This window comes from Caulobacter sp. GW821-FHT10A10 (assembly GCF_059415745.1).
The window spans coordinates 708217-764051 of record NZ_JBWKNV010000001.1 but is presented as its reverse complement, the minus strand read 5'-3'; the positions used below and the strand labels follow the sequence as shown (position 1 = coordinate 764051).

The 55835-nt window shown below is 69.1% G+C and carries 55 protein-coding genes, 1 tRNA gene and 3 pseudogenes (2 of these 59 only partly in view); 41 read left to right on the top strand and 18 right to left on the bottom strand.

All coding sequences use genetic code 11. From position 1 onward, the window contains the following. The 6 genes from AC07NS_RS03660 to zapE form a co-directional block, all read left to right on the top strand. A protein-coding gene (locus AC07NS_RS03660) for a glucan 1,4-alpha-glucosidase (protein WP_494601528.1) crosses the window boundary here: on the top strand, positions 1-1636 show its 3' portion. 719 nt of this gene lie to the left of the window's left edge; the window shows 1636 of its 2355 coding nt (coding positions 720-2355); its start codon lies beyond the left edge, outside the window; its stop codon occupies positions 1634-1636. A gap of 170 nt (positions 1637-1806) precedes the next feature. Continuing rightward, the gene (locus AC07NS_RS03655; RefSeq protein ID WP_494601526.1) at positions 1807-2223 is read left to right on the top strand and encodes a DUF5990 family protein; all 417 of its coding nucleotides are present in this window, start codon (positions 1807-1809) and stop codon (positions 2221-2223) included. Between the two features lie 83 nt (positions 2224-2306). After that, positions 2307-3308: a leucine-rich repeat domain-containing protein gene (locus AC07NS_RS03650; protein ID WP_494601524.1), complete on the top strand. Its 1002-nt coding sequence runs from the start codon at positions 2307-2309 to the stop codon at positions 3306-3308. 55 nt (positions 3309-3363) lie between these two features. Next, entirely contained in the window at positions 3364-4671 is a 1308-nt protein-coding gene (locus AC07NS_RS03645; RefSeq protein WP_494601522.1) for a DNA recombination protein RmuC, read from the top strand. Positions 4672-4679: 8 nt separating this feature from the next. Continuing rightward, complete coding sequence (def, locus tag AC07NS_RS03640) at positions 4680-5201, top strand: peptide deformylase (protein WP_494601521.1); 522 nt, start codon at positions 4680-4682, stop codon at positions 5199-5201. A gap of 235 nt (positions 5202-5436) precedes the next feature. After that, a complete protein-coding gene (zapE, locus tag AC07NS_RS03635; protein ID WP_494601520.1) occupies positions 5437-6567 on the top strand; it encodes a cell division protein ZapE in 1131 nt (376 codons plus the stop codon). 174 nt (positions 6568-6741) lie between these two features. Here zapE and AC07NS_RS03630 read toward each other — a convergent pair whose 3' ends face one another. After that, positions 6742-8175: a sensor histidine kinase gene (locus tag AC07NS_RS03630; RefSeq protein WP_494601518.1), complete on the bottom strand. Its 1434-nt coding sequence runs from the start codon at positions 8173-8175 to the stop codon at positions 6742-6744. A gap of 180 nt (positions 8176-8355) precedes the next feature. Here AC07NS_RS03630 and sdhC point away from each other — a divergent pair, with 180 nt between their 5' ends. The 7 genes from sdhC (at position 8356) to AC07NS_RS03595 (ending at position 13908) form a co-directional block, all read left to right on the top strand. Continuing rightward, the gene (sdhC, locus tag AC07NS_RS03625; RefSeq protein ID WP_494601517.1) at positions 8356-8763 is read left to right on the top strand and encodes a succinate dehydrogenase, cytochrome b556 subunit; all 408 of its coding nucleotides are present in this window, start codon (positions 8356-8358) and stop codon (positions 8761-8763) included. Positions 8764-8765: 2 nt separating this feature from the next. Next, positions 8766-9167, top strand: coding sequence for a succinate dehydrogenase, hydrophobic membrane anchor protein (gene sdhD / locus AC07NS_RS03620; protein ID WP_494601515.1), 402 nt, complete (start codon positions 8766-8768; stop codon positions 9165-9167). After that, positions 9167-10954 (top strand): succinate dehydrogenase flavoprotein subunit, encoded by a 1788-nt coding sequence (sdhA, locus tag AC07NS_RS03615; RefSeq protein ID WP_494601514.1) that lies wholly within the window; start codon positions 9167-9169, stop codon positions 10952-10954. The genes sdhD and sdhA overlap by 1 nt, the downstream gene beginning before the upstream one ends. 10 nt (positions 10955-10964) lie before the next feature. Next, entirely contained in the window at positions 10965-11747 is a 783-nt protein-coding gene (locus AC07NS_RS03610; protein ID WP_494601513.1) for a succinate dehydrogenase iron-sulfur subunit, read from the top strand. A 243-nt stretch (positions 11748-11990) separates the two neighbouring features. After that, entirely contained in the window at positions 11991-13220 is a 1230-nt protein-coding gene (locus AC07NS_RS03605) for an NAD(P)/FAD-dependent oxidoreductase (protein WP_494601512.1), read from the top strand. Between the two features lie 29 nt (positions 13221-13249). Next, a complete protein-coding gene (locus tag AC07NS_RS03600) occupies positions 13250-13570 on the top strand; it encodes a 2Fe-2S iron-sulfur cluster-binding protein (protein WP_494601510.1) in 321 nt (106 codons plus the stop codon). A gap of 53 nt (positions 13571-13623) precedes the next feature. After that, entirely contained in the window at positions 13624-13908 is a 285-nt protein-coding gene (locus tag AC07NS_RS03595; RefSeq protein WP_494601508.1) for a hypothetical protein, read from the top strand. A gap of 14 nt (positions 13909-13922) precedes the next feature. Here the strand turns inward: AC07NS_RS03595 and AC07NS_RS03590 are convergent, their stop codons facing one another. From AC07NS_RS03590 to hemC, 6 genes are all read right to left on the bottom strand, one after another. Beyond that, positions 13923-14213 carry a DUF6916 family protein gene (locus AC07NS_RS03590; RefSeq protein WP_494601506.1) on the bottom strand — a complete coding sequence of 97 codons (291 nt, stop codon included), beginning with the start codon at positions 14211-14213 and terminating at the stop codon, positions 13923-13925. A gap of 178 nt (positions 14214-14391) precedes the next feature. After that, positions 14392-14467, bottom strand: a tRNA-Thr gene (locus AC07NS_RS03585). A gap of 40 nt (positions 14468-14507) precedes the next feature. Further along, complete coding sequence (locus AC07NS_RS03580; protein ID WP_494601504.1) at positions 14508-16076, bottom strand: heme biosynthesis HemY N-terminal domain-containing protein; 1569 nt, start codon at positions 16074-16076, stop codon at positions 14508-14510. Continuing rightward, positions 16073-16984: a COG4223 family protein gene (locus AC07NS_RS03575; protein ID WP_494601502.1), complete on the bottom strand. Its 912-nt coding sequence runs from the start codon at positions 16982-16984 to the stop codon at positions 16073-16075. The genes AC07NS_RS03580 and AC07NS_RS03575 overlap by 4 nt, the downstream gene beginning before the upstream one ends. 43 nt (positions 16985-17027) lie before the next feature. Further along, the gene (locus AC07NS_RS03570) at positions 17028-17729 is read right to left on the bottom strand and encodes a uroporphyrinogen-III synthase (RefSeq protein ID WP_494601500.1); all 702 of its coding nucleotides are present in this window, start codon (positions 17727-17729) and stop codon (positions 17028-17030) included. After that, positions 17726-18694, bottom strand: coding sequence for a hydroxymethylbilane synthase (hemC, locus tag AC07NS_RS03565; RefSeq protein WP_494601498.1), 969 nt, complete (start codon positions 18692-18694; stop codon positions 17726-17728). Before hemC ends, AC07NS_RS03570 begins: the two co-directional genes overlap by 4 nt. A 73-nt stretch (positions 18695-18767) precedes the next feature. Here hemC and tsaD point away from each other — a divergent pair, with 73 nt between their 5' ends. The 5 genes from tsaD to AC07NS_RS03540 all read left to right on the top strand — a co-directional run bounded on the left by tsaD (position 18768) and on the right by AC07NS_RS03540 (position 22569). Further along, positions 18768-19883 (top strand): tRNA (adenosine(37)-N6)-threonylcarbamoyltransferase complex transferase subunit TsaD, encoded by a 1116-nt coding sequence (gene tsaD / locus AC07NS_RS03560; RefSeq protein ID WP_494601496.1) that lies wholly within the window; start codon positions 18768-18770, stop codon positions 19881-19883. Then, positions 19880-20875 carry an NAD(P)H-dependent glycerol-3-phosphate dehydrogenase gene (locus AC07NS_RS03555; RefSeq protein WP_494601494.1) on the top strand — a complete coding sequence of 332 codons (996 nt, stop codon included), beginning with the start codon at positions 19880-19882 and terminating at the stop codon, positions 20873-20875. The genes tsaD and AC07NS_RS03555 overlap by 4 nt, the downstream gene beginning before the upstream one ends. Positions 20876-21062: 187 nt before the next feature. Beyond that, the gene (locus AC07NS_RS03550; protein ID WP_494601492.1) at positions 21063-21344 is read left to right on the top strand and encodes a YciI family protein; all 282 of its coding nucleotides are present in this window, start codon (positions 21063-21065) and stop codon (positions 21342-21344) included. Continuing rightward, on the top strand, positions 21341-21706 hold the full coding sequence (locus AC07NS_RS03545; RefSeq protein WP_494601861.1) for a Rieske (2Fe-2S) protein: 366 nt from the start codon (positions 21341-21343) through the stop codon (positions 21704-21706). The genes AC07NS_RS03550 and AC07NS_RS03545 overlap by 4 nt, the downstream gene beginning before the upstream one ends. 71 nt (positions 21707-21777) lie before the next feature. Further along, positions 21778-22569, top strand: coding sequence for a class I SAM-dependent methyltransferase (locus tag AC07NS_RS03540; RefSeq protein ID WP_494601490.1), 792 nt, complete (start codon positions 21778-21780; stop codon positions 22567-22569). A gap of 75 nt (positions 22570-22644) precedes the next feature. Here AC07NS_RS03540 and AC07NS_RS03535 read toward each other — a convergent pair. Beyond that, positions 22645-22984 (bottom strand): annotated as a pseudogene (locus tag AC07NS_RS03535) (DUF559 domain-containing protein). 244 nt (positions 22985-23228) lie between these two features. Between AC07NS_RS03535 and AC07NS_RS03530 the strand changes: the two are divergent. The 3 genes from AC07NS_RS03530 to AC07NS_RS03520 all read left to right on the top strand — a co-directional run bounded on the left by AC07NS_RS03530 (position 23229) and on the right by AC07NS_RS03520 (position 26575). After that, positions 23229-25049, top strand: a complete 1821-nt coding sequence (locus tag AC07NS_RS03530) for a methyl-accepting chemotaxis protein (protein WP_494601488.1) — start codon at positions 23229-23231, stop codon at positions 25047-25049. A gap of 106 nt (positions 25050-25155) precedes the next feature. After that, positions 25156-25551 carry a hypothetical protein gene (locus AC07NS_RS03525; RefSeq protein ID WP_494601486.1) on the top strand — a complete coding sequence of 132 codons (396 nt, stop codon included), beginning with the start codon at positions 25156-25158 and terminating at the stop codon, positions 25549-25551. Between the two features lie 61 nt (positions 25552-25612). Beyond that, positions 25613-26575 (top strand): KpsF/GutQ family sugar-phosphate isomerase, encoded by a 963-nt coding sequence (locus AC07NS_RS03520; RefSeq protein ID WP_494601484.1) that lies wholly within the window; start codon positions 25613-25615, stop codon positions 26573-26575. Positions 26576-26777: 202 nt separating this feature from the next. On the opposite strand, the gene AC07NS_RS03515 is transcribed toward AC07NS_RS03520, so the two are convergent. Further along, entirely contained in the window at positions 26778-27527 is a 750-nt protein-coding gene (locus AC07NS_RS03515; protein WP_494601482.1) for a creatininase family protein, read from the bottom strand. A gap of 123 nt (positions 27528-27650) precedes the next feature. Here AC07NS_RS03515 and AC07NS_RS03510 point away from each other — a divergent pair, with 123 nt between their 5' ends. The 11 genes and pseudogenes from AC07NS_RS03510 (at position 27651) to AC07NS_RS03460 (ending at position 39030) form a co-directional block, all read left to right on the top strand. Beyond that, positions 27651-28283, top strand: a complete 633-nt coding sequence (locus AC07NS_RS03510; RefSeq protein WP_494601480.1) for a peroxiredoxin — start codon at positions 27651-27653, stop codon at positions 28281-28283. A 264-nt stretch (positions 28284-28547) separates the two neighbouring features. Further along, positions 28548-29483 (top strand): GAF domain-containing protein, encoded by a 936-nt coding sequence (locus AC07NS_RS03505; protein WP_494601478.1) that lies wholly within the window; start codon positions 28548-28550, stop codon positions 29481-29483. A 292-nt stretch (positions 29484-29775) separates the two neighbouring features. Then, positions 29776-31203: a DUF1593 domain-containing protein gene (locus AC07NS_RS03500; protein WP_494601476.1), complete on the top strand. Its 1428-nt coding sequence runs from the start codon at positions 29776-29778 to the stop codon at positions 31201-31203. An 88-nt stretch (positions 31204-31291) separates the two neighbouring features. After that, positions 31292-31825 carry a hypothetical protein gene (locus AC07NS_RS03495; protein ID WP_494601474.1) on the top strand — a complete coding sequence of 178 codons (534 nt, stop codon included), beginning with the start codon at positions 31292-31294 and terminating at the stop codon, positions 31823-31825. A 97-nt stretch (positions 31826-31922) separates the two neighbouring features. Continuing rightward, the gene (adh, locus tag AC07NS_RS03490) at positions 31923-33443 is read left to right on the top strand and encodes an aldehyde dehydrogenase (RefSeq protein WP_494601472.1); all 1521 of its coding nucleotides are present in this window, start codon (positions 31923-31925) and stop codon (positions 33441-33443) included. 347 nt (positions 33444-33790) lie between these two features. After that, the gene (gene acs / locus AC07NS_RS03485) at positions 33791-35743 is read left to right on the top strand and encodes an acetate--CoA ligase (protein ID WP_494601470.1); all 1953 of its coding nucleotides are present in this window, start codon (positions 33791-33793) and stop codon (positions 35741-35743) included. 201 nt (positions 35744-35944) lie between these two features. Continuing rightward, on the top strand, positions 35945-36376 hold the full coding sequence (locus AC07NS_RS03480) for an Xre family toxin-antitoxin system antitoxin (RefSeq protein WP_110119486.1): 432 nt from the start codon (positions 35945-35947) through the stop codon (positions 36374-36376). Next, positions 36373-36798 carry an RES family NAD+ phosphorylase gene (locus AC07NS_RS03475; RefSeq protein WP_494601467.1) on the top strand — a complete coding sequence of 142 codons (426 nt, stop codon included), beginning with the start codon at positions 36373-36375 and terminating at the stop codon, positions 36796-36798. Before AC07NS_RS03480 ends, AC07NS_RS03475 begins: the two co-directional genes overlap by 4 nt. A 44-nt stretch (positions 36799-36842) precedes the next feature. Further along, positions 36843-38501, top strand: a complete 1659-nt coding sequence (locus tag AC07NS_RS03470; RefSeq protein WP_494601465.1) for a lysine--tRNA ligase — start codon at positions 36843-36845, stop codon at positions 38499-38501. A gap of 9 nt (positions 38502-38510) precedes the next feature. Further along, positions 38511-38651: pseudogene (locus AC07NS_RS03465) on the top strand (hypothetical protein); the annotation flags it as partial. 169 nt (positions 38652-38820) lie between these two features. After that, complete coding sequence (locus tag AC07NS_RS03460) at positions 38821-39030, top strand: hypothetical protein (protein WP_494601463.1); 210 nt, start codon at positions 38821-38823, stop codon at positions 39028-39030. Positions 39031-39058: 28 nt separating this feature from the next. On the opposite strand, the gene AC07NS_RS03455 is transcribed toward AC07NS_RS03460, so the two are convergent. Next, positions 39059-39688: a S24 family peptidase gene (locus AC07NS_RS03455; RefSeq protein WP_494601460.1), complete on the bottom strand. Its 630-nt coding sequence runs from the start codon at positions 39686-39688 to the stop codon at positions 39059-39061. Between the two features lie 206 nt (positions 39689-39894). Here AC07NS_RS03455 and AC07NS_RS03450 point away from each other — a divergent pair, with 206 nt between their 5' ends. From AC07NS_RS03450 to AC07NS_RS03425, 6 genes are all read left to right on the top strand, one after another. Continuing rightward, complete coding sequence (locus tag AC07NS_RS03450; RefSeq protein WP_110119494.1) at positions 39895-40374, top strand: MerR family transcriptional regulator; 480 nt, start codon at positions 39895-39897, stop codon at positions 40372-40374. Positions 40375-40478: 104 nt separating this feature from the next. Beyond that, entirely contained in the window at positions 40479-42272 is a 1794-nt protein-coding gene (locus tag AC07NS_RS03445; RefSeq protein WP_494601458.1) for an acyl-CoA dehydrogenase C-terminal domain-containing protein, read from the top strand. A gap of 2 nt (positions 42273-42274) precedes the next feature. Then, entirely contained in the window at positions 42275-43438 is a 1164-nt protein-coding gene (locus tag AC07NS_RS03440; RefSeq protein WP_494601457.1) for an acyl-CoA dehydrogenase family protein, read from the top strand. Next, complete coding sequence (locus AC07NS_RS03435; RefSeq protein WP_494601456.1) at positions 43438-43791, top strand: hypothetical protein; 354 nt, start codon at positions 43438-43440, stop codon at positions 43789-43791. The genes AC07NS_RS03440 and AC07NS_RS03435 overlap by 1 nt, the downstream gene beginning before the upstream one ends. After that, positions 43791-44282 carry an OsmC family protein gene (locus tag AC07NS_RS03430; RefSeq protein WP_494601454.1) on the top strand — a complete coding sequence of 164 codons (492 nt, stop codon included), beginning with the start codon at positions 43791-43793 and terminating at the stop codon, positions 44280-44282. Before AC07NS_RS03435 ends, AC07NS_RS03430 begins: the two co-directional genes overlap by 1 nt. Positions 44283-44306: 24 nt before the next feature. Continuing rightward, positions 44307-45512, top strand: a complete 1206-nt coding sequence (locus AC07NS_RS03425) for an acetyl-CoA C-acetyltransferase (protein WP_494601453.1) — start codon at positions 44307-44309, stop codon at positions 45510-45512. Positions 45513-45526: 14 nt separating this feature from the next. Here AC07NS_RS03425 and AC07NS_RS03420 read toward each other — a convergent pair. Further along, positions 45527-45631 (bottom strand): annotated as a pseudogene (locus AC07NS_RS03420) (hypothetical protein); the annotation flags it as partial. A 20-nt stretch (positions 45632-45651) separates the two neighbouring features. On the opposite strand from AC07NS_RS03420, the gene AC07NS_RS03415 reads away from it, so the two are divergent. Further along, on the top strand, positions 45652-47835 hold the full coding sequence (locus AC07NS_RS03415) for a 3-hydroxyacyl-CoA dehydrogenase NAD-binding domain-containing protein (protein ID WP_494601452.1): 2184 nt from the start codon (positions 45652-45654) through the stop codon (positions 47833-47835). A gap of 151 nt (positions 47836-47986) precedes the next feature. Then, on the top strand, positions 47987-48640 hold the full coding sequence (locus tag AC07NS_RS03410) for a hypothetical protein (protein WP_494601451.1): 654 nt from the start codon (positions 47987-47989) through the stop codon (positions 48638-48640). Between the two features lie 201 nt (positions 48641-48841). Here the strand turns inward: AC07NS_RS03410 and AC07NS_RS03405 are convergent, their stop codons facing one another. The 7 genes from AC07NS_RS03405 to AC07NS_RS03375 form a co-directional block, all read right to left on the bottom strand. After that, complete coding sequence (locus AC07NS_RS03405; RefSeq protein WP_494601450.1) at positions 48842-50869, bottom strand: TonB-dependent receptor plug domain-containing protein; 2028 nt, start codon at positions 50867-50869, stop codon at positions 48842-48844. Between the two features lie 28 nt (positions 50870-50897). After that, positions 50898-51413, bottom strand: coding sequence for a hypothetical protein (locus tag AC07NS_RS03400; RefSeq protein WP_494601449.1), 516 nt, complete (start codon positions 51411-51413; stop codon positions 50898-50900). 237 nt (positions 51414-51650) lie between these two features. Beyond that, the gene (gene mmcB, locus AC07NS_RS03395) at positions 51651-52109 is read right to left on the bottom strand and encodes a DNA repair putative endonuclease MmcB (protein WP_494601448.1); all 459 of its coding nucleotides are present in this window, start codon (positions 52107-52109) and stop codon (positions 51651-51653) included. 251 nt (positions 52110-52360) lie between these two features. Next, on the bottom strand, positions 52361-52864 hold the full coding sequence (locus tag AC07NS_RS03390; RefSeq protein WP_494601447.1) for an STM3941 family protein: 504 nt from the start codon (positions 52862-52864) through the stop codon (positions 52361-52363). A gap of 248 nt (positions 52865-53112) precedes the next feature. Then, positions 53113-53664, bottom strand: coding sequence for a lipocalin family protein (locus AC07NS_RS03385; RefSeq protein ID WP_494601446.1), 552 nt, complete (start codon positions 53662-53664; stop codon positions 53113-53115). A gap of 3 nt (positions 53665-53667) precedes the next feature. Then, the gene (locus AC07NS_RS03380; protein ID WP_494601445.1) at positions 53668-54201 is read right to left on the bottom strand and encodes a lipocalin family protein; all 534 of its coding nucleotides are present in this window, start codon (positions 54199-54201) and stop codon (positions 53668-53670) included. A gap of 300 nt (positions 54202-54501) precedes the next feature. Continuing rightward, entirely contained in the window at positions 54502-55626 is a 1125-nt protein-coding gene (locus tag AC07NS_RS03375) for a ferritin-like domain-containing protein (RefSeq protein WP_494601444.1), read from the bottom strand. Positions 55627-55783: 157 nt separating this feature from the next. Between AC07NS_RS03375 and AC07NS_RS03370 the strand changes: the two genes are divergently transcribed. Continuing rightward, positions 55784-55835: the 5' end (the start) of an NAD-dependent deacylase gene (locus tag AC07NS_RS03370; RefSeq protein ID WP_494601443.1), read on the top strand. Its footprint extends 653 nt past the window's final position; 52 of the gene's 705 nt are visible here — the first part of the coding sequence; its start codon is at positions 55784-55786; its stop codon lies beyond the right edge, outside the window.

Genomic DNA, 55835 nt, shown 5'->3' with positions numbered 1-55835 from the left:
CGCCGCCCAGCTGCCCACCCAGGCGGCCGGCGAGGCGACCTACGACTTCGCCATCGGTTTCGGCGCCGACCCGGGCGCCTCCAGCCAGACGGCCATGGCCAGCCTGAAGACCGGCTATGCCGAGGTGCTGGCCCGCTACAACGGCGAGGGCGAGCGGGTCGGCTGGAGCGACTACATCGCCTCGCTGTCCGAGTTGCCGCGCGTGGCCGCCCAGTCGGCCGACGGCGGCAAGCTGGCCTATGCCAGCGCCCTGATGCTGAAGGTGCAGGAAGACCGCACCCACGCCGGCGCCCTGATCGCCTCGCTGTCCAACCCCTGGGGCGACACGGTCGACGCCGCCCGCCCCTCGACCGGCTACAAGGCCGTCTGGCCGCGCGACTTCTACCAGTGCGCCATGGCCCTGGCGGCCCTGGGCGACAAGGAAACCCCGCTGGCGGCCTTCCACTACCTGCCCACCGTGCAGGTCGGTCCCAAGACCCCGGGCAACAAGGGCGCCGGCGGCTGGTTCCTGCAGAAGACCGAGGTGGACGGCACGCCCGAATGGGTCGGCGTCCAGCTGGACCAGACGGCCATGCCGATCATGCTGGGCTGGAAGCTGTGGAAGCTAGGCTGGCTGTCGGAAGCCGACCTCAAGGATTACTACGCCCGCATGATCAAGCCGGCCGCCGACTTCCTCGTGGACGGCGGCAAGGTCAACATCGGCTGGAACCACGAGACCATCGTCCCGCCCTTCACCCAGCAGGAGCGCTGGGAGGAGCAGGCCGGCCACTCGCCCTCGACCACGGCCGCGGTGATCGCCGGCCTGGTCACTGCCGGCGACATCGCCGACCTGGCGGGCGACACGGCCTCGGGCGACCGCTATCGCGCCACGGCCGACGCCTATTCGGCCAAGGTCGAGGCGCGGATGTTCACCACCAGCGGCAAGTTCGGCGACGGGTCGTACTTCATGCGCCTGAACAAGAACGAGGATCCCAACGACAAGGCCCCGATCGGCGCCGCCAACGGCCAGATCGCCCCGCCCGAGGACGAGGTCGTGGACGGCGGGTTCCTGGAGCTGGTCCGCTACGGCGTGCGCCGGGCCGACGACAGCCACATCGCCGGCAGCCTGCCGGAGCTGGACGACACGGCGCGGGACGACCTCTACCGCGTGCGCTATGACTTCGGCTTCCCGGGCGTGAAGGGCGAGTTCCCCGGCTGGCGGCGCTACGACGTCGACGGCTATGGCGAGGACGCCAAGACCGGCGGCAACTACGGCGAGGGCGGGGAAATGAGCCCCGGCCAGCGCGGCCGGGTGTGGCCGATCTTCACCGGTGAGCGCGGCCACTACGAACTGGCGCTCGCCCAGGAAAAGGCGGCCGCCGAGAAGGGCAAGGTCGGCAAGGGCCAGATCGACGCCATCCGCGCCCGCTACGTGAAAGCCATCGAGCTCTTCGCCAATGACGGCCTGCTGATCCCCGAACAGGTCTGGGACGGCGTCGGCGCCGACGCCCGCCACCCCTATGTGAAGGGCGAGGGCACGGACTCGGCCACGCCCCTGGCCTGGTCGCACGCCGAGTATCTCAAGCTGCTGCGCTCTCTGGCCGACCGCCAGGTCTGGGATCGCTACGAGCCGGTGGCGGCGCGCTACGCGAAGTAGGGGGCGGGAGATCGATATCCATCGGCTCGCGTCCCCTCATCCCGTCTTTCCCCGCCTGCGCGGGGAGGCTCGGTGAAATATCGGCCCGGGCCTTGGATGTGGATCCGAGGTCTGGCGGTTTCGCCCGGGCGCGGGGTCGTCTACGACTTCATGCGGGAGGACCCCTCGCCATGACCGGTCAGCCGATCACGCTGAGGCTGCGCATCCAGGATCCGATCCCGGGCGTGGCCTACAGCCTGCAGGACAAGAAGAACCATCCCGTGGGGCCGGTGACGGCGGGGGACGCGTCGCTGGCCTTCGACGTCTCCGTGCGCCTGGCGCCGGGACCTCGGTTCCTGGGCGAGTTCGTCCGCAGCGAGGGCCCCAGCCGACGGTTCGTCTACATCGCCATCGGAACTTCCGCAGGCGATCACGCCTCGCCCTGGACCCGCCGCGCCAAGATCGACATCCACACCATTCCGCCGGACCTGCTGGATCGCGCCCTGGAAGGCGCGGTGCTCGAGGTCCTGCTGCCCGGCAAGGCCAAGGACGGCGGCCCGGCCTGCGCGACGGTGGTTCCGCTGGAGGCCTGGCGGGTCGTCGACTGACGCACGGCGGACCGAGAGTCGCCTTCGAGGCGCGGCCCAGCTTCGGCTTGTTCGCCGGGCGCGCGTCTGCGAGGCTTCCCCTCATGACTGTGGAGCCCCGCATCAGCAACCCAGCGGCGATCGAGGCCGAGGACATCCGGCGCATCCTGGCGGCGGGTCGCGAACCCATCGTCCAGTTCTCCGCGCCCCCATCAGCCGACATGCTGGAACAGGTGAACGCGCTTTGCCGGACTTTCGGCGCGGCGTTGGAGGTGCGGTTCTACACCCACTTCGACAGCGTGTTCGACGCCGATCTCTTGGTCGGGCTGCCGGACGTGCGGTGGCTGACCCTGGATTGTCTGAGGCGGATCGAGAACGTCGAGCGCGTTGCTGACCTGCCGCGCCTGACTCGCTTCGGGTTCGGAGTGGAACAGTTCGATCGGCTGGATTTCCTGGACTTGCTACCGCTGGAGCGGCTGACGCACTTGTCTGTCGGTCCCAACATCGGACGCGATTTCGACCTGTCGCCCCTGACCAGGGCGCGGTCCTTGGTCGAACTTGACGTCGTCGGTCATACCCGCGGCATCGAGCGCCTGGTGGCGTTGAAGGACCTACGTGCGCTCAGGCTTACCAGCATTCCCAAGTCGCAGGCCTTAGGTTTCGTATCCAATATGTCGGGCCTGCGTGAGCTGTCCCTGATGCTTGGCGGGCGGTGGGGTATCGGTGAACTTCGGCACGATGGACTGGAGAAGCTGAGCATCGTCCGCGTGAAGGGGTTCGAAGACCTGGGGTCGCTGGCTCGCTTTCCGGCCCTGCGTCATCTTCACGTCGAGGACCAGATTCGCCTCGCCGCCATCGATCTGGCCGGCCCGCAGTTGGAAGAGGTCTTCGTGCTGAACTGCAAAACGCTGGCGAGCCTGGCCGGCGTATCCGAGATCCCGAGCCTGCGGCATCTGCGGGTCTATCGGACCGCGCTGGACCTGGACGATCTTGCCGCCCGCGCCTGGCCGCCGTCCATGGACCTGCTGGCGCTCTATTCGGGCCGGGTGAGGGAAGACGAAAGGCTCCGCGCGATCCTGGACGCCCGCGGCTATAGGGAGTTCTAGCCGGCGATCACCCGCCCGCCTTTCTTCGGTCCTCGACTCCGGCTAAGAACGGAGCATGAACGCCGTTGACCCCTACCTGATCCTCGCCCTCGTGTTCCTGGTCGCCGCGGCCGGGGCGGTCGTCTGGGCGCTGATGGCGCAGCGCAAGGCGGCGGGCGCCGAGCAGGAGGCCTGGCGGCTCTCGGCCCAGCTGGAGCAGGCGCTGGAGCGCCACCGCATGCTGGAGGACCAGTCCAAGACCCAGATCGAGCTGATCCGCGCCCAGGCCGAGAAGAGCGCCCAGGCGGTGGCCGAGCAACTGATCAAGCGGGCCGACGAGAACGCCAAGAGCCGCGACCAGCTGACCCACGCCCGCCTGGAGGCCCAGCTGAAGCCGGTGGCCGAGACCCTGGCCAAGTTCGAGGCCCAGGTCACCGCCGTCGAGAAGTCGCGCGCCGAGGAGAGCGGCGGGCTGAAAGCCCAGATCGCCGCCCTGATGGAAGCTTCGGCCGCCACCCAGACCGAGGCCCGCAAGCTGTCGGCCGCCCTGCGCCGGGGCGCGGGCGTGCAGGGCCGCTGGGGCGAGCAGATGCTGCGCAACGTGCTGGAGATGGCCGGCCTCAAGCACGGGGTCGACTTCACCGAGCAGGTGCAGCTGGACGGCGGCCGCATCCGGCCCGACGTGGTGGTGCGGATGCCGCGCAACGCCGCCTTCGTCATCGACGCCAAGTGCTCGCTGAACGCCTATCTGGAAGCCCAGGACGCGGCCGACGACGTGGCCCGCGAGGCCGCGTACCTGCGCCACGCCAACAGCTTGCGCGAGCACATCAAGTCGCTGTCGGCCAAGGCCTATTGGGACGCCCTGGAGGTCTCGCCCGACTTTGTCGCGATGTTCGTGCCCGGCGACGGGATCCTGGCCGCCGCCCTGGAGCGCGCGCCCGAGCTGATGACCGAGGCCATGGAGAAGCGGGTGATCATCGCCACGCCTTCGACCCTCTTCGCCCTCTGCAAGGCGGTGTCCTACGGCTGGCGGGTGGAGGAGCAGGCCAAGAACGCCGTCGAGGTCGCCGCTCTCGGCCGCGAGCTCTACAAGCGCGTCGCCGACATGGGCGGCCACGTGGCCGGGGTGGGCAAGTCGCTGTCGCAGGCGGTGGACAAGTACAACGCCTTCGTCGGCTCGCTGGAGAGCCGGGTGCTGCCCAAGGCCCGCGAGTTCGAGAAGCTGAAGGTCGAGCACGGCGGCAAGGGCATCGAGGAGCTGACGGCCGTGGATACGGCCGTGCGTCCGGTGACCAAGCTGGAAATCACCGCCCCGGATAGCCAACCGACGGACGAGGTGGGACAATCGCCCGCCTTGACCCTCGGAAACGGGACGCCTACCTGAGTGACGTTATGGCCATCCGTCGCATCCTCACCATCGATAACGCCGCCGATCTGGCGACCCTGAAGAAGATCTCCACCCCCGTGGAGGCCGTCACCGACGACCTGCGCGTGCTGATGGATGACATGCTCGAGACCATGTACGACGCCCCCGGCATCGGCCTGGCCGCCGTGCAGATCGGCGAGCCCGTGCGCGTGATCGTCATGGACCTGGCCCGCGAGGGCGAGGAGCCGGCCCCGCGCTTCTTCGTCAATCCCGAGCTGTTCGACCCGTCGGAAGAGCTGTTCGCCTACGAGGAAGGCTGCCTGTCGGTGCCGGAATATTACGACGCCGTCGAGCGTCCGGCGAAGATCAAGGTGCGCTACCTGAACTACCAGGGCGAGCAGGTCGAAGAAGAGGCCGAGGGTCTGTTCGCCGTCTGCATCCAGCACGAGATGGACCACCTGGAAGGCGTGCTGTTCATCGACCACCTGTCGCGCCTGCGCCGCGACCGGGCGATGGCCAAGGTCAAGAAGGCGCGCCGCGCGGCTTGATCGGCCTGACGTCTGAGTTTCGATGAAGAGCCCCGGTCCCAAAGGCCGGGGCTTTTTCTTTGATCCTCCCCCTCTGGGGGAGGTGGCCCGGAGGGCCGGAGGGGGGACGTTTTCAGCCGCCGCGGCGCCGGCCGGTTTCCGCGCTGCTTCCCTCTCCGTCGCCTACGGCGACACCTCTCCCTTCAGGGAGAGGGTCTTGCCCCCGCGGCTCTTCCCGCGCTAACCCGCATCCCCGATGCCCCAGAACGAGCCTCAGTCCGTCCGCACCGCCTATCGTGAGCGTCTCGCCGCCGGCGAGCTTCGTCCCGACGTCGCCCAGGCCGCCGCCATCGAGGCCCTGGCCCGGCTGGAAGCCGATCTCGACGGGGCCGGCGAGCCCAGCTTCTCGTTCTTCGGCCGCAAGCCCAAGAGCCAGCGCGGCCTCTACATCTGGGGACCGGTCGGGCGCGGCAAGTCGATGGTCATGGACCTGTTCTTCGACAGCGCCCCCGTGCACCGCAAGCGCCGGGTGCACTTCCACGTCTTCATGGCCGAGGTGCACGCCCACATCGACGCCTGGCGCAAGGGCGACGCTTCGGAGCGCAAGGCCCGCTTCGGCCGCCACAAGGGCGACGACCCGATCGCGCCGACGGCCGAGCTGATCGCCGACCAGGCCAGACTGCTATGCTTCGACGAGCTGCAGGTCACCGACATCGCCGACGCCATGATCCTGGGGCGGCTGTTCGAGGCGCTGTTCGCCGAAGGCGTCACGCTGGTCGCCACCTCAAACCGCCCGCCGGACGACCTCTACAAGGACGGCCTCAACCGCCAGCTCTTCACCCCCTTCATCGCCATGCTGAAGGAGAAGATGGAGGTGGTGGCCGTGCGCGGGCCGGTGGACTTCCGCCTCGATCGCCTGCGGGCCGGCCGCACCTGGCTGTCGCCGGTCGACAAGGCCACCGAGGCCGAGTTCGATGCGCTGTGGGCCGACATGCTGGACGGCGCCGAGGAGACCGGCGCGACGTTGGAGGTGATGGGCCGCAAGCTGCGCCTGCCGCGCGCCGCCGGCGGCCTGGTGCGCAGCTCGTTCGCCAGCCTGTGCCAGCAGGCGCTGGGGCCGCAGGACTATCTGGCCCTGGCCGCGCGCTTCCACACCATCTTCCTGGAAGACATTCCCCTTCTGGTTCCGGAGAAGCGCGACGCGGCCAAGCGCTTCAATACCCTGATCGACGCCCTCTACGAGGCCGACGCCAAGCTGGTGGCCCTGGCCGCCGGCGAGCCCGAGGCGCTGTATCCGGCCGGCGACGGTTCGTTCGAGTTCGAGCGCACGGTGTCGCGCCTGCAGGAGATGCGCTCGGCGGATTACGTGGCGCGGGTGCGGGATTAAACCCCTCTTCCTCCAAAAAACGCCCGTCATTCCCGCCCTTGTGGCGGGAACCCCTGGTTCCGCTCGCACGTGAGGCGCAAGCGGATCGCCAGCGATCCGCCCCCACCGCCCTTGTGGCCGACAGAGGGTTTCCCGCCACAAGGGCGGGAATGACGGGAGGTGGGGGCGAGGTTTCTAGAACACCCGATCCAGTGACACCGTGAACCGGCAGGCCAGCCCCGCCTGCGCGTAGTCGATCGCCACCTCGCCGCGCAGTTCGGCGCCGATGCTGCGTTCGATCAGGCGCGAGCCGAAGCCGCGGCGGGCGGGGGCGGTCACCTGTGGGCCGCCGGCCTCGCGCCATTCGAAGCGGAGCGTGCCCGGCGGCTCGACGCTCCAGCCCAGATGCAGCTGGCCGGCCTCGACGCTCAGCGCCCCGTACTTGGCGGCGTTGGTGGCCAGTTCGTGGAACACCATGCCCAGCGACAGGGCCACCCGGGCGGGCAGGTTGACGTCCGGTCCGTCCATGACGATGCGGGCCGCATCGTAGGGGGCCAGTTCCTGGGCCAGGATCGGGCGCAGGCCCGCCCCCGCCCACTGGCTGTCGGTCAGCGCGTTGTGGGTCTGGGACAGAGCCAGTAGCCGCGCCTCGAACGCCCGCACGAAGGCTTCGGGCTTCTCGACCCCGCGCAGGGTCTGGCGGGCGATGGCCTGGACGGTGGCCAGGGTGTTCTTGACCCGGTGGTTCAACTCGTCGAGCAGCAGGCGCTGCTGCTCGCCCGCCAGCACTTTGTCCGTGACGTCCGAGCCCTCGACCAGCACGCCCGAGACCGCGCCGTCGGCCTCGACGATCGGCTGGTAGATGAAGTCCAGAAAGCGGTCCTCCAGCGGACCGTCCGGGGTGCGCTGGAGGGCGACCTTGATCTCGCGGCCGACGAACGCCTCGCCCGACGCGCTGACCCGGTCGAGCAGGGCGATGAAGCCCTGTTCCACCACCTCGGGCAGGGCCTCGCGCAGCGGCAGGCCGACCACGTCGCGCCAGCCGATCAACTGGCTGTAGGCGTTGTTGACCAGGTCGATGCGATGGTCGGGGCCGCGCAGCACGGCCATGAAGCTGGGCGCCTGCATGAACAGGCGGCGCAGGTCGGCGCTGTGGGCCTCGGCGGCGCCGGCCCGCAGCAGCACGTCGTCCTGCAGCATGGTCATCTCGCCCCGCCCGAAGGCCACGTCCTTCAGCCGCTGGATGGCGGTGACGTCCTGGGTGTGCTGGACGATGTAGGCCGTGCGGCCGCCCGGGCCGGGAATCGGCGTGTGGGTCGCGCTCCAGATCCGGTCCTCGAAGCCGCCGCCCAGATGGGCCGGCCGCTCGATGGCGTAGGGGATCAGCGGCAGGTGGTCGACCTTGCCGCTGTCGCGGGCCCGGATCAGCGAGTCTTCCAGGCGCGTCCGCGACTCGCCCTCGCTGGGAAAGGCCTCGAAGACGTGCAGACCGGCGATGTCGTCCCAGTGGCGGCCGAGGGCGTCGAGATAGGCCTGGTTGGCCGCCACGTACCGCAGGTCGCGGTCGAGCATCATGTACGGGGTCGGCAGCCGATCGAACACGGCCTCGAAATCGATCGGCCCGGTCATTCGCTGAATGTCTTCCCCCACTGACAGGCAGCCATAACGCAAGCTTGGCTTGAGCGGTTCCTCCATTCACTCGCCAGGCGAATTGAGAACGTATCTCAAGTAATGGCCGTTTCGTTGACACCCCGGCGCTCGCGCTTAAAAGCGTCCCGCAACGCACAAATCCACAGGTTGGACGTAAAAATGACCGAGACCAGCCGGGGGCTCCCAGAGCGTCCGCTGTCGCCGCACCTCCAGGTCTGGCGCTGGCACATCACCATGGCGTGCTCGATCCTGCACCGCGCCAGCCTGTTCGCGCTGTACATCGGCGTCCTGCTGCTGGCGGGCTGGGCCCTGTCGCTGGCCTCGGGTCCCGACCACTACGCCTGCTACACGGGCCTGCTGGGCTCGCTGATCGGCAAGCTGCTGCTGTTCGGCATCACCGTCGCGGTCTTCTACAACGTCGGCTACATCGTCCGTCAGAGCTTCTGGGACCTGGGCAAGGGTTTCGCGCCCAAGACCGCCGACATGACCGGCCTGGCCGTGATCGCCTTCGCGATCGTCGCCGCCGCCGTCACCTGGATCATCGCCGCCGCGACCGGAGCGATCTGACCATGAGCACCTCCAACAGCCCCTTCCGCACCCCGCTGTCGCGCGCCCGCGGCCTGGGCGCCTCGCACCACGGCGTGGGCCACTTCATCTCCGAGCGCATCTCGGGCCTGGCCCTAGTGCCGCTGTTCATCTGGGGCGCCTTCGCGGGCATCCGCCTGGCCGGCGCCGACTTCGACACCGTCGCGGCCTGGGTGGCGATCCCGCTGAACGCCGTCCTCCTGTCGCTGCTCTTCGTGGCCCTGCTGGTCCACCTGAAGAACGCCATCCAACTGGTCATCGAAGACTATGTCGAAGCCTTCGCCCCCAAGGCGGCGCTGGTCATCGGCAACCTCTTCGTCTGCATTCTCGCCGGCGCCGTGGGGATCGTCTCGATCCTGAAGATCGCCTTCACCGGAGCCCTTTGATGTCGGCCTACACGTTCATCGACCACAAGTTCGACGTCGTCGTCGTGGGCGCCGGCGGCTCGGGCCTCCGCGCCGCGCTGGGCGCCGCGCAAGCCGGTCTCAAGACCGCCTGCATCACCAAGGTGTTCCCGACCCGCAGCCACACCGTGGCGGCCCAGGGCGGCATCTCGGCCTCGCTCGGCAACATGGGCCAGGACGACTGGCGCTGGCACATGTTCGACACCGTCAAGGGTTCGGACTGGCTGGGCGACCAGGACGCCATCGAGTACCTGACCCGCAACGCTCCGGCGGCGGTCTACGAACTCGAGCACTGGGGCGTGCCGTTCTCGCGCACGGCCGAGGGCAAGATCTACCAGCGCGCCTTCGGCGGCATGACCAAGAACTTCGGCGAAGGCCCGATCCAGCGCACCTGCGCCGCGGCCGACCGCACCGGTCACGCCATGCTGCACACGATGTACGGCCAGTCGCTGGCCCACGACACCGAGTTCTTCATCGAGTACTTCGCCCTCGACCTGATCATGGAAGACGGCGCCTGCCGCGGCGTGACCGCGTGGAAGCTCGACGACGGCACCCTGCACCGCTTCCAGGCCCAGACCGTGATCCTGGCCACCGGCGGCTACGGCCGGGCCTACTTCTCGGCCACCTCGGCCCACACCTGCACGGGCGACGGCAACGCCATGGCGCTGCGCGCCGGCCTGCCGCTGCAGGACATGGAATTCGTGCAGTTCCACCCCACCGGCATCTACGGCGCCGGCTGCCTGATCACCGAAGGCGCCCGCGGCGAAGGCGGCTACCTGACCAACTCGGAAGGCGAGCGCTTCATGGAGCGCTACGCCCCGTCGGTTAAGGACCTGGCGCCCCGCGACATGGTCAGCCGCGCGATGACCATCGAGATCCGTGAAGGTCGCGGCGTGGGCCCCAACAAGGACCACATCTTCCTGCACCTCGACCACCTGGATCCGAAGATCCTGGCCGAGCGCCTGCCGGGCATCTCGGAGACGGCGAAGGTGTTCGCCGGCGTCGACGTGACCAAGGCCCCGATCCCGGTGCTGCCGACCGTCCACTACAACATGGGCGGCATCCCGACGAACTACCACGGCGAAGTGGTGACCAAGGCCGGCGACAACCCCGACCAGGTGATCCCGGGCCTGATGGCCGTGGGCGAAGCCGCCTGCGTGTCGGTGCACGGCGCCAACCGCCTGGGTTCGAACTCGCTGATCGACCTGGTGGTGTTCGGCCGCGCGGCCGGCCTGCGCTGCGCCGAGGTCCTGACCCCCGGCGCCAAGCAGCCGGAACTGAAGGCCTCGCACACCGAGGCGCACGTCGCGCGCTTCGACCGCATCCGCAACGCCAACGGCTCGACCCCGACCGCCGAACTGCGCCTCGAAATGCAGAAGGCGATGCAGGAAGACGCCGCCGTGTTCCGCACCGGCGAGAGCCTGGACAGCGGCGTGGCCCGCCTGCAGGCCGTCTGGGACAAGAAGAACGACGTCAAGGTCTCCGACCGCGGCCTGGTGTGGAACACCGACCTGATGGAGACCCTGGAGTTCGACAACCTCATCGGCCAGGCGGTCGTGACGGTGAACGGCGCGGCCAACCGCACCGAGAGCCGCGGCGCCCACGCCCGCGAGGACTTCTCCGAGCGTAACGACACCGAGTGGATGAAGCACACCCTGGCCTGGCTCGACAACGAGACCGGCAAGGTGAAGATCGATTTCCGTCCGGTGCACAACTACACGATGTCGACCGACATCGATTACATCCCGCCGAAGCAACGGGTTTACTAAGGGAACGCAGATGGTCCAGCTCTCTCTTCCCAAGAACTCCCGCGTTCAGAGCGGCAAGCACTGGCCGGCCCCGGCCGGTTCGAAGAACGTGCGCACGTTCAAGGTCTACCGCTACGATCCCGAGACCGGGATGAACCCGCGGTGGGACACCTACGACGTCGACGTCGAGGCCTGCGGCCCGATGGTTCTCGACGCGCTGCTCTACATCAAGAACGTCATCGACCCGACCCTGGCCTTCCGCCGGTCGTGCCGCGAGGGCGTCTGCGGTTCGTGCGCGATGAACATCGGCGGCCGCAACACCCTGGCCTGCACCCACGGTCACGCCGAGACCCCGGGCAAGGCGGTGACGATCAGCCCGCTGCCGCACATGCCGGTGGTCAAGGACCTGATCCCCGACCTGACGCTGTTCTACGCCCAGTACGCCTCGGTCGAGCCGTGGCTGCACACCACGACCCCCGAGCCGCAGAAGGAATGGCGCCAGTCGCCTGAGGACCGCGAGAAGCTCGACGGTCTCTACGAGTGCATCCTCTGCGCCTGCTGCTCGACCTCGTGCCCGAGCTACTGGTGGAACGGCGAGAAGTATCTGGGCCCCGCGGCCCTGCTGCACGCCTACCGCTGGCTGATCGACAGCCGCGATGAAGCGACCGGCGACCGCCTCGACGACCTCGAGGACCCGTTCAAGCTCTATCGCTGCCACACGATCATGAACTGCGCCCAGGTCTGCCCGAAGGGGCTGAACCCGGCCAAGGCCATCGCCTCGATCAAGAAGATGCTGGTGGAGCGCGTGGTCTGACGACCGCGCCTTCGTCGCTCCTTTCGATGATCCGGAAGCCTCGCCGCCCTGCGGCGGGGCTTTCGCATATGGGGCGCATGAGGGGCTGGCTGTCCGCCTGCCGCACTTTCCGGACGGCGCTCTTCACGACGGCCTCCGTGCTGTCTATGGCTGGAGGCGGACATACCTTCGGCCCGGCTTGCAAAAGATGACGGGGTCGTCAATTTTGTCGTGCGGGAGGCAGACGCGTTGAGTGAAGCGGTCGTGAGCGATCCGAAAGCCAAGGTGGTGATCGTCGGTGCGGGCCATGCCGGCGGTTCGGCGGCGGCTTTCCTGCGTCAGTACGGGCACGAAGGCCCGATTGTGCTGATCGGCGAGGAGCCGCTGCTGCCCTACCAGCGCCCGCCGCTGAGCAAGGCCTGGCTGAAGGGCGAGGCCGACGCCGACTCCCTCGCGCTGAAACCCCAGGAATGGTACGCCGAGGCCAATGTCGCCCTGCGCCTGCAAGGCGTGGCGACCGGCCTCAACCGCGGCGACCGCACCGTGGCCCTCGCCTCGGGCGAGGTGATCTCCTACGACTTTCTGATCCTGGCCACCGGCGCCCGCGCCCGCGAGCTGCCGATCCCCGGCGCTGACCTTTCCGGCGTTCTGGCCCTGCGCACGGCGGCCGACGCCGAGGCCCTCAAGGCGGCGCTGGGTCCTGGCAAGCGCCTGGCCGTGGTCGGCGGCGGCTATGTCGGCCTGGAGGCGGCGGCCTCGGCCCGCGCCCTGGGCGCCGAGGCCACGATCATCGAGCGCGAGAGCCGGGTGCTGGCCCGCGTCGCCTGCGAGACCCTGTCGACCTTCTTCCAGGACTATCACGGCGCCCGGGGCGTCAAGTTCGAGCTCAACGCCAATGTCGAGGCCTTCGAGGGGCAGGACGGCCGCGTCACCGGCGTACGCCTGAAGGGCGGCGAGGTCGTGGCCTGCGACGCGGCCCTGGTGGGCGTCGGCGCCCATCCCAACGTCGAGCTGGCCCAGGACGCCGGCCTGGAGTGCACCGGCGGCATCGTCGTCGACCTGGAAGCCCGCACCAGCGACCCGCACGTCTTCGCCATCGGCGACGTCGCCCACCGGCCCCTGCCGATCTACGAACGCCAGTTCCGCCTGGAAAGCGTGCCCAACGCCCTGGAGCAGGCCAAGCAGGCCGCCGCCGCCATCGTCGGCCGCGCGGGGCCGCCGCCGGAACTGCCGTGGTTCTGGTCCGACCAGTACGACCTCAAGCTCCAGATCGCCGGCCTGCCGTTCGACGCCGACAGCACGATCGTGCGCGGCGACGTGGCCGCCGCCAAGTTCGCCGTCTTCCACCTCAAGGGCGACCTCGTCCAGGCCGTGGAAGCCGTCAACGCGCCGCCCGAGTTCATGGCCGGCAAACAATTGATCGCCAAGCGGACGCCCGTGTCTAAGACAAAGCTGGCGGATCCGGCGATATCCATGAAGGAAGTGGCGGCCTGAAAGCCGCCCTCTAACTACGCAGGGGAACCATGGCCAAGATCACCTACATCGAATTCGACGGGACCGAGCACGTCCTCGACGTCAAGCCGGGCCTGACGGTCATGGAAGGCGCCGTGAAGAACAACGTGCCGGGCATCGACGCCGACTGCGGCGGCGCCTGCGCCTGCGCCACCTGCCACATCTATGTGGACGACGCCTGGACCGACAAGACCGGCGACAAGTCGGCCATGGAGGAGTCGATGCTCGACTTCGCCGAGAACGTCGAGCCCAACAGCCGCCTGTCCTGCCAGATCAAGGTCAGCGACGCCCTCGACGGCCTGGTCGTGCGCCTGCCGGAAAGCCAGCACTGAGCCTGGTCGCGGCCCGGTTGCGGATTGGCGTCGGGTCGCGGTAGGGTCGGGTCATGGATCAAGCTGATCGCCCACCCCTGGACCACGTGTTCGCCGGACTGCTGAACGGCGTGGCGGTGTCGACGATCGGCGCCGCCGTGCCCGCCTTCTTCGCGTGGGGCGGGATCACCCATTACGACGGGCATGTCCCGTCGTTTCAGGTCAGCGAGCTGCTGGCCGAGCCTTCCGACACGATCATCGCGATGGTCCTGCTGCTGGCGAGCGTTCGCGCCCTGATCTTCGGCGTCGGCCTGATCGCGCGGAACGTCGCGCTGTTGCGCGCGCGCCGCGCGGCGTAGGGGCGCGAGCGCCCCTAGTTATAGACCGCCTGATAGGTCACGCCCTGGGCGTCGCGGCCCAGCGGCACCAGGAACATGTCCACCTCGCCCTGGACGGCGTTGCGCACCCGGTAGATTGCCTGGGGCAGCACGTGCTGCACGTTCGACTTGAAGACCAGGCTGAACGGCGCGCGCTGCGAGTTGGGGTCGTGCCCCTTCAGCGGCTGGATGTCGATCAGGGTCAGGTGCATCGACCCGCCGGCGACCAGCAGCTCGTAGGTCGTGTTGGCCTGGGCGCCGAAGCTCTGCATCTGAAGCAACTGCATGGTCTTTATTCCCCCTCTACCAGCGGCGCGGCGTCGACCGTCCAGCGCGCATCCGGAACCGGGCTGCACTTTGGCGCGCGACCGCGAACCGCGCAACCGCCGAGCTTTGTGCAAATGCGCACGGTAGCCCAAAGCCCACGGGGCGAAGCCGGTATTGGAACCTGGAAAAGGGAGAAAGTGGTGCCGCCTAGGTGACTCGAACACCTGACCTACGCATTACGAATGCGCCGCTCTACCGGCTGAGCTAAGGCGGCCCACGGCCCGTCGGCGAGATTCGCCGGGCGGAGGGAGCGCCTATTTAGCGGGGCGCGGGCCGCTTGCCAAGCGCCGTCGTGCGCCTGTGTTGCGACGGGGCGCGGGAGCCGGGCCGGGCGTGTCCGGCGAGGGCGGACCGTCGAGGTCGCCATGGTCGTCGAGGGGGGAGGCGTCCGGGAACGGGATCAGGGCGCCGCCGGTCTCGGCCGCGTGCACGAAGGCGGTGGATTCGGCGTAGGCCGACTGTCCGTAGGCCGAGGGCAGCTCGGGCAGGTCGCTCATCGTGCGCTCGCGGCGCTCGAATCGCGGATGCACCAGCTCGCCCGTCTCGGCGTAGCTGGCGGCCAGGCGGGCCCAGTCCTCGCGGCCATAGGCGAAGGCCTGGCCCTCGGGGTCGAGGTCGCTCCAGTCCGGCTCCTGGGGGGCGGCGACGCCGCGGGCGACCCAGGCGCGGGCCTCGTCGGGCTCGCCATTGGCGAAGGCGACCCGGGCCATCAGCCCGGCCAGGCGGGCGGTCGGGACCGGCTCTTCCGGCAGCAGGCGGGCGGCGGCGCGGGCGGCGGCGGGATCGCCGGCGACCAGGGCGCTCTCGACCTTGAGGATGCGGCTTTCGCGGGCCTCGGGCTTCAGCTGGGCCAGGGCCGACAGGCGCGCGGCGCGGGCCTTGGGCGTCTCGCTGGTCTTGAGGTCGCGATAGGCCAGCCACAGGGCCGGGTGGGGCGCGCCCTTCCAGGCGGCCTCGATCAGGGTTCCGGCCTTGGCGGCCTTGCCGTCGGCGGCCAGCAGGCGAGCGGCCATGACCACGCCGGGGGCGAAGTCGGGCTTCAGTTTCACCGACTGCAGGGCGAAGTCGAGGGCCTGCGACAGGCTCTTGGGCTCGTCGGACTCCTCGAGACTGGCGGCGGAGGCGGCCAGCAGGGCGGCGCGGGCGCGCTCGGCGACGGCCGGCGAGACGATCTTGCGCTCCTGGCCGCCCTGGACCAGTTGCAGGGCCGCGGCCCAGTCGCCGGCTTCCAGGCGGGCTTCCAGCAGGGCGCGCCAGGCCCACAGGGCCGACCGGGCCAGGCCATAGGCGGTCTCGGCGTGACGCAGGGCCAGCTGGCGGTCGCCTTCGGCCAAGGCCAGCTGCATCAGGCCGCGCAGGCCGGCCAGGCGCATCTCGGGAAAGCCCAGCATGGCGTTCCAGGCCTGGCGGGCGGCGACGTTGTCGCCCGCGGCTTCCGCCGCCTGGGCGGCCAGCACGCGGACCAGGGCCGGGGCGTCGTCATTGAGGTCGGCGGCCTTCTGGGCCAGGCGTCGGGCTTCGGAGCCGTCGCCGGCGGCCACGGCCAGAAAGCCGCGCGACAGGGCTTCGGTCGCCTGCTTGCGGCGGGCCTCGGCGCGGGCGCGGGCGGCGCGCTTGGGGGCCTCGATGATCCACAGCAGGCCGCGCCACAGGGCGGCGGCGACCAGGGCCAGCAGCAGGGTCAGCAGGGCGGCGGCGGCGGCCGTCATCTCGACCCGCCAGCCCAGCCACTCCAGGCTGGCCGCGCCCGGCTCGCCGGTCAGCGAGACCACGACCACGGCGACGACGGCGATGACGACCAGGGCGAAGAGGGCGCGGATCATTGAGCGCCCCCCGGAGCCGGGCCTGCCAGGCGGGCGTCGGCCTGGCTGCGCTGCACCTGGACGAGGCCGGCCAGGGCCTGGTCGCGGACCGAGGCGACCAGGCGGTCGATCTCGGCCCGGCGCTCGGCCTCGGCCCGCCAGGCGGCGAGGGCGGGGCGGGCGCTGGCCGGCAGGGCGTCGAGCAGGCGCAGGGCGCCGCTCACGTCGCCGGCGTCGAGCCGGGCCTGGGCGCGAGCCAGCAGGGCGTCGGGACCGCCGCCCGTCGTCGCGCCGACCTGGCGGATGGTGACGACGCGCGACAGGGCGTGGCCCAGGCGGGCCAGGGCGCCGGCGTCGGGGCCGGGATCGTGGGCGGCGACCGAGACGCTGCCGGCCAGGTCGTCGAAGCTGGCGGCCAGGCCCGCCACGGTGGGCGCGCCGGCCCTGGCCAGGCGTTCGAGGGCGCGGACCTCCGACGACATCGGCAGCACCCGCTCAAGGCTGGCCACGGCGTCGGCGAACGGTTCGCTGCCCTGGGCGGCCTCGGCCAGGCTGGCGGCGGCCAGGGCCCCGGCGGCGGCGTCCAGCGTGCGCTGCTGACCCGATTCGAGCAGGGCGATGCGGCCCTCCAGCCGGCCGATCTCGGCCGAGGGGGCGGGGGCTTCGGGCGTGGTCGCGACGACGGGCACCGACGAGGACGAGGCGGCGAAGCCGCCGGCGATCGGCGCGGGGGCGGCGGGGGCTTCCGGGGTTGCGCCCGGCTTGGAGAACCAGGTCGGGCCGAAATGGGCGATGGCCGCGCCGGCCCCGACGCAGACGACGCACAGCCCGATCATCGTCCAGAACATGGGGCCGAGCAGGGGCTTCCTGGCGTAGAGGGCCGGGTCGCTGGGGGCGGCGATTTCGGCGGGATCGGGCGCGGCGTTCATGCCCCCATTCGTGCCTTACGCGCGGTTTGCGTGCAACTTCGCCTTAGAGGAGGAGCAGTTCGAGCAATGCTGTTTCGCTGGGGCGCGGCGCGGCGGCCACAGGACCCAGCCGTCCGTCGGCGGACAGAGGCGCCAGCGGCGCGGCGACGGCGGGTGACAGGCAGAGGGCGCGCAGGGCCGGGGCGGGGCGCTCGGCCAACAGCGCGGCCAGGGCGTGAGCGGCCTTGGGCGAGTGCAGCAGCACGGCGTGCAGGTCGTCCAGCACGGCCAGGGTTTCGGCCGAAGGCGCGCGGACGAGGCTCTCGTAGACGGCGACGGTCCGGGCCTCGATTCCCGCGCGGGCCAGGGGCGAGAGGAGGTCGCCGGCCGGCTCGGCGGCGGCCGCATGCAGCACGGCGCCGCCAATGGCCCGGGCCGAGATCAGAGCGGCCAGGTCGGCGACGTCGCCCTGCGCCGATTCGATGGTGGAGAAGCCGGCCTCGGCGGCGGCGTGGGCGGTGGCCTCGCCCACCGCGAACACCGGCAGGCGCCGCTCGCCGCAGGTTCGGGCGAAGGCGGCGACGCCGTTGCGGCTGGTGAAGGCCAGGGCGCCGACGCCGGCCAGATCGGCCGTCCACGGCAGGTCGCGGATCTCCAGCAGGGGGTCGATCAAAGGATCGAAGCCCAGGGCCGAAAGACGCGCGGCGGTGGCCTCGGCGCCGGGGCGGGCGCGGGTGATCCAGACGCGGGGTGCGCCCGTCGTCATTCGCTCGGCGCGATGATGGCGTCGCCGCCCTCGGCCTTGACGACCGCGCCCAGCTCCAGGCCCAGCGCCCGGGCCTGGCCCTCGTCGTCGGCCCCGGCCAGCGTGATCTCGCCCTCGTGGCGGATGCGGACGACGCCGTCGGGGCTGAGGGCCTCGACGATCAGGTGTAGGCGCGAACCGTCCAGACGGGCGTGGGCGCCGACGGCCGTGCGGCACGAGCCTTCCAGGGCGTAGAGGGCGCCGCGCTCGGCGGCCACGGCCAGGGTGGTGGTGCGGCAGGCGATGGCCTGCAGCCAGGGCAGGCCGGCGTCTTCCGCGCGGCTCTCGATCGCCAGGGCGCCTTGGCCCGGGGCGGGAGGCGCGGCGATCGGATCGAGCCAGCTCTGCGGAATGTGGCCCAGACCCAGGCGGTTCAGCCCCGACTGGGCCAGCAGGATGGCGTCGGCCTCGCCGCGCTCCAGCTTGGCCAGGCGGGTGTCGACATTGCCGCGCAGCATGACGATCTCGAGGTCGGGCCGCACGTGCAGGGCCTGGGCCTGGCGACGCAAGCTGGCGGTGCCCAGGCGCGCGCCCTGGGGCAGGTCTTCCAGCCGCTGGGCCTTGTGGCTGATGAAGGCGTCGCGGACGTCTTCGCGCTCGGGCGTCGCGGCCAGCACCAGGCCCGGCGGCAGCACGGCCGGCATGTCCTTCAGCGAATGCACCGCGCAATCGATGCGGCCGTCGAGCAGGGCCTCCTCGATCTCCTTGGTGAACAGGCCCTTGCCGCCGATCTCCATGAGCCGGCGGTCCTGGATGCGGTCGCCGCTGGTGACGATCGGGATAAGCTGGGCATAGGTCGCGATCTCTTCCGGACCGGCGCCTTCGGGGGCGCCGAGGGCTCGGGCGATCCGCGCCTGCATGTGGCCGGACTGGGCCAGCGACAGCTTGGAGCCGCGCGCGCCGATGCGGATGGGTTGCCGGGACACGGTCTGGACGTTACCTGCTCAAGCGAAACAACTGCCTTCGCTGCTACAGGAGCGGCGGGAACCCCGCAACCGAATGACAACCCTTACGAACTCGGGCCTGGACAAGGGTCTCACCATCCTCGGGCTGGAGACCAGCTGCGACGAGACCGCCGCGTCCGTCGTGCGGCGGGACGCCGACGGCCGCGTGGAGGTGCTGTCCTCGATCGTCGGCACCCAGTTCGAGCAGCATGCCCCGTTCGGCGGGGTGGTGCCCGAGATCGCCGCCCGCGCCCATGTGGAGGTCATCGATAGCGTCGCCGCCCAGGCCATGCGCGCGGCGGGCATCGGCTATGACGCGCTCGACGGCGTGGCGGCCACGGCCGGCCCCGGTCTGGTCGGCGGTGTGATGGTCGGCCTGGCGTTCGGCAAGGCGGTGGCCCTGGCCCGCGACCTGCCGCTGGTGGCGGTCAACCACCTGGAGGGCCACGCGGTCTCGGCGCGGCTGGGGGCCGAGATCGCCTACCCGTTCCTGCTGCTGCTGGTCTCCGGGGGGCACTGCCAACTTCTCGAAGTCGGCGGGGTGGGCGCCTGCAAGCGCCTGGGCACCACCATCGACGACGCGGCCGGCGAGGCCTTCGACAAGATCGCCAAGAGCCTCGGTTTGCCCTATCCGGGCGGTCCGGCCCTGGAAAAGCTGGCCAAGACCGGTGACGGCTCCAAGTACGAGCTGCCGCGTGCCCTGCTGGGCCGCAAGGACTGCGACTTCTCGTTCTCGGGCCTGAAGACCGCCGCCGCCCGCATCGCCGTGACCCTGACGACGGATCGGGAGCGCGCCGATCTGGCCGCCGCCGTGCAGTTCGCCATCGCTCGCCAGCTGTCCGAACGCACCGACCGGGCCATGAAGCTCTATGCCGAAGGTCACGACGCCGGCGAGCGCCGCTTCGTCGTGGCCGGCGGGGTGGCCGCCAACGGCGCGGTGCGCGCGGCCCTGCTGAAGGTGTGCGAGGACAACGGCTTTTCCTTCGACGCCCCGCCGCTGGCCTATTGCACCGACAACGCCGCCATGATCGCCCTGGCTGGAGCCGAGCGTCTGGCGGCCGGAATTTCCGATGATCTGGACGCCGTCGCGCGTCCTCGCTGGCCCCTCGACGAGGCGGCGGCGTTATCCAATCCGAGCAACAGTTTCGGTCGAAAGGGAGCCAAGGCATGAGCTTCAAGCACGCGGGCGTCGTCGGCGCCGGGGCGTGGGGCACGGCCCTGGCCCAGGTCGCGGCGCGCGCCGGTCTCCAGGTGACCTTGCAGGCCCGCGAGCCCGAGGTCGTCGCCTCGATCGCCGACAAGCGTGAGAACACGATGTTCCTGGCGGGCGTCGCGCTGGAGCCGGCGATCACCGCCGTCTCCGACATGGCCGCCCTGGCGGACTGCGACCTGATCCTGGCCGTGCCGCCGGCCCAGCACCTGCGCTCGGCCATGGCCGCTCTCAAGCCGCACCTGAAGCCCGGCGTTCCGGTGGTGCTGTGCTCCAAGGGCGTCGAGCAGGGCTCGCTGAAGCTGATGACCGACGTGGCCGCCGAGACCCTGCCGGGCGTGGCCATCGCCGTGTTGTCGGGTCCCAGCTTCGCCGGCGAGGTCGCGCGCGGCCTGCCCGCCGCCGCCACCCTGGCCTGCGAGGACGAGGCCCTGGGCAAGGCCATCGTCGAGGCCATCGCCATCCCGACCTTCCGCCCCTACTGGGCCGCCGACGTGATCGGGGCCGAGGCCGGCGGGGCGGTGAAGAACGTCCTGGCCATCGCCTGCGGCATTTCCGAGGGCAAGGGCCTGGGCCGCAACGCCCACGCCGCCCTGATCACCCGCGGCTTCGCCGAGCTTACCCGCCTGGCCCTGGCCCTCGGCGGCAAGGCCGAGACGGTCGCCGGCCTCTGCGGCCTGGGCGACCTGGTGCTCACCTGCTCGTCCAGCCAGTCGCGCAACATGACGGTGGGCCTGGCGCTCGGCCAGGGCCAGACCCTGGAACAGGCCCTGGCCGGCAAGGTCAGCGTCGCCGAAGGCGTCGCCTCGGCTCCGGCCGTTCGGGCGCTGGCCCGAAGCTTAAGCGTCGAGACCCCGATCTGCGAAGCCGTCGCCGCCATCCTGGCCGGCGAGGTCGACGTCGACAGCGCCATCCTGGGGCTGCTCTCCCGCCCGCTGAAGGCGGAAGGGTAAGGGAAACAAGATCCTCCCCCTCTGGGGGAGGTGGCGCGTAGCGCCGGAGGGGGGACGGTTTCAGCTTCCGAGACGCTGGCCGTCTCATCAGCCACACCCCCCTCCATCGGCTTCGCCGACACCTCCCCCAGAGGGGGAGGATCCTTTAGGACGGCCTCGCTCACTGACTTCAACAAGGAACCCGCCCATGCCGCTCTACGCCATCGTCTGCAAGGACAAGCCCGGGGCTCTCGAGACCCGCCTGGCCGTGCGCCCCAAGCACCTGGAATACCTGAACGCCTCGACGGGCCTGAAGGCCGCCGGCGCGCTGCTGGACGACGACGGTAATCCGATCGGCTCGATCATCGTCGTCGAGGTCGAGGACAAGGCCGCCGCCCAGGCCCAGGCCGACAACGACCCGTTCACCGCCGCCGGCGTGTTCGAGAGCGTCGAGGTCCGCCCCTGGCGCCTGGCCATCGGTTCGTTCTGAATCTCGTGAGCGACAACCCCGCCCGCCCCGCGCCCGGCCAGGCGATCTGCGCCCTGGCCGATATCCCCGAGCCGGGCGCGGCGGGTTTCCGGTATCGCGAGGGCGAGGCGATGTTCGCCGGCTTCGTCGTCCGCAAGGACGGCGGGGTCTTCGCCTATGTCGACAGCTGCCCGCACGCCGGCTGGCCGCTGGCCGGGATCAGCGGCCGGTTCCTGACCCGCGAGAACGACCTGATCCTGTGCGGCGGCCACGCGGCCCTGTTCCGCATCGCCGACGGCGCCTGCGTGGCCGGCCCCTGCGGCGGCAAGAGCCTCACCGTCTGGCCCGTGCGGGTCGAGAACGGCCAGGTGGTCGCGGCCTGAACCCTGATTGCCTGACCCTTCCTTAACCGATGGTCGGTAAGGCTCTCTCCACCCATAGAGGAGCCAGGGCCATGGCCGACGGATCTACCCCCGCTTTCGACGCCGAACTGACCGACGCCGTCGACGCGCGCGGGGCCGGCGCCAAGCTGCGCTCCCTGGGCAAGATCAATCCGCGCTTCGCCTCGCAACTGGCCCGCACCATGCTGGCCAAGACCCGCGACAACGACAGCGCCGGCCAGTTCGCCGCCTATTCCGAGGCCAAGGGCTTCGAGTTCACCTCGGCCTGGGCCGCCAACAACATCCCCTTCGTGGCCCCGCTGCTGCGCGACTTTATGGACAAGCGCCCGGCCGCCGGGCCGAAGGTCCGCTACATGGAGATCGGCGCCTATGAGGGCCGCAACCTCGCCTTCATGGACTGGATGTTCCCCGACCGCCTCGAGGTGACGGTGATCGATCCCTGGTTCGACGAGACCCTGAACCCGGAAGAGAAGTACCACGCCGTCGAGCCGCGCTTTCATCGCAACATGGCGCGCACCACCTTCGGTAAGGTCCACACCCACAAGGGCTTTTCGACCTACGAGCTGCCCAAGATGCTGCAGGCCGACCAGAAGTTCGACCTGATCTATGTCGACGGCAGCCACACGGCGCTGGCGGTGATGATCGACCTGTGCTGCTGCGCCAGCCTGCTGGAGGTGGGCGGCATGATGGTGCTCGACGACTACTGGCACGACATCAGCGAGATCGGCGGCCCCGGCGTGAAGCAGGCCGTCGACCAGTTCCACGCCGCCTTCGGCCGCTACTTCGACGTCGCGGCGGTTTATCGCCAGGTGGCCCTGGTCAAGACGGCTGAGATCCCGCGCTAGGGAAGGGCGCCCAAATAATCCCTCTCTCATAGAGAGAGGGAGGGGCCCGCCGCGAAGCGGTGGGAGGGTGAGAGGTTACGCTCTATCCGAACGGAGCACGGCCAAGATGGCTTCGACGATCCCGCCAGGATCAGCCATGACCCGCTCGTTGGGAAACCTCAAAACCACGTATCCGAACAGCTCCAACACCTGAGTACGATGCTCGTCGTGGTCCTCGCCCTTCATGGGCGGCGCCATCCAGTTCGACGATCAACTTGCCCGCCTCGTAGACGAAGTCGGCGAAGTAGCGGTCTATCGATACCTGCCGTAGGAATCGAAAGCCGCCCAGGCGGCGATTGCGGACCAGCGACCGTAGGGTCCTTTCGGCTATGGTCTGGCTTTGGCGAAGGCGGCGGGCGTTGGCGGTCGCGTCCATGGAGCCAGCCTGGGCTAGTCCTTCGAGAAACCGCAACGCAAGGAATCGAGGTTTTCCGGCCACGGGTGAAACCTCTCACCCTCCCACGCCTTCGGCGCGGGCCCCTCCCTCTCTCTATGAGAGAGGGGCGTCGAACGACCACCTCCGCAACCTACGGTCCGCGACCATCGGTCGCTGGCGTGGTTAAGGCCCGTTAGAGGCCCCGCCCCGCATTCTTGCGCGTGAGATTTCGGGGGAGGGGCCTATGGCTTCGCTGAGTCAGAAGATCATGGGCGCCAGCGTCGGGGCGGCGCTGCTGTGCGCGGCCGCGGCGGGCGCTGGCCTGTGGGTGGCCGTCAGCCTCTCGCACGCGCTGGACCGCTCGGCGGCCTCGTCGCGGGTGCTGCGGCTGCACATGCACGCCGACATGATGCACGACGCCCTGCGCGGCGACGCCAGCGGCGCGATCATGGCCACCGACCCGTCGCTGGGCGTCGACCTCAAGCAGGTCCAAGCCGATCTGGCCGAGCACGTCGGCGCCTTCGAGACCGACATCAAGCAAGGCCGCTCCCTCGCCCAGGACCCTGCCGCCCAGGCCGCGCTCGACCACGTGTCGACCCCGCTGCAGGCCTATATCGCTACCGCCCGCAAGCTGGTCGGCGCCGCCGGGAGCGATCCCGCCGCCGCCCGCGCCTTGCTGCCCGAGTTCAACAGGCAGTTCTCGGCGCTGGAGACGGCGATGGAGGACGCGTCGCAGAAGATCGAGGTCGCCGCCCAGGCCGACGCCGACGCGGCCAAGCGCATGGGCGATCTTGGCCAGGTGCTGATGGCCGCCCTGCTGGGCGTGGCGGCCCTGTTCGCCGCCGCCATGGTCATCGCCGCCCGCCGGGTGCTGATCGCGCCGCTGGTGGCGATCACCGGCTGCCTGCGCCGCCTGGCCCAGGGCGACCTGACCGTGGTGCTGCCCAGCAGCGCCCGCAAGGACGAGATCGGCCAGATGACCGCCGCCCTGCACGCCTTCAAGGACGCCGTCGTCGCCCGCCAGCAGGAACTGGAGGCCGCCGACGTCCGCGAGGCGCTGGAAGAAGAGCGCAAGGCCGCCGAGGCCCGCCGCGACGAGGCCGACGCCACCCAGCGCGCGGTGGTCGAGGCCCTGGGCTCGGCTCTGCAGAGCCTGGCGGTCGGCGATCTGTCGCAGCGCATCGACCAGGCCTTCCCGGCCGGCTACGAGGCCCTGCGCCAGGACTACAACCTCGCGCTGGACAAGCTGGCCGGCCTGGTCGCCGCCTCGCTGGACGGGGTGGCGATGATCCAGGGCGGGGCCCGCGAGATCACCGAGGCCGCCGACGACCTGTCGCGCCGCACCGAACACCAGGCCGCCAGTCTGGAAGAGACCGCCGCCGCCCTCGACGAGATCACCAGCACCGTCCGCGCCGCCGCCGACGGAGCCGAGCGCGCCCGCCAGGTGGTGGCCCGCGCCCGCCAGGCCGCCCAGGCCAGCGGCGACGTCGTCGATCAGGCGGTCGGCGCCATGGCCGGCATCGAACAGTCCTCCAGCCAGATCGGCCGGATCATCGGGGTGATCGACGAGATCGCCTTCCAGACCAACCTCCTGGCGCTGAACGCAGGGGTCGAGGCCGCCCGGGCGGGCGAGGCCGGTCGCGGCTTCGCCGTCGTCGCCTCCGAGGTGCGGGCCCTGGCCCAGCGCTCGGCCGAGGCCGCCAAGGAGATCAAGACCCTGATCGCCGCCAGCGCCGCCGAGGTGGGGCAGGGGGTCTCCTATGTCGGTCGCGCCGGCGAGGTGCTGCGCGGCATCGCCGGCCAGGTCGAGGAGATCGACACCCTGGTGCGCGAGATCACCGCCTCGGCCAAGACCCAGGCCCAGGGCCTGGCGGAGGTCAACGCCACCGTGAACCAGATGGACCAGGTCACCCAGCAGAACGCCGCCATGGTGGAAGAGACCACGGCCGCCAGCCACGCCCTATCCAACGAAGCCACCCGACTGGCCGACCGCATGGGCGAACTGAAGATCGCCGACGGAAGCGCCCGTCCTGGCCAGCGCCCGGGAACCCGCCGGGCGGCCTGACCGCAAGCGTTGCCGCATTCCACGCGGCGATGCAGTCTGCGGGGATGAGACACAGCCTGGTCCCGTTGACGATCGCCGTCCTGGCCTTGGCCGGAGGCACGCCGGCGTGACCGCTACCGACCTCCACGCCCTCGAAGCCTGCACCGATCCCGTCGCGCGTAACGCCCTGGCCCTGAAGCTGGCCGAGGCCCGCACGCCCGGTCTCGACGCCGTGCTGGCCCGCCTGATCCAGCGCCCGGATCTCGTCCGCCAGCGCGGCACGCTGGTCCACGCCCTGGCCATGCTCGACTGCGCGCCGCATATCGGCCTGCTGGTGGACCTGGTGATCGAGGGCGGTTTCGAGGTCGCGCACGAGGCGATCGAGGCGCTCGATCGGATCGAGGCCGTCCACGGCGAGGCGGTCGGCGCCGCCTTGTCGCGGCTGGAGGGAGCTCGCTTGGCGCGTCCCCCGGAGCATTGGCGGCGGCAGTTGCTCGAAGAGGTCTGGGATCTCTTCGAGTAGCCGGCGCCCTCGCTCAACCGCGCGCGGGCTGGTATGGGCAGCGCACGGAGTTTCTGACCACATGACCGATACGATTTCCGACGCCGTGGCCGTGGGCCGCCGGGTGCTGAGCATCGAGGCCCAGGCCCTTTCGCAGATGGCCGACGGCCTGGGCGAGGCCTTCGCGCGCGCCGTGCAGGTGATGCACGACGCCAAGGGCCGCATCGTCTGCACCGGCATGGGCAAGTCGGGCCACGTGGCGCGCAAGATCGCCGCCACCCTGGCCTCGACCGGCAGCCAGGCGATGTTCGTTCACCCGGCCGAGGCCAGCCACGGCGACCTGGGCATGATCGGTCCCGACGACGTGGTGCTGGCCCTGTCGAAGTCGGGTGAGGCGCGCGAGCTGGCCGACACCCTGGCCTACTGCAAGCGCTTCTCGATCCCGCTGATCGCCATCACGGCCGTCGCCACCAGCCAGCTGGGCAAGGCCGGCGACGTGCTGCTGCTGCTGCCCGACGCGCCGGAAGCGACGGCCGAGGTCAACGCCCCGACCACCTCGACCACCCTGCAGATCGCCCTGGGCGACGCCCTGGCCGTGGCGCTGCTGGAAAGCCGTGGCTTCACCGCCAGCGACTTCCGCGTCTTCCACCCGGGCGGCAAGCTGGGCGCGGTGCTGCGCACGGTCGCCGACCTCATGCATGGGGCCGATGAATTGCCGCTGGTGGCCGAGAGCGCGCCGATGGGCGAGGCCCTGCTGGTCATGAGCCAGAAGCGCTTCGGCGCGGTGGGCGTGACCGACGGCGCCGGCGACCTCGTCGGCCTGATCACCGACGGCGACCTGCGCCGCCACATGGACGGCCTGATGGGCCACGCCGCCGGCGAGGTGATGACCAGGAGCCCCCTGGTGATCGCCTCGGGCGCCCTGGCCGCCGAGGCCCTGAAGGTGATGAACGAGCGCCGGATCACCGTGCTGTTCGTCGTCGAGGCCGGCAAGCCCGTAGGCGTGCTGCACGTCCACGACCTGCTGCGGGCAGGGGTGATCTAGTAAATCCCTCTCTCTGTGAGAGAGGGAGGGGCCCACGCCGCAAGGCGTGGGAGGGTGAGAGGTTATAATCTCACCGGATGGGGCGCGGTCGGGCGGCGAGTATGGATAGGGCTTAGGATCGAGGTTTCCCGGTAAACGGTGAAACCTCTCACCCTCCCGCCGCTTGCGCGGCGGGCCCCTCCCTCTCTCAAAGAGAGAGGGATTAAACCCGCGCCTCGGCCCCGAACGCCGCTAGGTCCTTGATCAGCGACACGACCGCCTGCTCGACCAGTTCGCCGCCCTTTTCCGGGGTGGCCAGGGCCGGGTCGGAGCCCATGCGGCCGTCGGCGTAGCGGGCGCGGAAGTCCAGAGCCTCGCGGATCGGGCCGGTGGGGGCGATCTTGGGCTCGTAGTCCGCCGTCTTGATGCTGTCGGGATAGCCCCACTGGGTCACCGCGATCTCGGACGGGGTGGCGTGGCTGCCGTGGCCGACGGGGAACTGGCGCATGGCCAGGCTGTTGACGCCGTCCAGATCCCACCAGTTCTTCAGCTTCATGGCGAAGGGGCAGCGCTCCTTGCGGAAGCTGTATTCGGCGTAGATCTCCGAGAACGCCGCCTCGATGGTGGCGACGTTGCCGCCGTGGCCGTTGAGGAAATAGATCTTCTCGAACCCGTGCGCGCCCAGCGAGCGCGTCCAGTCGCCGATCGCGGCCATGAAGGTCGAGGGGCGCAGGAAGATGGTGCCCGGGAAGGCCAGGTGGTGCTGGGCCATGCCGACATTGAAGGTCGGCGCCACCAGCACCTCGTCCGAGCGCTTGGACGCCTCGTGGGCGATGATCTCGGGGCACAGCCAGTCGGTGCCCAGCAGGCCCGTGGGACCGTGCTGCTCGTTGGAGCCGATCGGCACCACCACCGTCTTCGACCGGGTCAGGAAGGCTTCGATCTCGGGCCAGGTCGAAAGGGCGAGCAGCATGGCTGGAAACTCCGAAAGAAATCCTGGGTCGGCGCGGCGGGGGACCCGCGCCTAGTGTCCGGCCACGGCTTTACGCCCGATGGCGCGCGGAGCCGACCCGAAATTTCAGCATGGGAGCCCGCCATGGGCCTGCAACTCGGCGACATCGTTCCGGACTTCACCCAGGCCTCGACCGAAGGCCCGATCCAGTTCCACGACTGGGCGGCCGGCTCGTGGGTGGTGCTGTTCTCGCACCCCAAGGACTTCACCCCGGTCTGCACCACGGAACTTGGCACGGTGGCCAAGCTGAAGCCGGAGTTCGACAAGCGCGGCGTCAAGGTGATCGGCCTATCGGTCGACGGCCTGGAAAACCACGGCGGCTGGGCGGCCGACATCGAGGAGACGCAAGGCGCGAAGCTGAACTTCCCGCTGATCGCCGACACCGATCGCTCGGTGTCCAACCTCTACGGCATGATCCACCCCAACGCCTCGGACACCCTGACCGTCCGCAGCGTCTACATCATCGACACCAACAAGAAGCTGCGCCTGACCCTGACCTATCCGGCCTCGACCGGGCGGAACTTCGACGAGATCCTGCGGGTCATCGACAGCCTGCAATTGACCGACGGCCACAAGGTCGCCACTCCCGCCAACTGGACCCAGGGCGGCGACGTGATCATCGTGCCGTCCGTTTCGAACGAGGCGGCCAAGGAACTCTTCCCGAACGGCTGGGACGAGCAGAAGCCCTATCTGCGCGTGGTCCCGCAGCCGGCGTAAGGGCTTTCGTCCTCGTCGTTCGGCTATTTTTCTTCGAGCATCCCCGCGAAGGCGGGGACCCAAGCCGAGCTAGAGGAAGCTGGCGCTGAACGCGCCCAAACCCGAACGTCAGCTTGGATCCCCGCCTTCGCGGGGATCTAACGGTTTGGGGTGGCCGCGCTTACTGCCGCACGCGCTCCACCTCCGCGCGCTTGCACGGGGCGGTCTCCCGCGCGCAAAGTCCTCCTCCTGGCGTCAACGACGACGCCGGGGGAGGAGACATCGATGGCCGCAGCCCACGCGCGGGACGTGCTCGCCGTGCTCGACGGCGCCGGACCGGCCCTGTCGCCGGTGGCGGCCTCCTGGCGGCGCAGCCTCGTCCTGCACGGCCTCGACCCCGAGAACCGCAAGGCCCCCGACACCCTGACCCAGCGCGAGTTGGGCGAGGCCCAGGAGCGGATGGGCGCCCTGCGCGCCGCCGCCGCCGACACGCTGGACGCCCTGTTCCAGGCGGTCGGCGCGCAAGGCTCCTGCGTGCTGCTGACCGACAGCGCCGGCGTGCCGGTGGATCGTCGCGGCATGGCCGCCGACGATCCGGTGTTCCACCGCTGGGGTCTATGGACCGGCGCGGTGTGGAGCGAGGCCCGCGAGGGCACCAACGGCATCGGCACCTGCATCGCCGAGCAACGCACCCTGACCATTCACCGCGACCAGCACTTCCACACCCGCAACATCGGCCTTTCCTGCACGGTCGCGCCGCTGTTCGATCCGCAAGGGCTGCTGGCCGGGGCGCTCGACGTCTCGTCCTGCCGGCCGGGCCTCGACGGCATGACCGGCCTGATGGAGACGGTGGTCAACGACGCCGCCCGCCGCATCGAGTCCAAGGCCTTCCGCGAGGCCTTCCCCGGCGCGCGCATCGTGCTGCTGGGCGAGGTCCGCGCCGACCGCGCCTCGACCCCGATGCTGGCCGTCGACGCCGACGACGTGGTCATCGGCGCCACCCGCGCCGCCCGCCAGGCCCTCGACCTCACCGACGAGAAACTGCGGCGGGGGATGCCGTCGCCGGACCGCAGCGCCGACCTCGAAGACGCCGAACGCGCGGTGGTGCGCCGGGCGCTCGGCGCGGCCGGCGGCAATGTCTCGGCCGCCGCGACCGCCCTGGGCGTCAGCCGGGCGACGCTGCACCGGAAGATCAACCGCCTGGGGCTGGGGCGGAGCTAGGGCAGGTCGATATTCGGCCCCCAGGCCACTCTCATCCGAGCATCCCCGCGAAGGCGGGGATCCAAGCCGCGCCTGGAGACGACCCACGGCCGCGTCAGGTCCTGAAAGTCAGCTTGGGTCCCCGCCTTCGCGGGGAAGGACGGTTTAATGGGCGTCCGAAAACTTGGAACGCGACCGCCGATCAGCCGCGTCCATGCTTCGCATTCAGGGATTGAATTTTCCGCTTCCGAGCGCCCTGGCTAGCCTGTTCCCGAAACGAAGCGCCCGCCAAGGCGACGACAGGGACGGAACGATGACCAGGAAAATCCGTGAGCTTTCGAGGCTCGCCGGCGCGATCTTCGCGCTGGGGCTCGCCGCCCTGCCGCTGAGCGCGGCGGCCGCCTCGCCGGCGCCGCCGAAGACCAAGGTCATCATCCTGACGGACGTGCTCAACGAGCCGGACGACACCCAGTCGCTGATCCGCGCCCTGCTCTACAGCAACGAGATCGAGATCAAGGGCCTGGTCGCGACCACCTCGACCTGGCAGCGCAACGCGGTGCATCCCGAGGAGATCCGCCGGCTGATCGCCGCCTATGGCCAGGTCCTGCCCAATCTTCGCGTCCACGCTTCGGGCTACCCTGAGGCGGATCAACTACTGGCCACGGTTCGCGCCGGCAGCGCCAGTTACGGCCTGTCCGGCGTGGGCGACGGGAAGGACACCGAGGCCTCGCGGCTGATCGTCGACACCGTCGACGCCGCCCAGGGGCCGGTGTGGATCTGCGTCTGGGGCGGCGCGGCGGATCTCGCCCAGGCGCTGCACGACGTTCGGCGGACCCGCTCGCCCGACGCGCTCGCGGCCTTCGCGCGCAAGCTGCGGGTCTATTCCATCTCCGACCAGGACGACGCCGGCCCGTGGATCCGCGCGCGGTTTCCGGAGATCTTCTGGATCGCCAGCATCCACGCCTTCAGCGACTATCCCCAGGCCGCCTGGCAGGGCATGTCGGCCGACACTGTCTTTCCCGACCCCGGCCCCGACACCGCGTTGATGAGCCCGGACTGGCTGGACCGCCACATCCGCCTGGGCGCCCTGGGCGGGCTCTATCCCAAGCCCCTGTTCGCGATCGAGGGCGACAGTCCCTCGTTCCTCTATCTGATCCCCAACGGGCTGGGCGATGTCGAGCATCCCGACTACGGCGGCTGGGGCGGACGCTACGGGGCGCTGGCGCCCGGCGTGGGCCTGTTCGCCGACACCCAGGACAGCGCCATCGGCAAGGACGGCGCGCCGCACCTGAGCAACCGCGCGGGCGTTTGGCGCTGGCGCGACGCGGTGCAGTTCGATTTCGCCAACCGGATGCAGTGGACGCTGAATGCGGACTACGGCTCGGCCAACCATCCGCCCCAGGTGGTGCTGCAAGGGCAGGGCGGGCTCGCGCCGCTGGAGATGACGGTGAAGGCCGGGGCGAGCATCACGCTCGACGCCAAGGGAACGGCCGATCCCGACGGCGATCCTCTGGTCTACAAATGGTGGTGGTACCGGGACGCCTCGCCGCCGCTGTTCCCGATGACCCCGCCCGACATCCGTGATCCCGGCGGCGTCTCGACCCAGGTGGTGCTGCCCGTCAAGCAGATCGTGCCCGGCGAGAAGGTCTATCACCTGATCCTGGAAGTCCGCGACCAGCCCAAGGCCGGCGGTCTACCCTTCGTCCGGTACCGGCGCGCGATCATCCACGTCACGCCCTGAGGCGGCGTCGGCCCTGGGCGTCAGCCGCGCGGCCCTGCACCGGAAGATCAACCGGCTGGGGCGGAGTTGAACGCCGCTGACGAGCGTTGTGGAAAGCGGCGCCGTCACCGATAGTCCGGCGATGTTCGGAAACTGGTTCAAACCCAAGGCGGTCCTGTCGAAGAACGGTCGCTGCGGGATGTGCGGCCGAAGGCTGGACCAGGCGAGCGATCCGCTTTCCGGCGATTGCGGAGGCGATTGTTGGGGCTGCGTTGGAGAGGTCGAAGCCGGCATGGGCTGGGACGCCTCCGTTGAAGCCGTTCGCCGGGAAATCCGCGAAGGATGGCGTGACCATAACAGCAAGGCGCGATCGCCGACCGCCTTGGCCGCCCTCGAAGCGATCAAGCAGCTTCTACGCGACGACTGGGATCCCATCGACCTGATGCCGCACCTTCCCGCCGACGAGTACGACAGGTACGCCATCGAGGTGTTTTCGCGGCTGAGCGCCGGCGCCTCCGTCTTCGAGATCGCGAACTATCTGGGCGACGTGGAGATGACCGGAACGCCGGATCGCGAGCGGGACCTTCGGGTGGCCCAGAGGGCGGTGACGATCGTGAGCGCCCCGGATCTGTCGCAAGCCTGAGACACCTCTACCGCTCTGCCGCTTGCGCCCCGCTCCAGATCAAAAATCGGGGCGCAAGCTCCTCCCAGACGCCGAAGACGGCGCGACGGAGGAAACCATGACCAAGCCCGAGTTCATCGACTCGCTGTCCCGCCCGCCGTTCAAGGCGCGCTACGACAACTTCATCGGCGGCCAGTGGGTCGCCCCGGCCGACGGCCGCTATTTCGACAACGCCTCGCCGATCACCGGCCGCAAGGTCTGCGAGATCGCCCGCTCGCAAGCCGAAGATGTCGAGCGCGCCCTCGACGCCGCCCACGCCGCCAAGGACGCCTGGGGCAAGACGAGCGCCGCCGACCGCTCGCGTGTTCTGCTCCGGATCGCCGACCGCATGGAGGAGAACCTCCAGACCCTGGCCACCGCCGAGACCTGGGACAACGGCAAGCCGATCCGCGAGACCATGGCCGCCGACCTGCCGCTCGCCATCGACCACTTCCGCTACTTCGCCGGCTGCCTGCGCAGCCAGGAAGGCTCGATCTCCGAGATCGACCACGACACCATCGCCTACCACTTCCACGAGCCGCTGGGCGTGGTCGGCCAGATCATCCCGTGGAACTTCCCGCTGCTGATGGCCTGCTGGAAGCTGGCCCCGGCCATCGCCGCCGGCAACTGCGTGGTGCTGAAGCCCGCCGAGCAGACCCCGGCCTCGATCATGGTGCTGTTCGAGCTGATCGGCGACCTGCTGCCGCCCGGCGTGGTCAATGTCGTCAACGGCTTTGGCCTTGAGGCCGGCAAGCCGCTGGCGTCCAGCCCGCGCATCGCCAAGATCGCCTTCACCGGCGAGACGTCCACCGGCCGGCTGATCATGCAGTACGCCAGCCAGAACCTGATCCCGGTGACGCTGGAGCTGGGCGGCAAGTCGCCCAACATCTTCTTCGCCGATGTCACCGCCGAGGACGACGACTATCTCGACAAGGCGCTGGAGGGCTTTGCGATGTTCGCCCTCAATCAGGGCGAGGTCTGCACCTGCCCCAGCCGCGCCCTGGTGCAGAAGTCGATCTACGACCGGTTCATGGAGAAGGCGCTGAAGCGCGTGCAGGCGGTGGTGCAGGGCAATCCGCTGGATCCCTCGACCATGATCGGCGCCCAGGCCTCCGAGGAGCAGCTGAACAAGATCCTCGGCTACATGGACATCGGTCGCGACGAGGGCGCCAGGCTGCTCACCGGCGGTTCGCGCACCGTGCTGCCGGGCCAACTGGCCGACGGCTTCTATGTCGAGCCGACGGTGTTCGAGGGCCACAACAGGATGCGGATCTTCCAGGAGGAGATCTTCGGCCCCGTCCTGGCCGTGACCACCTTCGAGACGGAGGAAGAGGCGCTGGAGATCGCCAACGACACCGCCTTCGGCCTCGGCGCCGGGGTGTGGACCCGCGACGGCTCGCGCGCCTACCGCTTCGGGCGCGGCATCCAGGCGGGCCGGGTGTGGACCAACTGCTACCACGCCTATCCGGCCCACGCGGCCTTCGGCGGCTACAAGCAGTCGGGCGTGGGCCGCGAGACCCACAAGATGATGCTCGACCACTACCAGCAGACCAAGAACCTGCTGGTCAGCTACAGCGCCAAGGCGCTGGGCTTCTTCTAGGGGGCGGTATCCTCCCAACTCCCGTCATTCCCGCCCTTGTGGCGGGAACCCCTCTATCCGCGGCAGGTGCAGAAGGGGCGGCGCGCGTGGCGCGCCGCTTGCTCCGCCCTTGCGGGCTGAACCGGGGTTTCCCGCCACGAGGGCGGGAATGACCGGCTTATTGGAAGGCCTGAGGGCCTTCAGAGCACTAAATCGAACAAGACCCGAATTCTGCCGCACGAAACAGAATTGGTCTGCTTGCGCAGGGGGCGGCGCTTCGCATACTCCCGCTCGCAAGACGACGACTGACGCAGCGGCAACATCGCTGGCGACGACAAGATCGACTGTAGCAAGACCTAGGGAGACGCGTGGTGAGCGACGGACAGCTGTTTCCGGTGCCGGAAGACTGGGCGGGCAAGGCCCATATCGACGCCGCCGCCTACGAGGCCGCCGTGGCCCGGGTCGAGAGCGATCCCGAGGGCTACTGGCGCGATCTCGCCGCCCGCCTCGACTGGATCAAGGCCCCCACCAAGATCAAGGACGTCTCCTACGCCAAGGACGACTTCCGCATCCGCTGGTACGAGGACGGCGTCCTGAACGTCAGCGCCAACTGCATCGATCGCCATCTGCCGCACCGCAAGGACGACGTCGCCCTGATCTTCGAGGGCGACGAGCCGGGCGTCTCCGACAAGATCACCTACGGCCAGCTGCACGACGACGTCTGCCGCATGGCCAATGTGCTCAAGGACCTGGGCGCCAAGAAGGGCGACCGGATCACCATCTACCTGCCGATGGTGCCCGTGGCCGCCGTCGCCATGCTGGCCTGCGCGCGCATCGGCGCGGTGCACTCGGTGGTGTTCGGCGGCTTCTCGCCCGACAGCATCGCCGGCCGCATCCAGGACTGCGACTCCCGCCTGGTCATCACCGCTGACCAGGGGCGCCGCGGCGGCAAGAAGGTGCCGCTGAAGGCCAATATCGACGAGGCGCTCGAGCAGTGCCCGCAGGTCGAGAAGGTGCTGCTGGTCCGCTGGACCGGCGCCGAGGTTCCGATCGTCGAAGGCCGCGACGTGGTCTGGAACGACGTCCGGGACGCCGCCTCGCCGGTGTGCGAGCCCGAGCCGATGAACGCCGAGGACCCGCTGTTCATCCTCTACACCTCCGGTTCGACGGGTAAGCCCAAGGGCGTGCTGCACACCACCGGCGGCTATCTGGCCTGGGCCAGCTGGACCTTCGAGTCGGTGTTCGACTACCGGCCGGGCGAGGTGTTCTGGTGCACGGCCGACGTGGGTTGGGTCACCGGCCACAGCTACGTCGTCTACGGCCCGCTGGCCAATGGCGGGACCAGCCTGATCTTCGAAGGCGTGCCCAACTACCCGACCCCGTCGCGGTTCTGGGAAGTGGTCGACAAGCACAAGGTCGAGATCTTCTACACCGCCCCCACGGCCTTGCGCGCCCTGATGCGCGAGGGCGACGAGCACGTTCTCAAGAACGACCTGTCCTCGCTGCGCCTGCTGGGCAGCGTCGGCGAGCCGATCAATCCCGAGGCCTGGCTCTGGTACCATCGCGTGGTCGGCAAGGATAAGCTGCCGATCGTCGACACCTGGTGGCAGACCGAGACCGGCGGCATCCTCGTCTCGCCGCTGCCGGGCGCGACCGACCTGAAGCCGGGCTCGGCCACCAAGCCGCTGCCGGGCGTGAAGCTGCAACTGGTCGACGCCGAGGGCGCGGTGCTGGACGGCGCGACCGAGGGCAACCTGGTGATCACCGACAGCTGGCCGGGCCAGATGCGCACCGTCTACGGCGACCACCAGCGCTTCTTCGAGACCTATTTCTCGACCTATCCCGGCAAGTACTTCACCGGTGACGGCTGCCGCCGCGACGCCGACGGCTACTACTGGATCACCGGCCGGGTGGACGACGTCATCAACGTCTCGGGCCACCGCCTGGGCACGGCCGAGATCGAGAGCGCCCTCGTCGCCCACGAGGCCGTCGCCGAGGCCGCGGTGGTCGGCTATCCGCACGACATCAAGGGCCAGGGCGTCTACGCCTACGTCACCCTGAAGGCCGACGCGACGCCGACCGAGGAACTGCGCAAGCAGCTCGTCCTCTGGGTCCGCCACGAGATCGGCCCCTTCGCCGCCCCCGACGTCCTGCAATGGGCCCCCGGCCTGCCCAAGACCCGCTCGGGCAAGATCATGCGCCGCATCCTGCGCAAGATCGCCGAGAACGCCGTGGACGCTCTCGGCGACACCTCGACCCTGGCCGATCCGTCGGTGGTGGACGATCTGGTGCGCAACCGCGCGGGCGCGAAGGCGGCCTGATAATCCCTCTCCCCTTGCGGGAGAGGGTGGCCTCCCGGAGGGAGGTCGGGTGAGGGGTCTCTCAGAACCGTCCGCGCGACCCCTCATCCGACGGCTTCGCCGCCACCTTCTCCCGCAAGGGGAGAAGGGCAACTTGTCCATAGCCCGTCATCGGCCTATATTCAAAACGCCGCCGATCCGGCGGCGTTTGGCTAGGATCCCATGGCCCCGGTCGTGAAAATCCAGGAATTGCTCGGCGGCGAGGCGGTCACCGGCCCCCTCGCCACGGAGTTCGACGTCGTCCGGCTGGTTCGTAAGGGCCTGTCGGTCGCTGCGGTCGACGGCTTCCTGGCGGCCACCCACCAGCCGTTCTCGGCCATCGAGCCCTATGTGATGCCGCGGCGGACCTTCAATCGCCGCCGCGACGCCGACCAACTGCTCGACCCCGCCGAGTCCGACCGCATGGTGCGCATCGCCCGTCTCGTGGCCGCCGCCGAGGACACCCTGGGCGACCAGGAGCGCGCCTGGCGCTGGCTGGAGCGGCCCAACCGTGCGCTGGAGGGCCAGGCGCCGCTGTCGCTGGCCGACACCGACCTGGGCGCCCGAAACGTCGAACGGCTGCTCGGCCAGATCGCCCACGGCCTGGCGGCTTGATCGTCCACCGCATCGCCAAGGCCGCTCATGTCGGCCTGGACGGGGAGGGGGCTCGGCTCTACGGCGGCCGCTGGAACTCGCCCGGACGGCCGATGCTCTACACCGCCGCCAGTCCGAGCCTGGCCGTTCTGGAGGTGCTGGTCCATCTCGACCTGCCGCCCGACCTGCTGCCGTTGGACTATCGCCTTCTCTCCATCGAGGTCCCGGACGACGCGCCGAGACTGGAGCTCGACGGTGTTCCGCAAGACAGCGTCGTGGCCGGCGACGCCTTCCTGACCGCCGGCGAGGCGCTGTGCCTACGTGTGCCCAGCCAGGTCGTGCCGCAGGAGATCAACACCCTGCTCAATCCGCGCCATCCGGCCTTCGTCGGCGTTCGGGTCGTGCGCGACGAGCCGTTCCGGTTCGATCCGCGTCTGTTCTGAGCCTCGCCCTAGCCTCATCCCCCGCCAGGGTTTATAGCCCGGCCATGTTTGAAGGCCTCTCCCCCCTCGCCCGCGAAGCCCGCTCCTGGCCGTTCGAGCAGGCGCGCGCCACCATCGCCCGCGTCCTGCGCGTGCGCCTCCCTGACCGCGCTGACCAGGAAGCCGCGAAAGCCCTGATCGACGCCGGCAAGGCCGACGAGGCGGTGAAAGCCTATCCGGCGCTGGCGAAAGCCGTGATCTTCGAGACCGGCTATGGCCCGTCCGGCCTGCCGCACCTGGGCACGTTCGGTGAAGTGGCGCGCACGACCATGGTGCGCCAGGCCTTCCGCGCGCTGGTCGACGACCACATCCCCACGCGCCTGATCGCCTTCAGCGACGACATGGACGGCCTGCGTAAGGTGCCGGACAACATCGAGAACAAGCAGCCGCTGATCGAGGACCTGGGCAAGCCGCTGACCGTCGTCCGCGACCCCTTCGGCACCCATGACAGCTTCGGCGCCCACAACAACGCCCGCCTGCGCGCCTTCCTCGACGGCTTCGGCTTCGAGTACGAGTTCGTGTCCTCGACCGAGTGCTACAAGGGCGGCCTGTTCGACGAGACCCTGCTGACGGCGCTTGCCCGCTTCGACGCCATCCAGAAGGTCATGCTGCCGACCCTGGGCGAGGAGCGCCGCGCCACCTATTCGCCGTTCCTCCCCGTCAGCCCCAGCACCGGCAAGGTGCTGCAGGTCCCGACCCTGGAGCGCAACGTCGAGAAGGGCACGATCGTCTTCGAGGACGAGGACGGCTCGCGCGTCGAGGTCCCGGTCACCGGCGGCCACGTGAAGATGCAGTGGAAGCCCGACTGGGCCATGCGCTGGACGGCCCTGGGCGTCGACTACGAGATGAGCGGCAAGGACCTGATCGACTCGGTCAAGGCCTCGGGCGCGATCTGCAAGGCGCTGGGCGGGGTTCCGCCGGAGGGCTTCAACTATGAGCTCTTCCTGGACGAGAACAACCAGAAGATCTCCAAGTCCAAGGGCAACGGCCTGTCGATGGAGGACTGGCTGCGCTACGGCGCGCCGGAGAGCCTGTCCTACTACATGTTCCAGAGCCCGAAGTCGGCCAAGAAGCTCTATTTCGACGTCATCCCCAAGGCGACGGACGAATATCTGCAGCAGCTGGACGCGTTCCAGCGCCAGGAGCCGGCCAAGCAACTCGACAACCCGGTCTGGCACATCCATTCGGGCAAGCCGCCGGAGCAGGGTTCGCCGGTGTCGTTCAGCCTGATGCTGAACCTGGTGTCGGCCGCCGACGCCTCGACCAAGGAAATCCTCTGGGGCTTCCTGTCGCGCTACATCCCGGGCGCTTCGGCCGAAAGCCAGCCGCTGCTCGACCGCCTGGCCGGCTACGCGATCAACTATTACGAGGACTTCGTGAAGCCCACGAAGACCTTCCGCGCCCCGACCGACGTCGAGCGCGCGGCGATCCTCGACCTGCTGGCCAAGCTGAAGGCCATGCCGGCCGGCACGCAGGACGCCGAGCTGATCCAGAACGAGGTGTTCGAGGTCGGTAAGGCGCACGGCTTCGATCCGCTGCGCGCCTGGTTCCAGGCCCTCTACGAAGTGCTGCTGGGCCAGAGCCAGGGCCCGCGCTTCGGCTCCTTCGCGGCGATCTTCGGCATCGACCGCACGATCGCCCTGATCGAAGAGAAGCTGGGCTGACGTTCATAACTCCTCCCCCGTGCAACGGGGGAGGGGGACCGCGAAGCGGTGGAGGGGGCGGCGGCGCGCACGGCGCCCTGTCACTCGCCCCCTCCGTCACGCTGCGTATCCGCAGCGCGCCACCTCCCCCGTTTTTCGGGGGAGGAGTGAAGTCGGCGGAAGCTGAAAACAGCTCCTTCAAGTCCTTCCGGCCGCCTCGCTCAGGAGGAGCCGAGTGCGACACCGTGCCTCGTTTGATGAACGCTTTCTGAATTTCGAATTAAGGGTTTGTGCGAACTTCGGAGTCTAGGCTGGAACCATCAGAACCAGGAATAGTCCGATGGCTTCCTTCACGCTTCGCCCGCACGACCGTTCGGAATTCGACTCCCTGATCGGCGGCATCGCTTCGCAGTTCCCCGGCGCTCGCATCGAGGCCGCGCACAACGACACCTGGCAGTCCTACCGGGTCGACGTGTCGTGCGAGGATCCCCGCGCCACGGCCCTTCGCGACTGGCTCAACGGCCACCACGGCGACTGCCCGCGCACCTGATCGCCTGACCCTCCCGTGAGGTCGGTCTTTACTGGCTGACCCACTGGATGCAGGCCGCCCAGGCCACGGTCATGCGGTCGAGCACCCGGTCGTCGCCGTCGCGCAGCACCGAGGTCAGTTCGATCGTCCGGGCCGTCAGGCGGCCCATCTCGCGGATCAGCACCTCGCCCTGCGTGGTCATGACCACCACCCGGTCGCCGCGTCGCGGTTCGGCCGTCGGCGAGACCAGCAGCCGGTCGCCGTCGCGATAGACCGGCGCCAGGGCGTCGCCCTCGATCTCCAGGGCGAACAGGCCCTCTTCCCGCGGCCCGGGAAGCTCCACCTCTTCCCAGCCCGACCCGCGCGGCGCCCCCGCCTCGTCGAACATGCCCGGCGCCCCGGCCCGCGTGAGCCCGATCAGCGGCACGCCTGCCCGCCGGCCCGGCGCTGCGGTTTCGGTCAGGGCCGCGAATTCCGAAAAACCCACCCCCGTGGCTTCCAGCACCTTGGCCAGGCTCTCGGTCGAGGGCCAGCGCGGCCGCGTGTCGGCGTCGCCGCGTTTCGAACGGTTGAAGGCGGTGGGATCCAGGCCCGCCAGCTTGGCCATGGCCGAAGGGCTCATGTCGAAGCGCTTGGCCAGGGCGTCGATCGCCGTCCACAGTTCGGCGTGCGAGAGCATCGGATCGTCCCCGAGTCCTGATGACGCCAAGCCGCGAGCGTCCCCAAGGAAATTATGCCCAGGGCTTAGGAATGTAAACCTAGCGCCAATGGTGAAGGTTGACGTTTACGTAAGCGTTGACGTTCCGCAGGGTCCGGCGTAGCGTGAACGCCGATAACCAACGACCCGGCCCGGAAGGCCGGCCGCACCCTGGGAGGGTAACGATGGTGGCTGATCTTCGACGTCCCGAGCGCACGTTCTCGATCCGTCAGCTCTGCAACGAATTCAAAGCCACGCCCCGGGCGCTGCGCTTCTACGAGGACAAGGGCCTGCTGACGCCGGCCCGCGAGGGCCTCAACCGCGTCTATTCCCACAAGGACCGCGTCCGCCTGCAGTTGATCCTGCGCGGCAAGCGCGTGGGCCTGTCGCTGTCGGAAATCCGCGAACTGCTGGACCTCTACGACGAGAACGACGACGGCGCGGCCCAGATGGCCCGGTCGCTGAAGAAGTTCCGCGAGCGCGCCGCCGCCCTGGAGCAGCAGCGCGAGGACATTGACGGCGCCCTGATTGAGCTGCGCGAAGCCTGCGATCGCCTCGAGAAGCGCCTGGCCGAGATCCGCCCGGACCTGCTGCCGCGCTCGGCCGACTACGAGCAGCTGCTGCGCGCCCGCCTCGACGGCCACGCCGACATGGCGCTCGGCAAGTAGTCAGCCCTTTTGATCCCTTCCGCGCCCGCTTTCGCCAAGACCGGCGGAACGGGCGGGTTTCCCTTCGCCTTTCTCCCCGATCCCGATCAGTCAGGACCGCTTAAATGACCTATCAGCCGCCCGTCCGCGACCACATGTTCCTGCTGCGCGACGTGCTCAACATAGAGCAGTACGGCAACCTGCCGGCCTTCGCCGACGCCTCGATCGACGTCGTCGAGCAGATCGTCGAGGGCGCGGCCCAGTTCACCGGCGAAGTCCTGGCCCCGCTGAACAGCGTCGGCGACAAGACGGGCTGCAAGCTCGACCCGGTCACCAACACCGTCACCACCCCGCCGGGCTTCAAGGAAGCCTACAAGGCCCTGTGCGAAGGCGGCTGGACCGGCCTCGGCTCGGATCCGACCTACGGCGGCCAGGGCCTGCCGCACGTCGTGAACCTGTCGTTCTCGGAAATGTCGAGCAGCGCCAACATGGCCTTCTCGATGTATCCGGGCCTGGCCCACGGCGCCTATTCGGCCATCCACACCGGCGGCACCGACGCGCAGAAGCAGACCTACCTGCCCAAGATGATCACGGGCGAGTGGACCGGCACCATGAACCTGACCGAGCCGCACTGCGGCACGGATCTGGGTCTCCTGCGCACCAAGGCCGTTCCGCAGGCCGACGGCAGCTACAAGATCACCGGCCAGAAGATCTGGATCTCGGCCGGCGAGCACGACATGTCGGACAACATCGTCCACCTGGTGCTGGCCCGCATCGAGGGCGCCCCGGCCGGCGTGAAGGGCATCTCGCTGTTCATCGTGCCGAAGTTCTTCCCCAAGGAAGACGGTTCGGTCGGCGCGCGCAACGAGGGCGCCAAGTGCGTGGGCCTCGAAGAGAAGATGGGCATCCACGGCAACGCCACCTGCGTCATGCAGTACGACGACGCCGAGGGCTATCTGATCGGTGAAGAGAACAGCGGCCTGAAGCTGATGTTCGTGATGATGAACGAGGCCCGCCTGGGCGTCGGCCTGCAGGGCGTCGCCCAGGCCGAAGCGGCCAACCAGGCCGCCGTCGCCTTCGCCAAGGACCGCCTGCAAGGCCGCTCGCTGACGGGCCCGAAGAACGCCGACGGCCCGGCCGACCCGATCATCGTCCACCCGGACGTGCGTCGCCTGCTGCTGGAGAACAAGGCGATCATCGAAGGCGGTCGCGCCTTCCTGTTCTGGACCGCCCTGCACGGCGACCTGGCCCACAGCCACCCGGACGAAGCGGTGCGCACCAAGGCCGAGGACTACATGGGCCTGCTGACGCCGGTCCTGAAGGGTTATCTGACCGACCGCGGCTTCCAGGTCTGCTCGAATGCGGTGCAGGTGCACGGCGGCTCGGGCTTCACCGAGCACTTCCCGGTCAGCCAGTACCTGCGCGACTGCCGCATCGCCCTGATCTACGAAGGCACCAACGGCGTGCAGGCCCTCGACCTCGTGGGTCGCAAGCTGGCGGCCAAGGGCGGCCGCGGCGTGATGACCTTCTTCCAGGAGATCGACCAGTTCGTCGGCGAGAACGACGGCGACGCCGAGCTGAAGCCGTTCATCGACGCCCTGGCGGCGACCAAGGCCCAGCTGCAGGACGGCACCATGTGGCTGATGCAGAACGGCCTGCAGAACCCCGACAACGCCGGCGCGGCTTCGACCGACTACATGCACCTCTTCGGCCTCACGGGCCTGGCCTACATGTGGGCTCTGATGGTGAAGTCGGCCAACGCCAAGATCGCCGAAGGCTCCACCGATCCGTTCTTCACGACCAAGGTCGCCACCGCCCGTTATTTCATCGAGCGGGTCTTGCCTGACGCAGGGGCGCATCTGGCCAAACTGAAGACCGGCTCGGCGACCCTGATGGCGCTGCCCGCGGAGGCCTTCTGATCATGAGCGTGCTCGACGTCGCCAAACCCGCCTTCATGGCCGAAGAAGACATCACGATCTTCGAGGACGCGGTGGGCAAGTTCTTCGACGAGCACGCTCAGGAATCCGTCGTCGCGACCTGGCGCAAGAACCACTGCGTCGATCGCTCGATGTGGAACAAGGCGGGGGAGGCCGGGTTGCTCGGCCTCTCCACGCCCGAGGAATACGGCGGCTCCGGCGGCGACTATCGCCACGAGGTCGTGCTGATGGAACAGCTGGGCAAGAAGGGCGTCGACGGCTTCGGCGCCAGCCTGCACAACGCCATCGTCATGCCGTACATCTTTCACTACGGCACCGAGGAGCAGAAGCAGCGGTGGCTGCCGCGCCTGTCGACCGGCGAGCTGGTCGGCGCGATCGCCATGACCGAGCCGGGCGCGGGCTCCGACCTGCAAGGCATCAAGACTTCGGCCAGGAAGGACGGCAACCAGTACGTCCTCAACGGCTCCAAGACCTTCATCACCAACGGCCAGACGGCCAATCTGATCATCGTCGTCGCCAAGACCGATCCGGCCGGCGGGGCCCGCGGCACGAGCCTGTTGGTCGTCGAGACCGACGGGGCCGAGGGCTTCGAGCGCGGCCGCAACCTCGACAAGCTGGGCCACGAGGCCCAGGACACGTCGGAGCTGTTCTTCAACGACGTGAAGATCCCGACCGAGAACTTGCTGGGCACGGACGAAGGCCAGGGCTTCTTCCAGCTGATGGCCCAGCTGCCGCAGGAGCGGCTGAACATCGCCGTCCAGGGCATGGCCACCATCGAGCGGGCGCTCGAGCTGACCATCGCCTACGTCAAGGAGCGTCAGGCGTTCGGCAAGCCGATCCTGGCCTTCCAGAACACCCAGTTCGTGCTGGCCGAGTGCAAGACCGAGGCGACCGTCGCCAAGGTGTTCGTCAACCACTGCATCGAGCGCCACCTGAAGGGCGATCTCGACGCCTCGACGGCCTCGATGGCCAAGTACTGGGTGACGGACCTGGAGAACAAGATCGTCGATCGCTGCCTGCAGCTGTTCGGCGGCTACGGCTTCATGAACGAGTACCCGATCGCCCGGATGTACAAGGACAGCCGCGTCCAGCGCATCTACGGCGGCACCAACGAGATCATGAAACTGCTGATCGCGAGGACGCTCTGATGTTGTTCGCCGACGCTCCGCCTCCGCCCCCCAACGACACCGCCCGCTCGGCCGTGGTCTGCGTGCGCGCCGAGGGCCGCCGCCCGTTGCAGTTCTCCGGCAAGCTGGAGGGCAAGCGCCCGCAGCCCGGCGCCTTCGACCTGCCGCTGAAGCCGGGCGTCGAGCAGTGCAACAACCTGCTGCGCTCGAAGATCGCGACCTGGACCCTGACCGTGAACACGCCGGGCTTCACGCCCTGCCGCCTGCCCGCGCCGGAGTTCGGCCAGCGGGTGGTCTATTCGGCCAAGGCCACCGCGCGCGGCCTGTCCTGCGCCCCGATCCACAAGTCGCCGATCGGCGCCTGGAAGAAGTGATGTCGACCCACGTCGCCATCATCGACTGGAAGCTGGAGGCCGGGGCGGATTTCCCCAAGGGCCGCTACAGCCGCGCCCATACCCTGTCGTTCGACGGCGGCGTGACGGCGCTCGGTTCGGCTTCGCCGTCGGTGGTGCCGCTGCCCTGGTCGGACCCGGCGGGCGTCGATCCCGAGGAGATGCTGGTGGCGGCGCTGTCGTCCTGCCACATGCTGACCTTCCTCGACCTGGCCCGTCGCGCCGGCTTCTTCATCAGCGCCTATCGCGACAAGGCCGAGGGCACGATGACCAGGAACGAGCATGGCGCTCACTGGGTCAGCCACGTCGCCCTTCGACCCGGCATCGTCTTCGAGGGCGACGCGCCCGACGAAGCCAAGCTGGCGGCCCTGCACGAGGCCGCCCATCACGCCTGTTTCATCGCCAACTCGGTGCGGACGGACGTCCGGGTCGAGCCGGCGGTCAAAGAATCCCTTTTGGGAACAACTGCTTAAAAGATCGCAGGAAGGAGCCATTCAATGGCCGACGCTTACATCTTCGACGCCGTGCGCACTCCGCGCGGCAAGGGCAAGAAGGACGGCTCTCTGCATGAGATCACCGCCCTGTCGCTCGCCAGCCAGGTCCTGGAAGCCATCCGCGACCGCAACGGCCTGGACACCTCCAAGGTCGACGACGTCGTCCTGGGCTGCGTCGCCCCGGTCGGCGAGCAGGGTTCGGACATCGCCCGCACCGCCGTGCTGACCGCCGACTACGCCGAGAGCGTCGCCGGCGTGCAGATCAACCGCTTCTGCGCCTCGGGCCTGGAAGCCGTGAACATGGCCGCGGCCAAGGTCATCTCGGGTGAAGCCGACCTGACCATCGGCGGCGGCGTCGAGAGCATGAGCCGCGTGCCGATGGGCAGCGACGGCGGCGCCTGGCCGACCGACCCGTCGTCGGCCTTCAAGACCTACTTCATGCCGCAGGGCGTGTCGGCCGACCTGATCGCCACCCTCTACGGCTTCAGCCGCGACGACGTCGACGCCTACGCCGTCGAGAGCCAGCGCCGCGCCGCCCAGTCGTGGGCCGAGGGCCGCTTCTCCAAGTCGGTCGTGCCGGTGAAGGACCAGCTGGGCCTCAACATCCTGTCGCACGACGAGACCGTCCGCGGCGCCACCACCATGCAGACCCTGGCCTCGCTGAACGCCTCGTTCACCGGCATGGGCGAGATGGCCTTCGACGCGGTCGCCACCCAGCGCTATCCGCAGGTCGAGCGCATGACCCACGTGCACCACGCGGGCAACAGCTCGGGCATCGTCGACGGCGCCGCCGGCGTGCTGATCGGCACCAAGGAAATGGGCGACGCGCTCGGCCTCAAGGCCCGCGCTCGCATCAAGGGCATGGCCTCGATCGGTTCCGAGCCGTCGATCATGCTGACCGGCCCCTCGCTGGTCACCGAGAAGCTGCTCAAGAAGCTCAAGATGGAAGTCGCCGACATCGACCTCTACGAGCTGAACGAAGCCTTCGCGGCCGTCGTCCTGCGCATGATGCAGGCGCTGGACATCCCGCACGACAAGATGAACGTCAACGGCGGCGCCATCGCCATGGGCCACCCGCTGGGCGCCACCGGCGCGATGATCCTGGGCACCATGGTCGACGAGCTGGAACGCTCCGACAAGGAAACCGCCCTGATCACCCTGTGCGTCGGCGCCGGCATGGGCACCGCCACGGTCATCGAACGCGTCTGATCCAAGCACAGATCGTCATCCCGGACGGCCGTAGGCCGATCCGGGACCCAGGGGCCGGCGCACTGCGGTTCACCTGGGTCCCGGCTCTCCGCTTCGCTACGGCCGGGATGACGACCCAATTTCTGAAGGACTAGTCCACATGGAAAACTTCAAGATCGAGGTCGACGGCGACGGCATCGCCCTGGTCACCTTCGACGTCCCCGGCCGTTCGATGAACACCCTGACCGCTTCGGTGATCAAGGAAGTCGGCGAGCTGGTCGAGCGCATCAAGACCGACGCCGAGATCAAGGGCGTCGTCATCACCTCGGGCAAGACCACCGGCTTCTGCGCCGGCGCCGACCTGGGTGAACTGGGCGGTTCGGGCGGCCTGGGCGGTGGCGACCTGCAAGCCGCGTTCGACGCCGGCTTCGCCCTCAACAAGGCCTTCCGCGGCCTGGAAACCAGCGGCAAGCCGGTGGCCGCGGCCATCAACGGCCTGGCGCTGGGCGGCGGCCTGGAATTCGTCCTGGCCACCCACTACCGCGTGGTCGCCGACCTGCCGAAGCTGCAGCTGGGCCTGCCGGAAGCCAAGGTCGGCCTGCTGCCGGGCGGCGGCGGCACCCAGCGCCTGACGCGTCTGATGGGCGTCATGGCCGCGGCCCCCTACCTGCTCGAAGGCAAGTCGATGAAGCCGGCCGAGGCGCTCGGCGCCAAGGTCGTGCACGAAGTCGTGCCGGCCGGCACGGAAGTCGAAGCCGCCAAGACCTGGATCAAGACCAAGGGCGACCCGGTCGCTCCCTGGGACAAGAAGGAATTCAAGATCCCGGGCGGCGGCCCCTACACCCCGACCGGCGCCCAGGTGTTCATCATGGGCAACGCCATGCTGCGCAAGAACACCTACGGCAACTATCCGGCCCAGCAGAACATCATGAAGGCCGTCTATGAGGGCCTGCAGGTTCCGTTCGACGCGGCCATCCGCATCGAGACCCGCTACTTCCTCAAGACCCTGATGACCCCGCAGGCCAAGGGCATGATCCGCACCCTGTTCCTGTCGCTTCAGGAACTGGGCAAGGGTTCGGGCCGTCCGGCCGGCGTGCCGTACTACGACGTCAAGAAGGTCGCCGTGCTCGGCGCCGGCATGATGGGCGCGGGCATCGCCTACGTCCAAGCCATGGCCGGCATCGAGACCGTGCTGATCGACCAGACCCAGGAAGCCGCCGATAAGGGCAAGGGCTACGCCGAAGGCCTGGTCAAGAAGGCCGTCTCGCGCGGCAAGCTGACGGCCGAGAAGGGCGAGGCCATCCTGGCTCTCATCCATCCGACGTCGGACTACGCCAACGTCAAGGGCAGCGACCTGGTCGTCGAGGCCGTGTTCGAGAACCGCGACGTCAAGGCCCAGGTGACCAAGCTGGCCGAGGCCCAGCTGGCCGACACCGCCGTGTTCGGTTCCAACACCTCGACCCTGCCGATCACCGGCCTGGCCGAAGCCTCGATCCGTCCGGAAAGCTTCATCGGCATCCACTTCTTCTCGCCGGTCGACAAGATGGGCCTGGTCGAGATCATCCTCGGCGAAAAGACCGACCAGGCGACCATCGCCAAGTCGATCGACTACGTGCTGAAGATCAAGAAGACCCCGATCGTCGTCAACGACAGCCGCGGCTTCTACACGTCGCGCTGCTTTGGCACCTTCGTGCAGGAAGGCATGGAGCTGCTCAGCGACGGCATCGCCCCGGCGATCATCGACAATGTCGGTCGCGCCACCGGCATGCCGCGCGGTCCGCTGGAAATGCACGACGACGTGGCGCTGGACCTGTCGCACAAGATCGCCGTCCAGACGAAGAAGGACCTCGGCGACAAGTACGAGGAGCGTCCGTTCACCGCGATCATCGCCAAGATGGTCGAGGACCTGGGCCGCTACGGCCGCAAGAACGGCAAGGGCTTCTACGACTATCCGGAAAAGGGTCCCAAGACCCTGTGGCCGGGCCTGGCCGATCTGGTGGAAGTGAAGACGACCGACGCCGACAAGGCGCTGATCGAGCAGATCCGCACCCGCCTGCTGTACCGCCAGGCCGTCGAGGCCGCGCGCTGCTTCGAGGAAGGCGTGATCACCGATCCGCGTGAAGCCGACGTCGGCGCCATCCTGGGCTGGGGCTTCGCGCCCTGGACCGGCGGCCCGATCAGCTTCATCGACGGCATCGGCGTGGCCAAGTTCGTCGAGACCCTTGACCAGCTGACCGCGTCCTACGGCGCGCGCTTCGCCCCGCCGGCCCTGCTGCGCGAGATGGCCGCCAAGGGCGAGACCTTCTACAGCCGCTTCGGCGTCAAGGAGAAGGCGGCCGCCTGAGGTCGCTTTCGCCTGATCGGTGAAATGAGGAGGCCCGGCGGCGACGCCGGGCCTTTTCTTTTCGCCGCCGCATCATTGCCGACATCCTCGCGCCCCATGGGCTCTGTAACGGGAACGCCTCGCGCCTGTTGCGCGCAAGCAAGGATTCGGGATGGCCGGTAGGCGATCGACAGTTCGCCGCAAGAGGCCTTTCGCCCTCGCCCTGATCGCGGTGAGCGGCCTGCACGTGCTGCTGGGCGTGGCCCTGATCAGCGCCATCAAGGTCATGCCGGCCCCGGTTGAACCGCAGAGCCTGATCGTCGATCTGGTCGACGTCGCCCCGCCGCCGCTGGCGCATCTGCGGCTCCCGGACGCCGCGCCCGCGCCGCAGGCCTCCGCCGCTCCGCCGGCCCATGCCGTCGTGCCGCCGCCGCCCCAAACGCCGGCCAAGCCGCCGGCCCAGGTCGCCAGCGCCCCGACGCCGGCCGCGCCCGACGCGCCCCGCGCCGCCGTCGCTCCGCCGGGCTTCAAGTCGCGCGGCACGCCCACGCCCGGCGGCGAGGGCCTGCGCCAAGCCGCCCGCGAAGGCGGCGGCTGCAACCACGCCGACCTCTACCGCCTGACCAAGGCCGAGCGCGCCGCCTGCGACGACAAGCTGGGGATCAAGGCCAAGGACGCGCCGATGTACGCGGTCATCGACCAGTCCAAGAAGGACTTCTTCGACGGCGCCTGCAAGAAGGACGACGAGTGGTGCCTCTACCGCACGGGGCAGGGGCCGTATCCGGGCCTGCTGGCCCTGATGAAGAAGAAAAAGGACGACTGGTGAGGGCCTGAAGGAACCTCCCCCTCTGGGGGAGGCGATCGCGCAGCGATCGGTGGGGGGAGCATCGCAAGAAGGTTCCGCCGCCGCGCAAGCTGAAACCGTCCCCCCTCCGGCCTTCGGCCGCCTCCCCCACAGGGGGAGGTTCAAACAAAAAGGGCGGCCCTTGCAGGCCGCCCTTTCCGGTTTTCGGGAGACCCGAAACGCTTACCAGGTCTTGCTGACGCTCAGGTACACGCGGCGTTCGGCTTCCAGGCCGGCGCTCTGGCGCTGGTGGTCGTCGCCGAGGTTCTGGCCGCTGAGGGCCACGGTCACGCCGTGGTCGAACGAACGGGCCACCCGGCCGCCGAGCACGGCGTAGGCGTCGATGTCCACCAGGTGCGGCGCGGCCGCGGCGCTGTAGAGCGCGTAGGCGCGGTGCTCGCCGACGAAGTGGGCGTAGCCGTCGACGGTCCAGGCGCCGCCGGTCCAGCCCAGCGAGACGTTGCCGCGGTTTTCCGGGGTGGTCTCGGCATAGGCGGCCGTGCGGATCACCGGCGAGAAGCCGGCGGTCGGCTCGTCGTCGACCTCGGTGTGGGTCCAGTCGGCGTTCCAGCGGAAGCCGCCCGTCAGCTGACCCGAGGCGGCCAGCTCGAAGCCGGTCATCTTGCTGTCGCCGATGTTGCGGTAGCTGAGCACCGGCAGGCTGACCAGGGTCGCCGCCACGTCGATCTGGGCCGAGGTCGGCTGGCCCTTCACGTCCTCGGTCTTCTGCACGAAGGCCTTGGCGCTGATCTCGGCCTTCAGAGCGGGCAGGGCGCGCTCGTAGGTCAGCTGGTAGTTGGTGATGATCGCCGGCTCGAGGGTCGGGTTGCCGGCCAGGCCGATGGTGTACGGACCGACGGTGACGCGGGCCTGCAGGGCGCCCAGGTCGACCAGGGTCGGCACCTGCACGCCGCGGGCGGCGGTGGCCTTGAAGGTGTCGACGTCGGTGGCGCGCCAGACCAGGCCGAGGTTGTAGCTCGGCTCTTCGATCTTGCGGTCCCAGTAGCCGTTGCCCAGCGGCGGCGAACCGGCCGGGAACGCGCCTTCGCGCGACAGGTCCAGGCTGTCGTAGCGGCCGGCGGCGGTGAAGGCGAGCTTGTCGGTGATCGCCCAGTTCCACATCGCCGAGGCCGACAGCACGTCATAGCTGACCTGCGCGCCGCCGATCGGGGCGGTGTTGACCTCGTTGTGGCGGTACTCGGCGCCGACGCGCAGGGTGTGCTTCGCACCGATCTTGAACAGGTCCTGCACCGAGACGACGCGGATCTGGTTCTCGAAGCGGGCGTTCTGGCCGAGGATCAGGTGCTTGGCGGTCAGGTCGTTCTGATAGGCCGACAGCTGCAGCTGGCCGACCTTGGTCTCGGCGGTCAGCGTGCCCTTCACCGAGCTCGTCAGGTACTTGCTGGGCGAGTAGGCGTAGTTGGACAGCATGTCGCTGACCTGGACGTTCGAGTACGAGCCCTCGACGCGCAGTTCGGCCTTGTCGGTCAGCTGGGTGACGGTGTCGATGTTGGCGGTGACGCGCGACGGATCGTTCAGCTGGCTCTTGGCGATGCCGACGGTGTTTTCGTACTCGTCCGACTTGGCCGCGCCGGCCGAGACGCGGGCGCTGAAGCGCTCGCCGACCTTGAACGACTTGGCGGCCGAGACTTCACCGTAGCGAGCCGAGCCGGTGCGCAGGGTGATGTCGCCGGTGTCGTCGAACTTCGGGTTGACGGTGATGATGTTGACCACGCCGCCGACGGCGTTGAAGCCGAACAGGGCGCTGTTGGGGCCCTTCACGACTTCGATCTGGCGGATTTCCGACAGCTGCACGGGCAGGGTGGCCCAGGCGGTGTAGCCGTAGTGGTCGAGATAGACCTGGCGGCCGTTGATCAGCACCAGCAGGCGCGGCGACATGGCCTGGTTGTAGCCGCGGACGCTGACGTCCGAGGCGCCCGCGCCGCGGTCTTCCACGTCGAGGCCGGCGACGCGCGACAGGATGGTCGGCAGGTCGGTGGCGCCCGAGCGCTGGATGTCGGCGGCCGAGATGATGGTCATGTCCACCGGCGCTTCGGTCGAGCGCTGCGGGGCGCCGGTGGCGCTGGTGGTGACCGGTTCGTTGAACAGCTGCTCGAGCGAGCCGTAGTCGATGGATTGCGCGCTGGCGGCCGAAGCGGCGGCGGCGACGAGGAGGCCCGCGGAAACGCCGGCCAGGAGAGTCTTTTTCATGTGATTATGTCTCTTCAGCTGGCCGGGATCAGACTTCGCGGATCATCATGCGGAAGGCGGACTTGAAGACCGCGCCGACGGCCGCGGCGGCCGAACGGTTGACGATGATCTCGACCTTCGGGTCGGCCGACACGCTCATCACGCACGCGCCGCTGGCGGCGCAGGAGGCGTCCGAGCCGATGGTGATGATCTTCTTGGCCTTGGCGGCCGCGCCGACGTTCACGCCGGTGGTGACGTAGAGGGCGGCCACGCCGCTGACGCCGCCGACGGCGCCGGCTTCGACCGGCTTGGCCGTCAGGGTCAGGGCGCCGGTGTTCATGCCGCCGCCGATGGCGGCCATGACGGCGTTCTTCTCGGCGACCGAGGCCGGCTTGGACGGATCGAACACCACGCCCAGCACTTGCTTGCCGGTGGGGCCGTTCTCGAGGAAGGTCAGCGCGCGGCCAGCGATCTGGATGTCCTTGGCGGCGTCGGCGTGAGCGCTCAGAGGCGCGATGATGAGGAGCGCGGCGGCCAGCGCCGCTGCGGGTTTCGTCTTCGACATTCTGTTGAAATCCCCTGCCCTTTGTTGGGCTTATGAGCGGGGTGATGGCGCGCCGGACGTAAAGAAGAGGTAACGCCGCCTAAATCACGACGTTATCCGACTAACCAGGAATGTCCGGTAGTCGACCAATGAACAACTCTAGATCGGCATTTCCCTATAGGGCAGGGTGGGGTCTTTCCCTGTTTTGGTGTCATCTTGAGTTGTGTTCGGACAGAATGTCGCAGGGATGGTTTATTTTCAGATCGACAGGCGCTCGGCGGCGACTCCGGCGGCGCGCAGGGCCGCCAGGCGGGCGAAGGCCAGGGTCAGGGCCTTGCGTCGGGCCGGCGCCAGGGGCGTGACCGGGGCGGCCCGCACCACGGCGCCGCCGAAGCCGTCGGCGACGATCAGGCCCGGCTCCTCGGGCAGGATCCCCTCCGGAAAGTGCGGGGCGACGGCGAAGTGGAAGGCGTCGCAATAGGGGCCGTACTCGCCCCACTTGCGGTCGACGCGATAGTCCTCCAGCCCCGACTTCACCTCGACGATGACGATGTCGCCCTTGGGGCCCAGGGCCATCAGGTCGGCCCGCCGGCCGTTGGGCAGGGTCACCTCGGCCAGCGGCGCATAGCCCAGATCGACCAGCAGCCGCGCGGCCCCGCGGGTGACGGCCAGGGTGGTCTCCGGGCGGGAGAAGGCGATGTCGACGACGACGTCCATGACGCCACCATGTTCCATCTTTGTTCGCTGCGCAAGCGGGGCGGCTCGTCCGGGTCTTCGGCGGCCTCGTGCGGTTCGGCGAGGCGGACGCCGGCGTTCCGCTCTCCCAAATCCGACGTTCCCCGCGAAGGCGGGGACCCAAGCTGACTTTCAGGAGGCGCGGCCGTGGGCCATGCTCAGCCTCGGCTTGGATCCCCGCCTTCGCGGGGATGCACGGTGAAAGGGGGTCAGCGTGTGAGCGCCGCCAGGCCCTAGTCCACCAGCACCGGCGGTGCGACGGCTGGGGCCGAGGAGCCACGCGTGCGCCGGGCCTCCATCTCGACCAGCAGGGCCTTGGTCCCGACGGTCAGGGTGCGGGGCAGGACGCCATCGACGCCGGGGCCGCGCCCGAAATTGCCCACGGGCGCGTACTGTTGTGGCTTTTCGCGCAGACGCCAGGCGACCATCGTCCCGCCCTTGGGCAGCTTCCAGGCGAAGAACGCCTCCACCTCGCCCCAGGCCACCTTCCCGCCGGGCTTCAGCCCGCCCTCGACCTGGAAGCCGTCGGCGTCGAGCACCAGCCGCTGGGGCTTGAGCAGCTGCACCAGGCAGGCCGCGGCGCAGAAGCCGAAGAACAGCATGCACAGCCAGGGCATCAGGCGCTCGTCGTCCTTGGTCGTGTCGATCAGCCAAACGCCCAGCGCCACGAAGGCCAGGCTGCCGGCCAAGCCCAGCGCCAGTTTCCACCGCGCGCTCTCGATGACTTTTCGTTCCATGGACGCCCCCGTCGATGACGAGGGCGAGCCTGCCACGACCGGCGGGCGAGCGCTACAGCGCCGCTCGCGCTCGGTGGGATCGACGGTCACCGGCCTGGGCTCATTTTTCACCGAGCATCCCCGCGAAGGCGGGGACCCAAGCCGAGTCCGAGGATCGTCCACGGCCGCGCCTTGTCTTGAAAGCCAGCTTGGGTCCCCGCCTCCGCGGGGAGAGACGGATCTGGAGGTCGCGAAATGACGATACGCGCCTAGCCCGGCGCGTGTTTCGTCACCCGCAGCCGCGAGACGTCGTAGCCCATGGCCTTGGCGCGGTCGGTCAGTTCCTGGGTCAGGGCGGGGGTCGGCTTGTCGCGGGTCAGCAGCCAGAGATAGCGGCCCGAGCCTTCGCCGACGATCGACCAGCTGTAGTCGTCGGCGTGGTCGAGCACCCAGTAGTCGCCGACGAAGAACGGACCGAAGAACGACACCTTCAGCTTGGCGCCCGTGGTCTTGTCGACCAGCTTGGCCTTACCCAGGCTGACCTTCTCGACGCCTTCCGGCCCGCCCTGGCGGCAGGTGTTGCGCACCTCCACCAGGCCGTCGGGGCGCAGGGCGTATTCGGCGGTGACGCCGTCGCAGCCCTTCTCGAAGCGGAAGTCGTAGCGGGCGGCCTCGTACCAGAGGCCGAGGTAGCGCTTCAGCTCGACGCTCTTGGCCGGCTGCGGCGGGGCAGGGTTGCCGGTCGGGCGGGCGGCGCAGGCGAAGGCCGCGCCCAGGGTCAGCAGGATGACGCCGGCGATGGCTGGAGAGACGCGCCGCATGCGTCAGGCTTCCGGCTGCTGCGGGAAGACCAGCTTGGCGTAGCCCAGCGCCTTGACCCGGGCCAGGGCCGCCTCCTTGGCCGCCTCGTCCATCACCGGCTTGCGCGACAGCAGCCAGACGAAGTTGCCGCCGGGCGTGGCCATGATCGCCCAGGACTCGTCGTCGGCCCGGTCGAGCACCCAGTATTCCTGCTTCTTCATGCCGCCCAGGAAGCTCATCGAGAACTTGGCGTTCTCGCTGCCGGCGACGATCTTGCCGGTGGTGTTGAAGGTGCGGGCCTTGCCGTCGGCGCTGTCGCGGCGACAGACCTGGCGCACCGAGAAGCTGTCGGCGGTCTTGGCCGTGAACTCGGTGGTCGGGGCCTCGCAGTTGCGCTGGCCCGAATTGGGGGTGCGGGCGATCTCGTACCACTTGCCCGTATAGAAGGCCGCCGCCACCGGCTTGGACGGCGGCTGGGCGCCGGCGAAGGCGATCGCGGGCGCCATGGCGGTGACGGCGGTCAGCGCCGCCGCGACGGTGATCAGGCTTGCTCGCATTCCGACACCTTGCTGCGTACTGGGGAAGGCGGGCTTTTTCGCCCTGCTCAAGTTCATCCCCTGAACGGAAGCAAACGCAAGGCGGCGCGGGGGTGTTCCCCGGCGCGCCGCGTTCGTGGGCCGTGCAGGCCGTCCAATATTATCCCGTCATTCCCGCCCTTGTGGCGGGAACCCCTCTGTCAGCCGCAGATGAGGATGGGGCGGCGTGCTTAGCACGCCGCTTGCACTTCCCTTGCGGACGGAACCAGGGTTTCCCGCCATAAGGGCGGGAATGACGGGAGTTTAGGGTGAGCGCGCTTCCTACTCCGCCGCGATGGTGACCGGGGCGACGCGGTCCTTGAAGTTGATGGCCTGCAGGTGGCGGATGCCTTCCTCGGCGATGTCGTCGCCGACCATCCGGTCGCCCTCGGCGCGCAGTTCGTCGAGGTCGACGTACATGGCGTAGAAGGCCTTGGTGCGGTCGGTGATGATGCCCGCGTTGAGCAGGGTCTTCACCAGCACCCGGAAGATGTTGGTCTGCTCCTTCATGTTCTCCCGACGCAGGTCGTCGGTCATGATCTTCCCGTACTCCTCGACCACCTTGTCGGGATCCAGGCCGAACTCGCGGTAGAGATCCAGCTGCTGGTGCGGCGAAACCAGGTTGAACAGCAGGGTCTGGAAGCAGTGGGCCGCCCAGTCCTCGATGATGGCGTGCTCTTCGGCGGTCAGCTTGGGCACCGTGCGGTCGGCCCAGATCTTCCCGAACTTGTGGTGGAAGGCCTCGTCGGTCATCACCAGCTGCAGCAGCTTCTTGCCGAGCGGATCGTGGATTTCCTTGAAGAAGGTGGCGAAGGCGCCCATGGCCAGGCCTTCGACCAGCATCTGCATGCCGATGATCTTCTTGTAGACCTCGGGGGCGGCGATGATCTCGACCAGCAGGGTCTTCAGCGCCGGGCCGCACTCGACCGGCTTGCCCCAGCGGGCCTTGATGTACTTGGCGAAGGCGGTGACGTGGCGCGCCTCTTCGCGGGTCTGGTTGGCGGCGTATTCCTGGGCGCCCTGGTCCTTGAGCACGTGGCACAGGCTGGCCGACAGGTTCAGCGCGCCCTGCTCGCCGTGCAGGATCGACGAGAAGCTGCGCAGCACCGATTGGTTGATGAAGCGGGTGCGCTGCTTGGGATCGGAGAGGTGGTTGGAGACGTAGTCGGTCGACAGGGCGATGACGAGTTCCTCGGGAACCAGCGGCTGGTTCTCCATGTCGAACGGCTCGTCGAAATCGATATAGGCCTTGTCGAGCGGGTCCCAGAAGTGGTCGTGAGTGGCCGAGATGATCTTGTCGAAAGCGGTCGAGCGGTTGTTGTACCGGTCGAGCTCGAGCATGGACTCGAAGTCGTCGGGCGCCACGGCGTCGTACATGGCGTCCTTGGTGATGTTCTTGTCCGTCACGGTCGGCTCCTCTCCTATGGGCGCGGCGGGGCCCCGTCTGGCGCGGGTCTCTCGTCGAGTGAACACTGTCCACTCAAACTTCCGGTACGGTCAAATTAAAAATGACGACGGCGTCACCTTCGTCGCAGTCGCTTGAAGCAGAAAGAGAAACGTCGCCATGGGGCTCAACGTCTTTGTCCTTACCGGAGCCGGGGTTTCCGCCGAGAGCG

Coding starts and splice junctions, on each gene's coding strand:
- AC07NS_RS03480 (WP_110119486.1), top strand. CDS start 35,945: ATGGCCCCGGTCGTGAAAATCCAGGAATTGCTCGGCGGCGAGGCGGTC.
- AC07NS_RS03650 (WP_494601524.1), top strand. CDS start 2,307: ATGACTGTGGAGCCCCGCATCAGCAACCCAGCGGCGATCGAGGCCGAG.
- AC07NS_RS03460 (WP_494601463.1), top strand. CDS start 38,821: ATGGCTTCCTTCACGCTTCGCCCGCACGACCGTTCGGAATTCGACTCC.
- AC07NS_RS03505 (WP_494601478.1), top strand. CDS start 28,548: ATGGCCGCAGCCCACGCGCGGGACGTGCTCGCCGTGCTCGACGGCGCC.
- mmcB (WP_494601448.1), bottom strand. CDS start 52,109: ATGGACGTCGTCGTCGACATCGCCTTCTCCCGCCCGGAGACCACCCTG.
- AC07NS_RS03470 (WP_494601465.1), top strand. CDS start 36,843: ATGTTTGAAGGCCTCTCCCCCCTCGCCCGCGAAGCCCGCTCCTGGCCG.
- AC07NS_RS03570 (WP_494601500.1), bottom strand. CDS start 17,729: ATGACGACGGGCGCACCCCGCGTCTGGATCACCCGCGCCCGCCCCGGC.
- AC07NS_RS03575 (WP_494601502.1), bottom strand. CDS start 16,984: ATGAACGCCGCGCCCGATCCCGCCGAAATCGCCGCCCCCAGCGACCCG.
- AC07NS_RS03520 (WP_494601484.1), top strand. CDS start 25,613: ATGACCGATACGATTTCCGACGCCGTGGCCGTGGGCCGCCGGGTGCTG.
- def (WP_494601521.1), top strand. CDS start 4,680: ATGGCCATCCGTCGCATCCTCACCATCGATAACGCCGCCGATCTGGCG.
- AC07NS_RS03385 (WP_494601446.1), bottom strand. CDS start 53,664: ATGCGGCGCGTCTCTCCAGCCATCGCCGGCGTCATCCTGCTGACCCTG.
- AC07NS_RS03645 (WP_494601522.1), top strand. CDS start 3,364: ATGAACGCCGTTGACCCCTACCTGATCCTCGCCCTCGTGTTCCTGGTC.
- AC07NS_RS03590 (WP_494601506.1), bottom strand. CDS start 14,213: ATGCAGTTGCTTCAGATGCAGAGCTTCGGCGCCCAGGCCAACACGACC.
- tsaD (WP_494601496.1), top strand. CDS start 18,768: ATGACAACCCTTACGAACTCGGGCCTGGACAAGGGTCTCACCATCCTC.
- sdhA (WP_494601514.1), top strand. CDS start 9,167: ATGTCGGCCTACACGTTCATCGACCACAAGTTCGACGTCGTCGTCGTG.
- AC07NS_RS03440 (WP_494601457.1), top strand. CDS start 42,275: ATGAGCGTGCTCGACGTCGCCAAACCCGCCTTCATGGCCGAAGAAGAC.
- zapE (WP_494601520.1), top strand. CDS start 5,437: ATGCCCCAGAACGAGCCTCAGTCCGTCCGCACCGCCTATCGTGAGCGT.
- AC07NS_RS03655 (WP_494601526.1), top strand. CDS start 1,807: ATGACCGGTCAGCCGATCACGCTGAGGCTGCGCATCCAGGATCCGATC.
- AC07NS_RS03405 (WP_494601450.1), bottom strand. CDS start 50,869: ATGAAAAAGACTCTCCTGGCCGGCGTTTCCGCGGGCCTCCTCGTCGCC.
- AC07NS_RS03530 (WP_494601488.1), top strand. CDS start 23,229: ATGGCTTCGCTGAGTCAGAAGATCATGGGCGCCAGCGTCGGGGCGGCG.
- AC07NS_RS03425 (WP_494601453.1), top strand. CDS start 44,307: ATGGCCGACGCTTACATCTTCGACGCCGTGCGCACTCCGCGCGGCAAG.
- AC07NS_RS03435 (WP_494601456.1), top strand. CDS start 43,438: ATGTTGTTCGCCGACGCTCCGCCTCCGCCCCCCAACGACACCGCCCGC.
- adh (WP_494601472.1), top strand. CDS start 31,923: ATGACCAAGCCCGAGTTCATCGACTCGCTGTCCCGCCCGCCGTTCAAG.
- AC07NS_RS03430 (WP_494601454.1), top strand. CDS start 43,791: ATGTCGACCCACGTCGCCATCATCGACTGGAAGCTGGAGGCCGGGGCG.
- AC07NS_RS03445 (WP_494601458.1), top strand. CDS start 40,479: ATGACCTATCAGCCGCCCGTCCGCGACCACATGTTCCTGCTGCGCGAC.
- AC07NS_RS03400 (WP_494601449.1), bottom strand. CDS start 51,413: ATGTCGAAGACGAAACCCGCAGCGGCGCTGGCCGCCGCGCTCCTCATC.
- AC07NS_RS03410 (WP_494601451.1), top strand. CDS start 47,987: ATGGCCGGTAGGCGATCGACAGTTCGCCGCAAGAGGCCTTTCGCCCTC.
- AC07NS_RS03380 (WP_494601445.1), bottom strand. CDS start 54,201: ATGCGAGCAAGCCTGATCACCGTCGCGGCGGCGCTGACCGCCGTCACC.
- AC07NS_RS03540 (WP_494601490.1), top strand. CDS start 21,778: ATGGCCGACGGATCTACCCCCGCTTTCGACGCCGAACTGACCGACGCC.
- AC07NS_RS03515 (WP_494601482.1), bottom strand. CDS start 27,527: ATGCTGCTCGCCCTTTCGACCTGGCCCGAGATCGAAGCCTTCCTGACC.
- AC07NS_RS03555 (WP_494601494.1), top strand. CDS start 19,880: ATGAGCTTCAAGCACGCGGGCGTCGTCGGCGCCGGGGCGTGGGGCACG.
- AC07NS_RS03500 (WP_494601476.1), top strand. CDS start 29,776: ATGACCAGGAAAATCCGTGAGCTTTCGAGGCTCGCCGGCGCGATCTTC.
- sdhD (WP_494601515.1), top strand. CDS start 8,766: ATGAGCACCTCCAACAGCCCCTTCCGCACCCCGCTGTCGCGCGCCCGC.
- AC07NS_RS03610 (WP_494601513.1), top strand. CDS start 10,965: ATGGTCCAGCTCTCTCTTCCCAAGAACTCCCGCGTTCAGAGCGGCAAG.
- AC07NS_RS03580 (WP_494601504.1), bottom strand. CDS start 16,076: ATGATCCGCGCCCTCTTCGCCCTGGTCGTCATCGCCGTCGTCGCCGTG.
- AC07NS_RS03390 (WP_494601447.1), bottom strand. CDS start 52,864: ATGGAACGAAAAGTCATCGAGAGCGCGCGGTGGAAACTGGCGCTGGGC.
- AC07NS_RS03630 (WP_494601518.1), bottom strand. CDS start 8,175: ATGACCGGGCCGATCGATTTCGAGGCCGTGTTCGATCGGCTGCCGACC.
- AC07NS_RS03455 (WP_494601460.1), bottom strand. CDS start 39,688: ATGCTCTCGCACGCCGAACTGTGGACGGCGATCGACGCCCTGGCCAAG.
- AC07NS_RS03415 (WP_494601452.1), top strand. CDS start 45,652: ATGGAAAACTTCAAGATCGAGGTCGACGGCGACGGCATCGCCCTGGTC.
- AC07NS_RS03595 (WP_494601508.1), top strand. CDS start 13,624: ATGGATCAAGCTGATCGCCCACCCCTGGACCACGTGTTCGCCGGACTG.
- AC07NS_RS03600 (WP_494601510.1), top strand. CDS start 13,250: ATGGCCAAGATCACCTACATCGAATTCGACGGGACCGAGCACGTCCTC.
- AC07NS_RS03510 (WP_494601480.1), top strand. CDS start 27,651: ATGGGCCTGCAACTCGGCGACATCGTTCCGGACTTCACCCAGGCCTCG.
- AC07NS_RS03550 (WP_494601492.1), top strand. CDS start 21,063: ATGCCGCTCTACGCCATCGTCTGCAAGGACAAGCCCGGGGCTCTCGAG.
- sdhC (WP_494601517.1), top strand. CDS start 8,356: ATGACCGAGACCAGCCGGGGGCTCCCAGAGCGTCCGCTGTCGCCGCAC.